The organism is Burkholderia sp. APQ4-4ca (assembly GCF_057837105.1).
In genome coordinates this window covers 1-48,770 of the sequence record NZ_JBYQCG010000224.1, presented here as the reverse complement: position 1 = coordinate 48,770, position 48,770 = coordinate 1, and the positions used below count along the sequence as shown (strand labels likewise).

Below are 48,770 nucleotides of genomic sequence, written 5' to 3'. Positions count from 1 at the left end.
CGCCGCGCGCCGCGCCTTGCGCCGCTGATCACCGCGATCGGTGTGTCGATCCTGCTGCAGACGGCTGCGATGATCATCTGGTCGCGCAACCCGCTGCCGTTCCCGCAATTGCTGCCGACCGATCCGATCAACGTGATCAAGGCCACCGACACGACGCCCGGCGCCGTGATCTCGGTCACCGAAATCGTGATCATCGCGGTCGCGTTCATCGTGATGGGCGGCCTGCTGCTGCTCGTGCACAAGACCAAGCTCGGCCGCAAGCGCCTGCGTACCGATCGCCTCGACCTGTACCTGCTGCACTGGCGCGGTTCGGTGCCGCTCGCGGAAACGGTCGAGGGTTTCGATGCGTTGCAGCGTGCGGGCAAGATCCGGCACTGGGGCGTGAGCAATTTCGATACGGCCGACATGCGTGGCTGGCCGATCGTCGGATCCCGGCGATGGCGTACAGCCCGGTCGATCACGGGCGGCTGCCGAAGCGCTCGCCGCTCGACGAAATCGCGCGGCTGCGCGGCGTGTCGGTGATGCGCGTCGCACTGGCATGGGTGCTCGCGCAGCCGGGCTTCGGGACCACCCCCTGAAGTACCACCCCCAGAGCCACCGTTGCCGGATGCATTGCCTCCGCGGCCGGTGCCGTTCGTACTGCCTGTTGTTCCGCCTGTCGTTCCGCCGACACCGGCAGGTCCGACGGCGCCGTTCCCGTTGTTGCCGCCGCTCCCGCTCCCATTCCCGGTGCCGCCGCCGTTCCCGCTGCCGCCCGCACCGGCGCCGCCATTACCGACGCCCCCGCCGGCGTAAACGTCTACCGCGCACGCGGCCGGATTGGCGGCGCACGGCGATGCGTTCTCGACCAGCGTCATGATGGTGTCCGCGCTGGCATTCGCGCCGGGCGCGGCGTCAGGCGTCGTGTTCTGTGCGACGGCATACGAGCAGCAGCACGCGAACGCGGCCACGGCCAGCAAGGTTGCACGAGGGCGCCGTCCCGCCGCGCGGAACGGTTGTTTCGTTTTATGCATCATGGCCTCCCCATGCGCGCGATGCCTCGTAGCCGCGCGACGATTTACGTGTGGTGCAGGGGGGCGTAAAAGATTCGTTGTCCTATCGTCGGCCGATCGCCTTCGGGCCGACGCTGGACGTCAGCCGTGAACGCGGATCGGCACGCGGGCCCGCCGTGCGAATCTCACTCTGCGAGATTCGTGCCATCGGCCTCGGGCCCGTCGTGAAAGGCGGGCGCTGACCGGGGGCGTCGTTCAGCGTGCCGGCGCGTCGGCCGCGCGTTGCCAGCGATGAAACAGGATCGACGCAATCCAGCAGACGAGGAACAGCGCGACGATCCCGTAGCCGATCGAGCCGAAGCGTTCGCCGAGCGCATCGAGCGTGTCGCGCACGGGGCCCGAAACAGCATGACCGTATAGACCGGCAGCCCCTGGCTCGCCTGCGCGGCGGATCGAGACGGTTCAGCGCGAGACCCATCTTTTCCTGGTCGGCCTTCGTCTTCGGCTCGACGGCCTGCGAGATCACCGGCTCCGGGAATTCCATCTTCTCGAGGATGATCGGCTTGGCCGGGTCGCACAGCGTGTCGCCGGTCGTCGCTTCCTTCAGGCCGACCGCCGCCGCGATGTCGCCCGCGCGTACTTCCTTGATTTCCTTGCGCTCGTTCGCGTGCATCTGCAGGATCCGGCCGAGCCGCTCCTTCTTGTCCTTCGTCGCGTTGAGCACCGTGTCGCCCGACTCGACGACGCCCGAATACACGCGGAAGAAGATCAGCTGGCCGACGAACGGGTCGGTCATGATCTTGAACGCGAGCGACGAGAACGGCTCGTCGTCGCTCGGATGACGTTCCGCCGGCTTGTCCGGATCGGCGAAGTCGTGGCCGAGGATCGCGGGCACGTCGACCGGCGACGGCAGGTAGTCGATCACCGCGTCGAGCATCGCCTGCACGCCCTTGTTCTTGAACGCGCTGCCGCACAGCATCGGCACGATCTCGTTGGCGATCGTGCGCTGGCGCAGCGCGGCCTTGATCTCGTCCTCGGTCAGCGATTCATGGTCGTGCAGATACTTCTCGAGCAGTTCCTCGCTCGCTTCCGCGGCGGCCTCGACCATCTTCTCGCGCCATTCGTGCGCGAGCTCGACGAGGTTCGCGGGGATGTCCTCGTACGTGAACTTCACGCCCTGGCTTTCGTCGTCCCACACGATCGCCTTCATCTTCACCAGATCGACGACGCCCTGGAAATGATCTTCCGCGCCGATCGGAATCTGGATCGGCACGGCGACGCCTTTCAGGCGCTCGCCGATCTGCTTCTGCACGCGGAAGAAGTCGGCGCCGATCCGGTCCATCTTGTTGACGAACGCGATGCGCGGCACCTTGTACTTGTTCGCCTGGCGCCACACGGTTTCCGATTGCGGCTGCACGCCGCCGACCGAGTCGTAGACCATGCACGCGCCGTCGAGCACGCGCATCGAGCGCTCGACTTCGATCGTGAAGTCGACGTGCCCGGGCGTGTCGATGATGTTGATCCGGTGTTCCGGATGGCCGCCGACGTGATCGTGATGCCGCGTTCCTGCTCCTGCTCCATCCAGTCCATCGGGCCGCGCGTCGTGCTCACCGATCTTCGGTGTAAACAGTGGTCGTCGTGGTCTTGCCGGCATCGATGTGAGCGCTGATCCCGATATTCGAAGCGCGAGGACGGCGAGGGCGGCGGGAAACACGGCGGCGCGCGCAAGGCGGCCGAGCGACGAGCGCAGGGAGAATGACACGGCATGGCTCCTGTCTTGAAAACGAGACCCGCATGGTACGCGATGCGCGCCAGCCGCGGTTCGCGCCGAAGTGCCCGGTTGGGGCGCTAGAATAGCGGCTCGCTGTTGTCGTCACGGGGTGGCCATGCCGCGCCCGGGGCCGACCCCGGTCGGCGGCGGCATCCGTTCGCTGAACGTCGCGCTGCGCCAGGAGCTTGATCTCTACGTGTGCCTACTTCAATGGGCTGCGGGCTCCGAGCAGGCGAAGAAGGTGATCAAATTCCTGCAGGACGAGATGGGCGTGAAGAAGATCCGCTTCCCGGAAACCTCGGGGATCGGCGTGAAGCCCGTGTCGACCGAAGGCACCGAGCGCCTCGTGCGCAAGGCGATCCAGTATGCGATCGACAACGATCGCAAGTCGGTCACGCTGGTGCACAAGGGCAACATCATGAAGTTCACGGAAGGCCTGTTCCGTGACGCCGGCTACGCGCTCGCGCAGAAGGAATTCGGCGGCGAGCTGATCGACGGCGGCCCGTGGATGCGCGTGAAGAACCCGAAGACGGGCAACGAGATCGTGATCAAGGATTCGATCGCCGATGCTTTCCTGCAGCAGATCCTGCTGCGCCCGGCCGAATACGACGTGATCGCGACGCTGAACCTGAACGGCGACTACATCTCCGACGCGCTGGCCGCGCAGGTCGGCGGCATCGGGATCGCGCCGGGCGCGAACCTGTCGGATTCGGTCGCGATGTTCGAGGCGACGCACGGCACGGCGCCGAAGTACGCGGGCAAGGATTACGTGAACCCGGGTTCCGAGATCCTGTCGGCGGAAATGATGCTGCGCCACCTCGGCTGGACGGAAGCAGCCGACACGATCATCGCCGCGATGGAGAAGTCGATTCTGCAGAAGCGCGTCACGTACGATTTCGCGCGGCTGATGGAAGGTGCGACGCAGGTGTCGTGCTCCGGCTTCGGCGAAGTGCTGATCGAGAACATGTAAGACCCCTTCCGGGGTGGGCCGGCAGGTTGCCGGCTGCCCCGGCGCTGACTGCCGGCGCCGGAGCGTTTCATGGATGGCAGGTTTGTTGGCAGGGTGGCCCGGCATGCGGGCCGCGGCGCCGCGAGGCGGCCGCATGCCCTGCAAGGTAGAACATGACGGCCCTCGCAACACCACCGCCCGGCTGAGCCGGCGCACCCCTTTCGCGATCGACCCGGTCGCTCCCCGCCGGTTATCGCCGGCGCTCCTCAGTCCCATCATCACGTAGCAATGCTTTGACCACCATGTCCACTTCGCCCAAGATCATCTACACCCTCACCGACGAAGCGCCGGCGCTCGCGACCTATTCGCTGCTGCCGATCGTCAAGGCCTTCACGCGTTCGTCCGGCGTCGCCGTCGAAACGCGCGACATCTCGCTCGCCGGCCGCATCATTGCGGCATTCGCAGACCCTGGAAGGGTTCCGACGATCTGGCCGAGCTGGGCCAGCTCACGCTGAAGCCGGAGGCGAACATCATCAAGCTGCCGAACATCAGCGCATCGGTGCCGCAGCTGAAGGCCGCGATCGCCGAACTGCAGGCGCAGGGCTACGCGCTGCCGGCCTATCCGATCCGTCGGTCAAGCAAGAACTACGCACGCAAGCATCCGCACAAGATGGGCGCGTGGAAGGCCACGTCGAAGGCGCACGTCGCGCACATGACCGAAGGCGACTTCTACGGCAGCGAGAAGTCGGCGCTGATCGCCGATGCCGGCAGCGTGAAGATCGAACTGACGACCACCGACGGCGCGAAGAAGGTGCTGAAGGAAAAGACGGCCGTGAAGGCCGGTGAAGTGATCGACGCGTCGGTGATGAGCCGCAACGCGCTGCGCAGCTTCATCGAGGCGCAGATCGCCGACGCGAAGGCGCAGGACGTGCTGTTCTCGGTGCACCTGAAGGCGACCATGATGAAGGTCTCGGACCCGATCCTGTTCGGTCACTTCGTGTCGGTGTTCTACCGCGACGCGCTCGCGAAGCACGCGGACGTGCTGGCGAAGGTCGGCTTCAACCCGAACAACGGGATCGGCGACCTGTACGCGCGCCTGAAGGATCTGCCGGCCGACACGCGTGAAGCGATCGAAGCCGACGTCAAGGCCGAGTACGCGGTGCGCCCGCGTCTCGCGATGGTCAACTCGGACAAGGGCATCACGAACCTGCACGTGCCGAGCGACGTGATCGTCGACGCATCGATGCCGGCGATGATCCGCGATTCGGGCGGCATGTGGGGCCCGGACGCCAGCTGTACGACGCGAAGGCCGTGATTCCGGACCGCTGCTACGCGGGTGTGTACCAGGCCGTGATCGAGGATTGCAAGCAGCACGGCGCGTTCGATCCGGTCACGATGGGCAGCGTGCCGAACGTCGGCCTGATGGCGCAGGCGGCCGAGGAATACGGTTCGCATGACAAGACGTTCCAGATTCCGGCGGACGGCGTCGTGCGCGTCACCGACGAAGCCGGCAACGTGCTGCTCGAGCACGCGGTCGAGGCAGGCGACATCTGGCGCATGTGCCAGACGAAGGACGCACCGGTGCAGGACTGGGTCAAGCTCGCGGTCAACCGCGCCCGCGCGACCGGCGCGCCGGCCGTGTTCTGGCTCGATCCGGCGCGCGCGCACGATGCGCAGATCATCGCGAAGGTCGAGCGCTACCTGAAGGATCACGACACGAACGGCCTCGACATCCGCATCATGACGCCGCAAGATGCGACCCGCTTCTCGCTCGAGCGCATCCGTGCGGGCAAGGACACGATCTCGGTCACGGGCAACGTGCTGCGCGACTACCTGACCGACCTGTTCCCGATCATGGAACTGGGCACCAGCGCGAAGATGCTGTCGATCGTGCCGCTGTAGTTCCGCAGTCGCCGCGGGAGATGCGATCGGCCGCGACTTCCGGGCACGAGAACGCGCCGTTGCGGGCTGGCCGGCCCGCTCGTCGTGCGCGCGACATGGGACTGGATGAACGGTCGGGAAGGTCAATTCGTGCTCGTCAACGGCGCGCGCCGGCCGCGTATCGACATCGCCGGCGACGAGCGCTGGCGGGTGTGGAACGCGTGCAGCGCACGCTATCTGCGCATCGCGTTCGACGACGGTCGCGCGTTCGAGCATGCAGGCACCGACGGCGGCTTGTTCGACACGCCGCGGCGCGTGACGTCGCTGCTGATTGCGCCGGGCGAGCGCGCGGAACTGCTGGTGCGCGCCGGCGACCGTGCGTCACGCGCGGTGCTGCAGGCAGCCGAGTACGACCGTCGCAAGATGGCGATGTCGCACGACGACGGCCACGGCAGCCTGCCGCCCGATCCGGCGCTGGCGCTGGCCGATGTGGCATTCGCGCCCGCCGAGGCCCGCGCGCTGCCTGCCACGCTGCGCGCGGTGCCGCCGCTGGGCGAACGCGATGATGAAGGGCGGCGCGCACGGCCGCCCGGCGGGCATGCGCTTCACGATCAACGGCGACACTTACGCGCCGCACCGCGCGACCCTGACGAGCCGCCGCGGCGACGTCGAGCGCTGGGAGATCCGCAATACGACAGACATGGATCACCCGTTCCACCCTCACAAGCTCACCTCGGCCTCTTTCGTTTCGCCAATCGGCAAATTGAAAAAAGTGCCAGCTTGATTGTTGGCGCTCTTTATTGGAGTGTCAAGTGGAATTTTTAGACGTTTAGAGGGTCGTTGTAAAGAACCCATTTTCAGGGTTTTTCCGGCTTTGCTTCGCAGCATGCGGCCAAGCGCGCGGGCTTGAAAAGCCGCATAATCGGCTCATATACCAGGCTCGAGTGACACGCGTTCGAGTCGTCCCGGCTTGTGGGATACTGGATGCGGACACGACGTTCCGGTGCGAATCCCCCAGACGGTTCGTGTTCCGCGCCATGCGTGAAAGCCGGCACCGCAGCCGGCTTTCGTATGGCGCGAAGGCGGTCGTGTGTTCCGGGATACCGGGGAGGGCGCCGGCCGGTCGGTCGGGTAATGGCAGGATTGCGGGCCTGTCCGAGTTGTTTAGAATGGGTGTATGGCGATTATCGCAGGACAGTACCGTCCTGGAACGCAAGCAGCAGAAGCTCAAGCCGCCTTCGATGTACAAGGTGGTGCTGCTGAACGACGACTTCACGCCGATGGAGACAACAGCGGTGCCGGACAAGGCGATCGACGTGATCGACGAGGCGGGCGCCGCGCAGCGCATCCTGCCGAAGTCGAAGCAGAAGAAGACGATCGGCAAGGGCGAGATCGAGGAAATCATCTCGAAGATCGCGCGCGTGCCGGCGCAAAGCGTGTCGCAGGACGATCGCAGCAAGCTGCAGACGCTGGACCGAGACCTCAAGAGCGTCGTGTTCGGCCAGGATCCGGCGATCGACGCGCTCGCGGCCTCGATCAAGATGGCGCGCGCGGGCCTCGGCAAGATGGACAAGCCGATCGGTGCGTTCCTGTTCTCCGGCCCGACGGGCGTCGGCAAGTACGCTGCCGGGCTACGTCGGGTTCGACCAGGGTGGCCTGTTGACCGAAGCCGTCACGAAGAAGCCGCATTGCGTGCTGCTGCTCGACGAAATCGAGAAGGCGCATCCGGATATCTTCAACGTGCTGCTGCAGGTGATGGACCACGGCACGCTGACGCATCTCGCGAAGCACGGCTTCGACCCGCTGATGGGCGCGCGCCCGATGCAGCGGCTGATCCAGGACACGATCCGCCGTGCGCTGGCCGACGAGCTGCTGTTCGGCAAGCTGCTGAACGGCGGCCACGTGACGGTCGACGTCGACGAAAGATGCGAACGGCGCGGGAAGTTCTCCGCGCCGTTTCGTTTTATTCGGCGCCGGCGGCGCGATGGTGGTGCAGGGGAGTGGTAACGCAGTGACAGAACAACAACGGTCGTTCGACGATATCGTCGCGCGCGAACAAGGGTTGCGCCACGCGCTGACGTCGGGGCAGATGGCGATGATCGCGATCGGCGGCGCGATCGGCACGGGGCTGTTCCTCGGCAGCGGTTTCGCGATCGGGCTCGCCGGCCCGAGCGTGCTGGTTTCGTATGCGATCGGTGCGCTGATCGCGCTGCTGCTGATGGGCGTGCTCGCGGAAATGACCGTCGCGCACCCCACGGCCGGCTCGTTCGGCGCCTATGCCGAGCACTACGTCGGCCCGCTCGCGGGGTTTCTCGTGCATCAGCGCGATCGGCTGGTACTGGGTGATCGATGGCGATCGCGATGTTCGGCGCGCTGTTCACGTGGCTGATGATCTTCGTCACGCACCTGCGGTTCCGTTCGCGGTATCGCGGCCCCGCGCTCGCGTTCCGGATGTGGGGGCACCCGTTCGGCAGCCTGCTCGGCGCGGGGCTCGTCGCGGCGATCCTGCTGACGACCGCTTTCACGCGCGAGTTCCGGATGACGATGGTGGTCGGCGTCGTGTTCGTCGTGCTGCTGACGCTCGCCTACGCACTCATACCGGCACCAGCACGCGCGCTGACCGCGCCGTTCTTCGGTCGCTACGGTTCCGTTAAGCGGGCGGCGACTACATTCGATCCAGTCTGCAACGCGCGCCGGTCCGCACCGTCGCCGTTTCCTGCAAAAAGGGCTTCGAATGAACAAACTTCCCGAAATCACGCTCGCGTTCTGGATCATGAAGATCGGCGCGACGGGGCCGTGTTGTTCGGCGTGCTGGTCGCGATGGCCGTCTATGCGAGGATCGTCCAACCGGCCCGCAAGCGACGGCGCGTGAAAAGGAAAGGCGATGTTGAGCCTGCACGACCGGCACGATCACGAGCTGCGCGAGGCGTTCGAACGGATTCAGCACGAACTCTGTCTGGCCGCGGTTCCACGTCGAGAGAGGCCCGTCGGCACCAGCGTCGTTGCGCCGGGCTGCAGCGTAACCGGTGCGTCGAGGCATGCGCGCAGGTCGAGGCCGGCGCTACCGGTCGTCGCGTAGGCGGGCAGGTAGTCGCGCTGCTCGCGATTTCGGCCACGAGCGTGTGCGCGAGTTCTTCCTTGGGCGCGCGCGGCAGGCGCGTGAGGCCGGCGGCCTCGAACAGCACGACTTCGTTGCCGTCTTCTTCATCTTGTGCTCGGCCGGCGGTCCGCGTCGGCGACCGGTTGAACGCCGGGAAGTGCCACGCGCCGACGTGGAAATCGAGGAAGTCGATCACGTGGCCGTAGACGAGCCGGTCGATCACGTTGCCGAGCGCGCCGCCCAGGATCAGCGCGAGCGACACGCTGAACAGCCGCTGATGGCCGTGGCGCTTCAGCAGGAAGCAGATCACGAGCGTCGCGCCGATGCCGAGCGCGGTGAACGCCCAGCGCTGCCAGCCGCTCGCGGTCGACAGGAAGCCGAACGCGGCGCCGCGGTTGTACACCAGCACGAGGTTGAAGAACGACGTCAGCGCATGCTGCGCGCCATACGCGAACGTCTTGAGGATCGCGATCTTCGACAGCTGATCGAACAGGATCACGATCAGCGAAATGCCGAGCCAGGGCGCGAGCGCGCCGCTGGCCGGTTTCGTCCGTGAAGATCGTGTCGCTCGCCGGCTGGAACACCTTCCACGCTTCTTCCGCCGTGAACGACAGGAACGGCGCGAGCACGCGCAGCAGGCCGTGCGTGAGGTGATACAGCGCGGTTTGCGCGGAGCGGCGCGCGCGCGAATCGGCGGCGCTCGTGTACAGGCGATCCTTCAGCACGTCGAGGTAGAAGCCGCCGAGGTCTTCCGAGCAGTACCTCGTAGTGGCCGAGCAGTTCGGTTTGCAGTTGCTGCGAGAACGCGACCGCATAGCGGTCGATCTCGAGCCATTCGTCGACCGGCACCGCGTGCTGCGCGAAATCGAAATCCGACAGGTTCGCGAGCAGGAAGCGCAGCGTGTTGCGGATGCGGCGATAGCCTTCGGTCACGCGCTTCAGGATTTCCTCGGAGATCGCGAGCTCGCCCGAGTAGTCGGTCGATGCGATCCACAGGCGGATGATTTCCGCGCCGAGACGGTTCGCGACTTCATGCATCTTGCGGCCTTCGCCGTCGACCGTGAAGCCGTGCGTGAGCAGGCCCTTGTACGGCGCGCGGCCATCGATCATCGATGCGGTCAGCAGCGACGAGTGGAACCAGCCGCGGTGCTGGTCCGAGCCCTCGAGGTACAGGTCGGCCGGGAACTGCAGCTGATCCTTGTGCGAGCCGCGCAGCACGTGCCAGTGCGTCGTGCCCGAGTCGAACCACACGTCGAGCGTGTCGCGGTTCTTCTCGTACAGGTTCGCGTCGTCGCCGATCAGCTCGCGCGGGTCGAGCGATTGCCACGCTTCCGCCTCGTTCACGAAGTTCATCGTCTTGTACGGGTTGGCCCAGTCGCCGAGCACGCCCAGGCGCTTGAAGCCGACCTTCTGCTTCTCGATCTGCTCGGTCGCGTACGCGCGCGCCTTGCTCATCACTTCGGCCGCCGGCAGCGACTTGCCGAACTGCTTCTCGATCTGGATCTCGATCGGCATGCCGTGGCAATCCCAGCCCGGCACGTACGGCGCGTCGAAGCCGGCCATTTACGACGATGTCCTTCAGGATCTTGTTGACCGCGTGGCCGAGGTGGATGTCGCCGTTCGCATACGGCGGGCCGTCGTGCAGGATGAACTTCGGCCGGCCCTTGCTGGCCGCGCGGATCTTCTCGTAGATGCCGCGCTCTTCCCACTCCTTGACCCACTGCGGCTCGCGCTTGGGCAGGTCGCCGCGCATCGGGAACGGCGTGTCGAGCAGGTTGACCGGATACTTGGCCTGCGGTTTCGAATCGGCTTTCTTGTTGCTCATGATACGCCCATCTGCTCGACCTCGAAGCCGTGCAGTTCGCCGGCCGCCTTCAGCGTGTCGAAGGTGCCCGCGCGCTTCGCGCCGTAGCAGAAATCGTCGCCGACCATCATCCAGCGCGCGTGCAACCCGTTCACCAGCGTGCGCTCGACGAACGCCTGCGGCGACTGGCTCGCGAAGGTGTGGTTGAAGTGCTCGACGACGACGCGGTCGACCCCGTGGTCGCGCAGCGCTTCCAGCTTGTCGCGCAGCATCGCGATGCGCGGCGGCGCGCCGGCCGGGTTGAAGAATTCGCGCGGGTGCGGCTCGAACGTCATCACGCACACGGGCAGGCCGCGTGCGTCCGCTGCCGCGCGTACGCGCGCGAGCAGGGCCTGGTGGCCGCGATGGACACCGTCGAAGTTGCCGATCGTCAGCGCGCACGGGGCGCGGCTCTCGGCGTTGGGCAGGCCGCGGAAGACTTTCACGATAGCGGATGCAGCGTCGGGGGATGGGCGGTGGGATGCCGCAAAGCAGAAGATTATAAACGTTCGGGCGGCCCGACGGCCGAGAAGGCGGGAATCGCGAGGGCGAATGGTAAAATTCGCGGATGAAAAAACTCGTGATCCTGATTTCCGGTCGCGGCAGCAACATGGAGGCCATCGTCCGCGCGTGCGCGCAGGAACGCTGGCCGGCCGAGATTGCCGCCGTGATCGCCAACCGGCCCGATGCGGCCGGGCTGGCTTTTGCCGCGTCGCACGGGGTGGCGACGGTTTCGCGCCCGATCTCGTCATCCTCGCCGGCTTCATGCGCATCCTCACGCCCGCATTCGTCAGACGATACGAAGGCCGGCTGCTGAACATCCATCCGTCGCTGCTGCCGAGCTTCAAGGGCATCCACACGCATCAGCAGGCGCTGGATGCGGGCGTCGCGCTGCATGGCGCGAGCGTGCGGACGCCTGCGCCTCGAGCACGGCCGTGCAGTGGTGGCGCCCGGAGAGGCGCGCTGGATTTTCGCGGATCAACCGCAAACCGAAACGAGTGAGGGCGTATGAAGCTGCACGGATTCCTGATCGGCCAGACCGAGACTTTGCTGGCCGAGGTGCTGAAGTTCGCCGGCCCCGCCGACGCGACGACGAGCCGGTTCTTCCGCGCGCACCCGAAGCTCGGGCATGCCGAGCGCGGCGTGATCGCCGAGGCCGTGTTCGCGGTGCTGCGCCGGAGATGGAGTTTTCGCATCTGGCCGAGAGCGGCACGGGCACGCCCGCGCGGCGCCTCACGCTGCTCGGCCTGATGCAGACGATGGGGCGCAATGCGCTGAAGCCGTTCCTGTCCGACACCGAGTCCGCGTGGCTCGAGCACGTGTCGAAGATCGATCCGGCGAGCCTGCCGGTGCGCATTCGCACGAACCTGCCCGACTGGATTCACCAGGCGCTGTCGGCCCGTTTCGACGCCGACGAGCTTGCGCAGCTCGCCGCCGCGCTGAACTACCCGGCGCCGCTCGACCTGCGCGCCAACGCGCAGAAGGCGAGCCGCGACCAGGTGATCGAGGCGCTGCGCGTGAGCGGCATCGACGCGGGCGCGACGCCGTTCGCGCCGTTCGGCGTGCGCGTGGTCGGCAAGCCTGCGCTGACGCGCCTGAAGCTGTTCGAGGAGGGCGCGATCGAGGTGCAGGACGAAGGCAGCCAGCTGCTGTGCTCGCTGGTCGCGCCGCGGCGCGGCGAGATGGTCGTCGATTTTTGCGCGGGCGCCGGCGGCAAGACGCTCGCGCTCGGCGCGATGATGCGCTCGACCGGGCGTCTCTATGCGTTCGACATCTCCGAGGCCTCCAGCGGGCTGTCGAACGTGAACCCGGTGCTGATCGACAGCGAGCACGACGCGAAGATCAAGCGGCTCGCCGGCAGTCGATCGTCGAGAAGATCGTGGATGGTGATGACGGTGCTGGGCATCCAGCGCGACGTGCTCGGCTGGCTCGACAGCGTGCAGTTCCGGGTCGCGACCGCGCACCTCACGCTGCTGTCGGTGATTTCCGGCGCGGGGTGTTGACGCTGATGGTCGCGATGTGGCTCGGCTCGGTGCTCGAGGATCGCCTGTCGGCGAGCACGCTCGATGCGAACCTGAAGGTCGTGTGCGGGTCGGGCCGCTGGGTTCGCGGCGATCCTGATCGGCTTGTCGCTCGTCGGCATCGACGTGACGGTGCTCGGCGTGTTCGCGGCTGGGCGTCGGCCTCGGTTTCGGGCTGTCGAGGGCGCCGAGCTGTATCGCGCGGAAGCGAAGAACGAAGAGACGATGCGCAAGTTCAGCCACGGCACGCCGAACGACTGGCTCGAGCGCAACGTCTACTCGAAGTACCCGATTCTCGGCATCAGCATGATGATGGTGATCGACGTCGCGCTGTTCGGCGTGCTCGGCCTCACCGTGTGGGCCGTGCAGATGGTCTGGATTCCGTTCTGGGCCGCGGGCGTCGTGAACGGCTTCGGTCACTTCTGGGGCTATCGCAACTTCAATTCGGCCGACGCGAGCACGAACCTGTTCCCGTGGGGCATCGTGATCGGCGGCGAGGAACTGCACAACAACCACCACACGTTCGCGACGTCGGCGAAGCTGTCGAACAAGTGGTACGAGTTCGACATCGGCTGGATGTACATCCGCATCCGCCCACGCCGCGCCTGAACAAGCCGAAGACGGTGCTCGACCAGGAAACGCTGCAGGCCGTGCTGTCGAACCGCTACGAAGTGATGGCGCGCTACGGCAAGGCCGTGAAGCGTGCGTACCGCCAGGGCATCGTTCGACCGCGTCGCGCGAACAGCTTCTCGCGCAATTGCAGGATTGGTGCCATCGCGCAGAACAAAGTGGCATCAAGGCGCTGCAGGAATTCGCGACACGCCTGCGTCGCTACGCCTGATTCGAAATCGATTAGAATCTCAGGACGTCACAAACCCCGCGTTGGCGGGGTTTTTTCATTTGGGTCGCCGGTTTTTGACGGATCGGCGCCGCCGCGATTGGTATGAGGCTTGGGGCCGGCGTAAGTGCTGAAGCACTCACTCCGGCCGACCGCGAAGCATGGGGGAGCGGACAGGCAGCGAGCCGTCCGCCGAGGAGCGCGCTGCGCTGAAGGCACGCATCAAGGCGTTGCTCGCCCGTGAAAAGGCCGTGCTGGCTGCACACAAGAAGCGCGTGCAGGCGAGCGGCGATCTGCAGCGCGACCAGCCCCTGTTCGCGAACGTGGGGGCCGCATGAGCGACGCCGTATCCCCGCTGTTCGATGCCGTCCGCGCCCAATACGGTGCGGCCTTCGACGAAGCGATCGCGCGCAACGTGGCCGATGCGATCGCCGGATCATGGTTCGGCCGCGGAGACGGGCGTCGATCGCATCTCGATCGGCGCGCTGACGAAGGACGTGCGGGCGACGGCCCGCCATGCCATCGCGATGCCGTGCGCGGTGTCGGGGTTCGTCGTGTACAGGTAGACCTTGCCGGCGCCACGTGATCCATGGCTGCACTCAGAACGCCGTAGCCCTTACAGACAAGGCCCTTCGATGGCTAGAACTGGTTGGAAAAAAGACAGACACAGCCAACCGGCCCGTGCGAACGAAAAAGTATCGCTGACGCCGACCACGACGTGATCGAGCAGCCGCACGTCGACGAGCTCGAGCGCGTCCTTCAGCACGCGGGTCAGGCGGCGGTCTTCCGCGCTCGGCCGCACCGCGCCCGACGGATGATTGTGCGCGACGATTAGCGCCGCGGCATTCTGTTTCATCGCCTGGCGCACGATCTCGCGCGGGTAGACGGCCATGCGCGTGAGCGAGCCGCGCGCGATTTCCTCCATGTCGATCATGCGGTTGCGAGCGTCGAGGTAGACCGCGACGAACACTTCGTGCGGAAGCGTGCCGATCTTCATTCGCAGGCAATCCTCGACGGCGCCGGGCGAATCGATCTGCATGCCGTCCCGGGCCTTCTCCTCCAGCATGCGCCGCGCGATCTCGGTGACCGCGACCAGCCGCGCGGAGCGCGCGGGGCCGATGCCGGGGTGCGCCTCGAAATCGTCGGCGCCTGATTCGAGCAATCCGCGCAGCGACTTGTATTGACCGATCAGTTCGCGGGCGATGACGAACACATCGTGACCGGGCTTGCCGGTGCCGAGCAGCAGCGCGATCAGCTCGTCGTCGGTCAGCGCGGCCGGCCCGCGCTCCAGTAGCCGTTCGCGCGGCCGCTCGGGCCGCCAGTCGGCCGTCGACCGCGCAATCGAGATCGTCGAGCGCGCCCGCGATGCGCGCGATCGCCGAAAGCCCGAATACGGCGAGCCTGATGGGCGTGAACCCGAACTTCGTGATCTCCGCGACGTTCATGATCGGCTCCGCGCTCGCCGCGCTGGCCGGCGTGATGATCGCGTCCGAATACGGCAACGTGCACTTCTACATGGGCTTCATCCCCGGCATGAAGGCGTTCACGGCCGCGGTGCTCGGCGGGATCGGCAACCTCGGCGGCGCGATGGTCGGCGGCGTGCTGCTCGGCCTGATCGAGCAGCTCGGGGCCGGCTACATCGGCAACCTCACGGGCGGCGTATTCGGCAGCAACTACCAGGACGTGTTCGCCTTCGTCGTGCTGATCATCGTGCTGGTGTTCCGTCCGTCGGGCCTGCTGGGCGAACGTGTCGCGGACCGCGCGTAACGGAAGGGGAGCAAACAACATGACATCCATTCAACCGATCGAATCGTCGACGTCGCTCGTCGAAGAGCGCAACACCGCCAAGACCGTCGTCATCGGCCTGCTCACGGCCGTCCTCGTGATCGCCGCGCCGATCGTGATCGGCTCGGCCGGCGGCAACTACTGGGTCCGCGTGCTCGACTTCGCGATGCTGTACGTGATGCTCGCGCTGGGCCTGAACGTGGTGGTCGGCTTCGCCGGCCTGCTCGACCTCGGCTACATCGCGTTCTACGCGGTGGGCGCCTACACGGCGGCGCTGCTGAGCTCGCCGCACCTGACCTCGCAGTTCGAGTGGATCGCGGCGCTCGCGCCGAACGGGCTGCACATCCCGTTCCTGATCATCGTGCCGATCGCGATGGCACTGGCGGCGACCTTCGGGATCCTGCTCGGCGCGCCGACGCTGCGCCTGCGCGGCGACTACCTGGCGATCGTCACGCTCGGCTTCGGTGAAATCGTCCGGATCTTCATGAACAACCTCGACCGTCCGGTGAACATCACCAATGGCCCGAAGGGGATCACGGGCATCGATCCGGTGCACATCGGCGGCTTCAATCTCGCGCAGACGCATACGCTGTTCGGCTTCCAGCTGCCGTCGGTGTACATGTACTACTACCTGTTCGTGCTCTGCTCGCTGCTGGTGATCTGGGTGTGTACGCGTCTGCAGCACTCGCGTATCGGCCGCGCGTGGGCCGCGATCCGCGAAGACGAGATCGCCGCGAAGGCAATGGGCATCAACACCCGTAACGTGAAGCTGCTCGCGTTCGCGATGGGCGCGTCGTTCGGCGGCCTGTCGGGCTCGATGTTCGGCGCGTTCCAGGGCTTCGTGTCGCCCGAGTCGTTCACGTTCTGGGAATCGATCGTCGTGCTCGCCTGCGTGGTGCTCGGCGGCATGGGCCACATCCCGGGCGTGATCCTGGGCGCGGTGCTGCTCGCGATCTTCCCGGAATTCCTGCGTTCGACGATGAGCCCGCTGCAGCATGCGCTGTTCGGTCATGACATCGTCGATACGGAAGTGATCCGTCAGGCGCTGTACGGCCTCGCGATGGTGATCATCATGCTGTATCGCTCGGAAGGCCTGTGGCCCGCGCCGAAGCATGAGGACAAGATCGCGAAACTGGCGAAGCGCAACAGCAAGAAGCCGGTGCGCGCTTAATCGACGGACAAGGGGATAAACACATGAGCGACAAGCAAATCCGACTGTCCGTCTCGGGCGTGAACAAGCGCTTCGGCGGGCTGCAGGCACTGTCCGACGTCGGCCTGCAGATCAAGGAAGGCGAGATCTACGGGCTGATCGGCCCGAACGGCGCCGGCAAGACCACGTTCTTCAACGTGATCACGGGCCTCTACACGCCGGACTCCGGCGATTTCAAGCTGGACGGCCAGAACTACACGCCGACGGCCGTGCACCAGGTCGCGAAGGCCGGCATCGCGCGCACGTTCCAGAACATCCGCCTGTTCGGCGGGATGACGGCGCTCGAGAACGTGATGGTGGGCCGCCACGTGCGCACCAAGCACGGGTTGCTCGGCGCGGTGTTCCAGACGCCGGCCGAGCGCCAGGAAGAGCGCGAGATCAAGGAGCGCGCGATCGAGCTGCTCGACTACGTCGGCGTGCTGCAGTACGCCGACTACACGTCGCGCAACCTGTCGTATGGTCACCAGCGTCGGCTCGAAATCGCGCGCGCATTGGCGACCGACCCGAAGCTGCTTGCGCTCGACGAGCCGGCAGCCGGGATGAACGCGACCGAGAAGGTCGAACTCACGCGCCTGCTCGACAAGATCCGTTCGGACGGCCGCACGATCCTGCTGATCGAGCACGACGTGAAGCTCGTGATGGGTCTGTGCAACCGGATGACGGTGCTCGATTACGGCAAGGTGATCGCCGAGGGTCTGCCGCAGGACGTGCAGAAGAATCCGAAGGTGATTGAGGCATATCTCGGCGCAGGGGTGCACTGATGGCAGCGGCAATGTTGAAAATCAAGGGCTTGCAGGTCAACTACGGCGGCATCCAGGCCGTCAAGGGCGTTGACATGGAAGTCCGCCAGGGCGAGCTCGTGACGCTGATCGGCGCGAACGGCGCCGGCAAGACCACGACGATGAAGGCGATCACCGGCCTGAAACCGTATTCGGCCGGCGACATCGAGTACGAAGGCAAGTCGATCAAGGGCGTGCCGTCGCACGAACTGCTCAAGCGCGGCCTCGCGATGGTGCCGGAAGGCCGCGGGATCTTCGCGCGGATGTCGATCATCGAGAACATGCAGATGGGCGCGTACCTGCGCAACGACAAGGAGCAGATCAAGAAGGACGTCGACCGGATGTTCGGCTTCTTCCCGCGCCTGAAGGAACGGGCGACGCAGCTCGCGGGCACGCTGTCGGGCGGCGAGCAGCAGATGCTGGCGATGTCGCGCGCGATTTTGAGCAAGCCCAAGCTGCTGCTGCTCGACGAACCGTCGATGGGCCTGTCGCCGATCATGGTCGAGAAGATCTTCGAAGTGGTGCGCGAGATCTCGAAGGAAGGCATCACGGTGCTGCTGGTCGAGCAGAACGCACGCCTCGCGCTGCAGGCGGCCGACCGCGGCTACGTGATGGATTCGGGCACGGTCACGATGGAAGGCGACGCGAAGCAGATGCTCGACGATCCTAAGGTGCGGGCCGCGTATCTGGGCGAGTAAGCGATCGAGCGAACGAGTCCGGTTGCGTGCGTCGCGCCCGGGCTGTCGAAAAGCCGTCACGGGAAGCAACCGTGGCGGCTTTTTTTCGTTTTGCGATTCGCGTCGAACGCCGCGCGCACAGGCGACGCCATTCGATTGTTGCGCCACGCGCGCGGCTGGCGGGACGGTCGCCCCTGGCCGGGCACCCCTGGCCGGTCGCCCGCAAACCGGCACACGGGCCGCGTAGCATCGATCACCCATCGGCACCTGGAGAACACGCATGAGTCTGGACTACGGTTTCGTGAAGGCGAAGGTGAAGTCGGTGGCGAAGCTGAAAGGCTCGCCGCACGGCAGCGAGATCCAGTATCACGTTCACCTGACGCTGGCGCTGCCGGCGGGAGACTGGGACGTCGCGATCAACGTCGGCACCAACGACGCGGACGATCTGCTGAACTACAAGCTCGTCTACGATTTCCACCATCCGCTCACGCAGACGCTCGCCGCCGCGGCCGAAGGCTACACGGACCTGACCGGCCAAACGGCGTTGCCCGCGCTCGACTATCTGCGCAGCGACGTCCTGAACGACACGGGGGCATGGCGCGCGAGCGCCGTGATGGATGGCACCGAGAACGCGGAGCCGATCCCGTCGCTGCTGCGGCTCGTCAATGCGGCGCAGTCGCAGGGGCTCGACGTCGTCGTGTTCGGCCGCACCTATGCGCAAGGCAACGGCATCCACGACACGCACATGAACCAGGGTTCGACGGGCCCGAACTACCTGCATCGCGCGGGCGACGACCACAACGATCACAACGACGTGTGGCAGGACGGCGCGCTGATCGTGCGCGTGAGCGACACGCAGTGGGCCGCGTATTTCGCGGCGTTCGAACAGCAGGCCGTGCCGACCGACGCGCTCGGCAATCCGCTGCCGGGCGCGGGGCCGATCACGCGCTGAAGCGAGGCGACTGCCGGCCGCGTCAGGTCGACAGTGTCAGGCCGACAGCGTCTTGCCGAACGAAATCCGTTCCTCGACGCGATAGCCGAGCGCCGCGTAGAAGCGGCATGCGTCGTCGTTGCCGGGCAGCACCTGCAGGTTGATCTTCAGGCAGCCGCGCGCGGCGAGCGCGCGTTCCGCATGCGCGATCAGCGCGCGGCCGACGCCGAGCCGGCGTGCGTCGTTCGCGACGCCGAACGAGTAGAGCCAGCCGCGATGTCCGTCGAAACCGGCCATCAGCGTGCCGACGACGCGCGCGCCGCTGGTCGCGACGAAGAACAGTTCCGGCTGCGTCGCGAGCTTCAGCTCGATCGATCGCAGCGGATCGCGGTGCGGCGGCGCTGCGGCGTCGTCGTATTGCGGGAACGCATCGCGCCATACCGCGAGCACGGCATCGGTGTCGGCGCGTTCGAACGGGCGGATAGCGACAGCATCGGCGGCATCCATCGCGGCGGTCTCCTTACAGCGTGTCGAGGATCGACCGCAGCATCGCCATCATCTGGTCGATTTCCTCGGTCGTCACGTTCAGGGCAGGCATGAAGCGCAGCAGGTTCGGCCGTGCGGCGTTCAGCAGCAGGCCGTCCGGCTGCATGTCGCGCGCCTTCTCGACGATCTGCGGGCCGATGTCCTTGCCGAGCAGCAGCGCGCGCAGCAGGCCTTCGCCACGTTCGCCCTCGAAGCCGCGCTCCTCCGACAGCTCGAGCAGCTTGCGCTTCAGGTACTCGCCGCGTTCGCGCACGCCTTCGAGGAAGCCGGGCGCGACGAGCTGCGAGATGACCGAATAGCCGACCGCCGTCATCAGCGGGTTGCCGTTGTACGTGCCGCCCTGGTCGCCGGCCTCGAACACCGCGACGTCGGCCTTCGACAGCAGCGCGCCGAGCGGTGCGCCGCCGCCGATGCCCTTCGCGAGCGTCATGACGTCCGGCTCGATGCCGGACAGCTCGTACGCGAACAGCGTGCCCGCGCGGCCGCAACCGCTCTGCACTTCGTCGACGATCAGCAGCAGGTCGTGCTGTTTCGTCAGCGCGCGCAGCGCCTGCATGAATTCACGCGTGGCCGGGATCACGCCGCCTTCGCCCTGGATCGGTTCGAGCATCACGGCGACGATCTTGTCGGTGATCAGCTTCTCGACCGACTCGATGTTGTTCAGCTCGGCCTTCGGGAAGCCCGGCACCTGCGGTGCGTAGATCGTGTCCCAGCCCGGCTTGCCGCTGGCCGACATCGTCGCGAGCGTGCGACCGTGGAAGCTGTGGTCGAACGTGATGATCTCGTACGCGCCGTTCTTGAACTTGCGGCCCCACTTGCGCGCGAGCTTGATCGCGCCTTCGTTCGCCTCGGCGCCGCTGTTCGTGAAGAACACCTTGTCGAACACGCTGTGCTGCGTGAGCAGGCCCGCGAGCTTCGCCATCGGCTCGTTGTAGAACGCCGGCGACGGGTTCAGCAGCTTTTCGGCCTGCGTCTTCAGCGCTTCGACGATGCCGTCGTTGCAGTGGCCGAGGCTATTGACGGCCCAGCCCTGGATGAAGTCCAGATAGCGCTTGCCGGTGTGATCGTAGAGCCACGACCCCTTGCCGTGCGTAAACACGATGTCGGGGCGGTTCGTGATGTACATCAGCGAGTCGATCGGATAATCGTTCAGGGGCATGGCAGCAGACTCCAGCGGGCGTTGAAAGGGAAACGGGCAATAAAAAAGCCACGGAAGGCCGTGGCTGGTGGGTCGAACAGCTTGTGCGTAACCGGTGAAGCGGAGGAGGGTTACGCGCGAGTCCGTGACGAGCCGGCGGCATCCGGGCGGAGCGGCGAGCGGCGACGTCGGAGAGCGGACAGGAAGCGGTTCATGTGCGCAAGCATAAGGCATCCCGCGCCCCACTGTAAACCGCCGCGATGCCACGGATGTGACACGGCGGCGCGCAGCGGGGCGCGGCCGGCGCTCAGACCGGATGCGCGAGATCGGCGGCGCTCGTGAACGAGTCCGCGTAGAACTCGTCGGCCGGCAGCGCGTGGTGCTGCGTGAAGTCGCGCTGCGCGGATTCGACCATCACCGGCGCGCCGCACGCGTAGACCTGGTGGCCCGACAGATCGGGCAAGTCCTCGATCACCGCGCGATGGACGAAGCCCGTGCGGCCCGTCCACTGGTCGGCGCCGTCCGGCTCGGAAAGCACCGGCACGTACTTGAAGTTCGGGATCTCGCGCGCCCACTGCTCGGCGAGTTCGGCGAGGTAGATGTCCTTCTTGCGGCGCGCACCCCAGTAGAGCGTCATCGGGCGCGTGATGCCCGAATGCTTCACGTGCTCGATGATCGCCTTGATCGGCGCGAAGCCGGTGCCCGACGCGAGCAGCACGATCGGCTTGTCCGAATCCTCGCGCAGGAAGAACGTGCCGAGCGGGCCTTCGAAGCGCAGGATGTCGCGCTCCTTCATCGCGCCGAACACGTGGTCGGTGAACTTGCCGCCCGGCATGTGGCGGATGTGCAGCTCGATCGGGCCTTCCTCGTGCGGCGCGTTCGCCATCGAGTAGCTGCGGCGCGAGCCGTCCTTCAGGATGAACTCGACGTACTGGCCCGCGAGGTACTGCAGGCGTTCGTTCGCGGGCAACTGCAGCTTCACGACCATCACGTCGTCCGCCTTGCGTTCGAGCGCGGCGATCCGGCACGGCAGCTTCTTCACCTGCACGCCGTCGACGCCGGCGATCTCGCGCACGTCGATCTCGAGATCGCATTGCGCCTTCGAGCAGCACAGCAGCGCGAGGCCGCGCGTGCGTTCGTCGTTGGACAGCGCCGACGCGGCGTGCGGGCCCTGTTCGATCTGGCCCGACACGATCTGGCCCTTGCACGAGCCGCACGCGCCGTTCTTGCAGCCGTACGGCAGATGGACGTTCTGGCGCAGCGCGGCGGCCAGCACGGTTTCATCCGACTCGACCTGGAATTGCCGGCCGCTTTGCTTGAGAGTGACGTTGAATGCCATAGAACCAAACTAGAACAAAATGGGGGGACCGTGCATGTCGCGCACGGCAGCTACAATGCAAAACCGTTGCGCGTCGCGCAACGGCGGCTACTGATCTCGCAACCAACATGATCGCGACACGAATCCTGCGCCGGCCGCGCGTACTGATCGTCGGCTGCGGCGACGTCGGCATGCGCTGCGTCGCGCAATGGCGTGAGACGCGCCGCAACCCGCGCATCCTCGCGCTGACGAGCCACCCGGGCCGCCGCGACGAACTGCGCGCCGCGGGCGCGACGCCGATCGTCGGCGACCTCGATCGCCGGGCGACGCTCGGCCGTCTCGCGGGCCTTGCCCGCACGATCCTGCATCTGGCGCCGCCGCCCTCCGACGGCCGCGACGACCGGCGCACGCGTGCGCTGATCGCCGCAACGTCCATGCCCGCGCGTCGGCCGGCGATACCGCCGGCACCGGCCGTCGGCCGGCTCCGAACGCTGCGCAGCGCGGCACGACAGGCCGGCGCGCCCGTTCGGGCAGCGCGTATTGTACCCGACGGTTTTCGCGCGCCGAGGCTCGTCTATGCCAGCACGACGGGCGTCTACGGCGACTGCGGCGGCGCGCGCATCGACGAAACGCATCCGCTGCGTCCCGCGAACTCGCGCGCGTTCCGGCGCGTGTCGGCCGAGCGGCAACTGCGTGCGGCGACGGTGCGCGGCGTGCTGTCCGCGCGCATCGTGCGCATTCCCGGCATCTATGCGGCGAACCGCCTGCCGGTCGCGCGGCTCGAGCGCGGCACGCCGGCGCTCGAACCGGCCGACGACGTCTACACGAACCACATCCACGCGGACGATCTCGCGGCGATCCTGCGCCGGGCGGTCGAGCGCGGCAAGCCGGCGCGCGCCGTGCACGCGTCGGACGACACCGAACTGCGGATGGGAGAGTATTTCGACCGGGTCGCGCAGGCGCTCGGCCTGCCGAAGCCGCCGCGCGTGAGCCGCGCGGATGCGGAGCGCGTGCTCGAGCCGACGCTGTTGTCGTTCATGCGCGAGTCGCGGCGCCTGTCCAACGCACGGCTCAAGGCCGAATTGTGCGTGACGTTGCGCTATCCGACCGTAGACGATTTCCTTCAAACGCTCGCGCCGGGCAGCGCGTCAGGTGAGCGCCGGTAGCGCCTCGATCAGCAGGAAGCACAGCAGCGCACCGATCAGCGCGCCGATCAGGTTCGGATGATATTTGTGCTTCAGATGCATCGTGGCCAGCAGGCCACCGATCACGACGACGCCGATGACCGCGAACGCGATCATCACGGACGACAGTTCGAAAGAATGGTTGATGTTCATGATGTCTCCCCCTGCATCGCCGCTCTTGCAGCTTGTGATTTCAGTATAGCGGGGGAACCTGCGGCCGAGAGGCCGCCACACACCGAACGGTCGTGCGGATTTTCCCTTACAGGGTTTTGACCGGATTGCGCAGCATGGAAAGGTCGGCTTCATCGAGCCACCGCCAGGCGCCCGGCGCGAGATCGGCCGGCAGCGCGAAGCCGCCGATGCTTTCGCGGTGCAGCAATTCGACGCGGTTGCTCGCCGCCGCGACCATCCGCTTGACCTGGTGGTATTTGCCTTCGAGCACGGTCAGCGCGAGCGTGTGCGTGTCGCGGGCGTCGGCGGTGACCGCCGCGATCGGCTTCGGCTCGCCATGCAGCTGCACGCCGGTGCGCAGCGCGTGCAATTGGGCATCGTCGAGCGGGTGGCGCACGGTCGCGACGTAGGTCTTCGGCACCTTGCGCTTCGGCGACGTGTACGCGTGCACGAACTGGCCGTCGTCGGACAGCAGCAACAGGCCGGTCGTATCCTGGTCGAGCCGGCCAACGCACTGCACGCCGCGCGCGACGAGCGGCGCGGGCAACAGGCTGAACACGCTCGCATGGTGCTGCGGATCGCGCGAACACTCGTAGCCCGCCGGCTTGTTGAGCGCGAGATAGGCGCGCGCGTGGAACGGCCATGCCGTATCGTCGACCGCGAACACGAGGCCGTCGGTGTCGAAGGTGGCGTCCGGGTCGGTCGCGGCGGCGCCCGCGACGGCGACGCGGCCTGCTTCGATCAGGCCGCGGCACTGGCGGCGCGAGCCGAAGCCCTGGGTGTAGAGAATGCTTTCGAGATCCATAGCGCGCGCATTCTATCAAGCGGCGGCGCAGGGGCGGCATGAACGTGCATGCGCTGGTAAGCTGCCGGAACGCCGCGCCGCGCGCGGCGCCCGTTCATACTTCACGGACCGTCCATGCGTTTCGATTCATTCCCGTTCGGCCGCCACGCGGGCGCCGTTATCGTGGCCGTGACCGTCTCGTCTGCCGCGTTCGCGCACGCGCATCTCGCGAAGAGCGACCCGGTGGCGGCCACCGCACCGGCCGCCGTCACGATCGACTTCACCGAGCCGCTGGAGCCGGCATTCAGCTCGATCGTCGTCGTCGACGGCGACGGCAAGACGGTGTCGAGCGGCCGCGCGCGCATCGACGCGTCGAACCGCAAGCGGATGACGGTGCCGCTCGCGGCGCTCGGCGCGGGCGCGTATACGGTGAAGTGGGTGGCCGTCGCGACCGACGGGCATCGCACGCAGGGTGCGTACGGCTTCACCGTGAAGTGACGCAACGGCGGCGGCCGGCCCGTGCCAGGGTTGCCGCGCGCCTTTATCCGACAGGGAGTTTCCCCGCATGAATCCGACGACGCTCGACGCACTCGCCGATTTCCCCCGTCAGCTCGAAGCGCATTTCGCGGCCGTGCCCGACGGCTATGCGCGCTGGACACCCGACGACTGGGCCGGCATGCCGAGCGAGCATTTCTCGCCGCTCGGGCAGCTCTGCCACGTACGCGACATCGAGATCGACGGCTATCACGTGCGGCTGCGTCGCATGCTCGACGAAGACCACCCGCTGCTCGTGTCGATTGACGGCGACGCGCTCGCGATCGAGCGGCGCTACGACGACGCGTATGCGTCCGACGTGCTCGCGGCGATTCGCGCCGCGCGGCGCGAGACGCTGGCGCGGCTGTCGCGCGTCACGCCCGAACAGTTCGAGCGTACCGGCGCGTTCGACGGCTACGGTTCGCTGACCGTGCGCGGGCTCGTCCATTACCTGTGCAGCCACGACCAGCAGCATCTCGCCGGCATGCAGTGGCTGCTCGGCAAGATCGACGCGGCGCTGTACGCGCGCTGAGCGGGCCGGCGGCCGCGCCGCGAATAATTGCAGAATCCGCCCCCGCCGTCGGTGCGGCAGACCACCTTGCATCGCTTCGATTGGATCGGTTTTCTGGATAATCCATCCAGCCGCGGCCGGCTGATCGGCACGCCGCGCATGCCTACACTCCTAGCTTCGTTCAACGAAAAAAGGAGTCAACCGTGGCAACTCATACGCTCGCAGACAAGGTCGTCCTGATCGCAGGCGGCGCAAAGAATCTCGGCGGCCTGATCGCCCGGGACCTGGCGGGCCACGGCGCGAAGGCGGTGGCGATTCACTACAACAGCGCGGGGTCGCAGGCTCAGGCCGAGGAGACGGCCGCGGCGGTGCGTGCGGCCGGGGCGGAAGCCGCGACGTTCCAGGCGGACCTGACGACGGCGGCCGCGGTCGAGAAGCTGTTCGACGACGCGAAGCAGCGCTTCGGCAAGATCGACATCGCGATCAACACGGTGGGCAAGGTGCTGAAGAAGCCGTTCACGGAAATCAGCGAGGCCGAGTACGACGAGATGTTCGCGGTCAACAGCAAGTCGGCGTTCTTCTTCATCAAGGAAGCCGGGCGGCACCTCGAGGATCACGGCAAGCTCGTCACGCTCGTGACGTCGCTGCTCGGCGCGTTCACACCGTTCTACGCGGCGTACGAAGGGTCGAAGGCGCCGGTCGAGCACTTCACGCGCGCGGCGTCGAAGGAGTACGGCGCGCGCGGGATCTCGGTAACGGCCGTCGGGCCCGGCCCGATGGACACGCCGTTCTTCTATCCGGCCGAAGGCGCCGATGCGGTCGCGTATCACAAGACGGCCGCCGCGCTGTCGCCGTTCAGCAAGACGGGGCTGACCGACATCGAGGACGTCGTGCCGTTCATCCGCCATCTCGTGACCGACGGCTGGTGGATCACCGGCCAGACGATCCTGATCAACGGCGGCTACACGACCAAGTAACCGGGCTGCTTGCGGCGGCGCGGCGCCCCGCACTGGCGCGTTTGCGTGGACAATGGACGGGCGCGCGGCCACGAGGCCGCGCGCCCGTTTTCTCTTGTCGCCGAAGCCGGCCGCGATGCGCGGCGGCCGGCGCCGATCGTGGTTCGAACCCGGGTTTCCCGCCGATGGACAAGCTGGATCAGGTCAGGATCTTCCTGCAGGTTGCCGAGATGGGCAGCTTCATCAAGGCCGCGCATGCGCTCGACGTGCCGCGCGCGACCGTGTCGGCGGCCGTCCAGCAGCTCGAGACGGCGCTCGGCACGCGGCTGCTGCACCGCACGACCCGCCAGGTGCAGCTGACCGCCGACGGCGCGCTGCTGCTCGAACGCGGCCGGCGCCTGCTCGCGGAAGCCGACGAACTCGATCGCCTGTTCCGGCGCCGCGACCGCGACGTGGTCGGGCGGCTGAACGTCGACGTGCCGAGCCGGATCGCACGCCGCGTCGTGGCGCCCGCGCTGCCGTCGCTGTTTCGCCGTCACCCTAAGCTGCAACTGTCGCTCGGCTCCACGGACCGCGCGATCGACCTCGTGCAGGAGGGCGTCGATTGCGCGATCCGCGTCGGGCGGCTCGCGGACAGCAGCCTCGTCGTGCGGCCGCTCGGACAGTTCACGCTGATCAACTGCGCGAGCCCCGACTACCTGCGCGAATGCGGCGTGCCCGAGCATCCGGATGCGCTCGCGCACGGGCACTGGGCGATCGGCTATGCGTCGCCGACGACGGGGGGCGAGCTCGGCTGGGAATACTGCGCGGACGGGCAGCGGCACACGCTGACGCTGCCGAGCCGCGTGATCGTCAACAACGCCGAAACCTATATCGCCAGCTGTGTTGCGGGAATGGGGTTGATCCAGATTCCGCGCTTCGACGTCGAGCATTTGCTGGCGAGCGGCGCACTCGTCGACGTGATGCTCGGCCACCGCGCCGAGCCGATGGACGTGTCGGCCGTGTATCCGCACCGCCGGCATCGCTCGAGGCGGCTCAACGCGTTCATCGAATGGTTCGGCGCGTTGATGGCGGAGGCATTGAACGACGCGGGCGCGAGCGACGGCGGCGACTGAAAGCGGGATCGTGCCGGTATCCGCGGGCCGCCCGCCGTTTACCGGCCCGTGGCGCCGCTCGAGCGGCGGCGCGAGGGGCGGTCCGTGCGGCGAGCGCGCCGCGCGTGCTCAGGCGGCGAACTGCCGCGTGCGCCCGGTCGCCCGCACCGCGTCGATCAGCGCGGCGCCGACGCCGGCGGGTTTCGACGCGAATGCGTAAAAGCGGGCGGCGGGCAGCGCCGGCAGGCCGTCGTGCGGCCCGCATGCGCGCAGGCCGTCGCGCAACTGGCTGCGCGCGAGCGCCGTGACCGCGAAGCCGGCGAGCGCGGCCGACATGCAGCCGGCCATGCTCGCGCTTTCGAACAGCACGCGAAACGGCCGCAGCGCGGCTGCGAGCGCGGACACCGCGGCTTCCCGGTACACGCACGGTTCCGGAAACAGCGCGAGCGGCACGCCTTCGTCGGCGTCGAGCGCCGTATCGGCCGCGAATGCCCACACCAGCGGCTCCTCCCACAGCAGTTCGCCCGGCGTGTCGACCTGCCGGCACTGCTTGCCGAACACGACGTCGAGCCGGCCCAACGATTGCTCCCGCAGCAGCGACGCGGTGATGCCGACCTTCAGTTCGATCGACGTGCGCGGATGGCTGTCGCGGAACGTGCGCAGCACCTGCGGCAGCCACGTGCCCGCGAAATCTTCCGACGCGCCGATCCGCAGCGGCCCGTGCGCCGGCGCGCCGCGCAGCCGTGCGCGCACCTCGCGCTCCATGTCGACGATGTTGCGCGCGTACGCGTACAGCGTGTCGCCGGCCGGTGTCAGCGCGATCCGGCGCGTCGTGCGCGCCAGCAGCACGGTGCCGGCCGCCTGTTCGAGCCGCTTGATGTGGCCGCTGACGGCGGATGGCGTCAGGGCGAGGCGTTCCGCGGCCGGCGCGAACCCGCGGCTGTCGACGACTTCGAGAAAGGTGCGCAGCAGCGCGATGTCGAGCGCGGTGGACGCGGGATCGGTCGGCGGTTCCATGGATCGATTCAACGCAATATTCAAAGAGTGAATCATGATACTCCGCGAATCGTGATGAAAGGGTGGCCTACCATCGTAGGTTCCTGCCGACCTGACGGAGTGCACGATGACGACCTATGCGCAAGCGACGACCGCGTCGCTCGACATTGCCTATCTCGAATGGAACCCGCGCGGCGAGCGCGTGGCCGTGCTGCTGCACGGCTGGCCGGACAGCCCGGTCGGCTGGGAGACGGTGGCCGCGGCACTGGCCGCGCGCGGCTACCGCGTGCTCGCGCCCGCGTTGCGCGGCTTCGCGCCGACGCGCTTTCGCGACGCGTCCGTGCCACGCAGCGGCCAGCTCGCGGCGCTCGGGCGCGACCTGCTCGAATTCGTCGACGTGCTCGGTATCGAGCCGCCCGTGCTGGTCGGGCACGACTGGGGCGCCCGCGCGGCCGCGAACGCGTGCGGGCTGCGCGACGCCGCCGCATCGCATCTCGTGATGCTGTCGGTCGGGTACGGCACCAACGATCCCGCCCAGCCGCTGTCGCTGCAGCAGGCGCGCAACTACTGGTATCACTGGTTCATGGCGACGCCGCGCGGCGAGCAGGCGCTGCGCGACGACCGCCGCGCGTTCGCGCGCCTGATGTGGGACACGTGGTCGCCGCCGGGCTGGTATCGCGACAGCGATTTCGATGCGGCGGCCGTCGCGTTCGACGGACCCGACTGGATCGACGTCGTGCTGCATTCGTACCGGCAGCGCTGGGGCTTCGCGCCGGGCGCGCCGGCTTATGCCGACGACGATGCGAGGCTGAACCCGGCGCCCGTGCTGTCGGTGCCGACGCTCGTGCTGCACGGCGGCGCGGACACCTGCAATCATCCGGACAGCTCGGCCGGGCGCGAGCGGTTCTTCGCCGGGCGCTACGAGCGGCACGTGCTCGACGGAATCGGGCACTTCCCGCAGCGCGAATCCGCGGTGGCGGTCGCGGACGCGATTCTCCGGTTCTGCGAGCGAGGGTGACGCGCGCCGGCCGGCCCGACGCGCGAAGGATCAGCCGCCAGCGCGCGGCGCGAGCAGATCGGCGAGTCCGATGTTCCTGAACATCTCGCGGCGGATGCGATCGCCGACGCGGAACACCTCCTCGGCGCCGTCCTGCGACGGGTCGACGAATACGCGGTAGGGGCGCTTGCCGGCCGGCGCCGCGACGAGCTCGGCGATCGCCGTGGCGACGGCGCCCGCGTCGGCGTCGGCCGGTTCAAGCGCGGCGAGGCCCTTCAACGCCTGATCGGCGACGCCTGCGTAAGGCCCGCTGTCGTAGGCGGCCTGCACGGCGGTATCGGCCGGCTTGCCCGCATGAAGAAAGTGATTCGTGCCGCGGGTGAACGCGCCCGGCACGACGATCGACGTTTCGATGCCCCAGCGCGCGAGTTCGGCCGCGTAGGACACCGCGAGCGAATCCATCGCGGCTTTCGCGGCGAAGTAAGGGGCGAGGAACGGCGGGGTGCCGCCGCGCGCCGACGAGGACGACACCCACACGAGCAGGCCGCGGCCCTGGCGGCGCAGGTGCGGCAGCGCCGCGCGGTTCACGCGCTGGGTCGACACGACGTTGACGTCGTAGAGCTGCGCCAGCTGTTCGGGCGTGAACGCTTCGGCCGGCCCGAACACCATGTGACCGGCGTTGTGGACGACGACGTCCAGACGGCCGTGGTCGGCGATCACGCGGTCGATGGCGGCGTCGACCGATGCGTCGTCGCGGACGTCGAGTTCGACGCTGCGCAGGTCGACGCCGTGTTGTCGCGCATAGGCGGCGATGGCGGCGACGCGCGGCGCATTGCGCCCGGCGCTCTCGCGCATCGACGCATAGACCGTGTGACCGGCGCGAGCGAGCGCCTGGGCCGTCAGCCAGCCGAAGCCGCTGGACGCGCCGGTGACGAGGACGATTTCCTTCATGAGCGATCTCCTGGCGAAAAGATGAGGCGGCGGCGAGCGGCCCGTCAGCACATGCCGCCGTTGGCGCGCAGGATCTGCCCGTTGACCCACGCGCCGTCGGGGCCGGCGAGGAACGCGACGACGCGCGCGATGTCGTCGGGCTGGCCGAGCCGCTCGAGCGGGTTCAGCTTCGCGAGCCGATCGACGAGTTCGGGGCTCTTGCCCTGCAGGAACAATTCGGTCGCGACCGGTCCCGGCGCGACGGCATTCACGCGGACGCCGCGCCCGCGCATTTCCTGCGCGAGCACCTGCGTCAGGCTTTCGACCGCCGCCTTGCTGGCGACGTACACGCCGTAAGTCGGCATGCGCATGCCGATCACGCTGGTCGACAGGTTGATGATGCGTCCGCCGTCGCGCACCCGCCTGGCTGCTTCGCGGCAGACGTTGAACGTGCCTTTCACGTTGATGGCGATCGTTTCGTCGAACAGCGCGTCGTCGCAGTCGGCGATGGCCGCCAGCTTCATCACGCCCGCGGAATTGACCACCACGTCCAGGCCGCCGAATGCTTGTTGCGCGGTGTCGAACAGCGCGGCCACGGCCGCCGGGTCGGCGACGTTCGCCTGCACCGCGACCGCCTGCCCGCCGTCGGCGACGATCGCGTCGACCACTTCGCGGGCCGGGCCGGCGCTCCCGGCATAGTTGACGACGACCCGGAAGCCGTCCCGGGCGAGTTGGCGGGCGATTTCCGCGCCGATGCCGCGCGACGAACCCGTGACGAGGGCGACTTGTTCCGATGTGCTCATGTCCTGCTCCTGGTGAGGGGATGAATGCCGTTCGATCCGGCGACAGGGCTACTGTAGGCTTCCTCGATAAATAAAAATAATGAATAATGATCAGTCAATGAATGACTGAAAGTATGTCTCATGAGATTCGACAGCAGGCTGCTCAGTGGTATCGGAGTGCTCTCCGCGGTGATCGAGGCCGGCACCTTCGCGCGGGCAGGCGAGGCGCTAGGGTTGACGCAACCGGCGGTGAGCCGCGCGGTCGCCCGGCTGGAAGAGCGGGTCGGCATCCGGATCTTCAACCGCACGGCGCGCGCGATCACGTTGACCGACGAAGGGCGACGCTTTTACGAGGCGGTCGCGCCGCTGCTGGCCGGCATCGAGGAGGCGGCGCTCGATGCCGGCCAGTCGAAGGCGCGCGTGAGGGGGCGGTTGCGAGTCAACGTGGACGGCACGTTCGGCCACGCCGTGCTGGCGCCGCGGATGGCGGAATTTCTCGACCGCTTTCCCGACCTGTCGGTCGAAATCAGCGTGCGGGACCGGATGGGCGACCTCGTCGCCGACGGCTTCGACGTGGCCGTGCGCTTCGGCATCCCGGAGCCGTCGTCATATCGCGCGCGCCTGCTGCTCGAGACGCGCGTGCTGACCTGCGCGTCGGCGGCCTACGTCGCGCGTCATGGCGAGCCGCGGCACCCGCGGGATCTCGCGGACGGTCACCGGTGCGTGCTGATCCGCGATCCGGTGACGGGGCGGCCGTACGAATGGGAATTTCATCGGGGCGAGGAAGTCGTGCCGGTCGACGTCGCCGGCAGGCTGACAGTCAACGATACGGGCGGGCTGCTCGGCGCATGCGTGGGCGGCGTCGGCATCGCGCAACTGCTGGAGCTCTATGCGCGGGACGTCCTGGCCGACGGGCGGTTGGTGCAGGTGTTGCCCGAATGGGCGGACGAGACTTTCCCGCTTTACGCGTATCACCACGCGTCGAATCTCGTTTCGGCCAAGGTGAGGGTGTTTCTCGACTTCGTGCGCGAGTTGACGGCCTGAGTGGAGCGGCTGCCCGGCGAAGGGCGCCCGTCAGGTCATTCGGTGCGGTGGGGAAGGTTGTCCGGGGACGGATAGGGCGCATGCGGCCCGGGCCAGTCGGGCACGGGCGGCGCGCTCGGTCTGCCGCCCCCCAAGCATGAGCGCCAGCACGGTGGCGAGCACGCCGCGGCAGATCCGGCATGCAATCGCGCGCATGGACATGGGCGGCCTCCGTGGTCGGCATTCCCTGAGGCTTGGACTGCCGGGCGGGCACCTGTTGCGGCGAACGCGGCGCAAAAACAAAAAACCCGCGAAGCGGCGAGCTTGCGCGGGTTTCGACGAAGGCAGCGCGGACGCTGCGAAAGACTGGTGCCCAGGGCCGGAATCGAACCGGCACGCCTTGCGGCGGGGGATTTTGAGTCCCCTGCGTCTACCAATTTCACCACCTGGGCTTGATCCTGGCCGCGCATGCGATGGTGCGCGGCGAAACGCGGATTATGGCGGAAAACCGAGCACCGGGCAAGCAGCCCGGCGACCGGCCGCGTCTGCTACTGGCTCAGATAGACGAACCGCCCCTGTTTCACGATCCCCATCACGCTCGCGCGCTGATCGAGCCCCACGTGATCCTTGTCGCTGGTATTGACGACGCCGTTCGGCACGACGAGCTCGTGCGCGCGTTCGAGTTCGCGCCGCAACGCGGCCCGGAAGGCCGGCGTGCCGGGCTGCGCGACCTTCAGCGCACGGCCGATCGCATCGGCCAGGCGCGGATACACACCCGCTGCATCGCCCGCGAACTGCGTGACCGTGCCGGCGCCGTACTTCGCCTCGTACGCATCGACGAACGCGAGCGCGGCCTGGCGGGCCGGGTGGTCGGCCGGCAGCGTGCGCGCGACGACCACCGGCTGGGTCGGGAACAGCGTCCCGTCGACGTCCTTGCCGCCGAGCTTGATGAATTCCGGCGTCGCGATCCCGTGCGTCTGGTAGATCGGGCCCTTGTAGCCGCGCTCGATCAGCGTGCGCTGCGGCAGCACGGTCGGCGTACCGGCGCCCGCGATCAGGATCGCGTCGGGCTTCGCCGCGATCAGCTTCAGCGCCTGGCCCGTGACGCTCGCGTCGGTGCGGTTGAAGCGCTCGGTCGCGATCACGCGGATCTTGCGCAGGTCGGCGAAGCGCGTGAATTCGTTCAGCCAGCTGTCGCCATAGCTGTCCGCGAAGCCGATGAAGCCGACCGTCTTCACGCCGTGGTTCGCCATGTAGCGGGTCATCACGTCGGCCATCGCGCGGTCGCTCTGCGCCATCTTGAAGGCCCAGGTTCGCGCGCCTTCCTGCGGCTCGACGATCGAGCCCGAGCCGACCAGCGTGATCATCGGCGTCTGCGCGGCGGCTACCGCGTCGAGCGCCGCGAGCGCGGCCGGCGTGATGTTCGGGCCGACCACGACGTCGACGTGGTCCTCGTCGACCAGCTTGCGGATGTTGCGCACCGCGGCGCCCGGGTCGGACGCATCGTCGAGCACCGTGACCTGCACGGGTTGCCCGGCGATCGTCTTCGGCCACATCAGGATCGCGTTCTTGCTCGTGATGCCGATCGCGGCGGCCGGGCCGGTCGACGACAGGTCGACGCCAACCTTCAGGTCGGCATGCGCGGCCGCGCAGGCCAGCACGAGGGCGGCGCCGGCGGCGCGGCGCAACGAGGCGGGTAGCCGTGGCAGGGCGGGAAGCGTCATGCGGGAATCTCCGTCTGGCAACAAAACGGGGCGCGACAGGCGCCCCAGTGTTCACAGTGTTCATACACGCGGGCTCGGGAAAACGCCGGGTCGCCCCGGGTTTTCTCGATCGCCCCGGAGGCCTGGCGCGAAGCGGCAGGCCCGGGAGCGCTTACAGCTCGTACGATTCGGCTTCGCCCTTGAGCGCCTGCTCGATCAGCTTGCGGTTCAGCGTCGGCGACAGCAGTTCGACGAGCGTATACACATAGCTGCGCAGGTAGGCGCCCTGCTTGAGCGCGACACGCGTCACGTTGCTGCCGAACAGGTGGCCGACCGGAATCAGCCGCAGGCCGCGATCGCGCTCGGGATTGAACGCGATGTCGGCCATGATGCCGACGCCGAGGCCGAGTTCGACATAGGTCTTGATCACGTCGGCGTCGATCGCCTCGAGCACGATGTCCGGCGACAGCCCGCGCAGCGCGAACGCATGGTTGATCTTCTTGCGGCCCGCGAACGCGTCGTCGTACGTGATCAGCGGGTATTGGGCGAGATCGTCGAGCGTGACCGGCTTGCGTTCGAGCAGCGGATGGTCGGCCGGCACGACGGCCGCGTGATGCCACTGGAAGCAGGGCAGCGACACGAGTTCCTTGTAGTCGGAGATCGCCTCGGTCGCGATCGCGAGATCGGCCTGATCGTGGATCACCATCTCGGCCACCTGCGTGGGGCTGCCTTGCAGGATCGACAGGTGCACCTTCGGGAAGCGCTTCTTGAACTCGGCGATCGCGGCCGGCAGCGAGTAGCGGGCCTGCGTGTGGGTGGCCGCGATGGTCAGGTTGCCCTGGTCCTGGGCCGCATAATCTTTTCCGACTCTTTTGAGGCTTTCCACTTCCTGGAGAATCCGCTCGACCGACGCGAGGATGATCCGGCCCGGCTCGGTGAGCGAGCGCACGCGCTTGCCGTGCCGCGTGAAGATCTCGACGCCCAGCTCGTCCTCGAGCTCGATGATCGCCTTCGACACCCCCGGTTGCGACGTGTAGAGCGCCTTGGCGGCCTCGGTGAGGTTGAAATTCTGCCGGACGGCCTCGCGCACGAAGCGAAATTGGTGCAGGTTCATTTATAACCCTTCCGCATATCAACAGAATTTTTTAGTCGTTTGAAATATAAGGCGAGTTTATTACGATTCACCGGAGTTTTTCAAATATGGATATCTGTTTTCGTCATTAGCAATCCAGCCGGCCGCGGTTGGCGGCGGTGACGACGGAACGGAGATTCGGGCGCGACGTGGCTAGGACGTCGCGCGGTCACCACGAAAACCCTGGGGTCCCCGAATGTATCAGTACGACCAATACGACCAGACGATCGTCGACGAGCGAGTCGCGCAGTACCGCGATCAGGTGCGCCGCCGGCTGTCGGGCGAGTTGAGCGAAGACGAATTCCGTCCGCTGCGTCTGCAGAACGGCCTGTACATGCAGCGTCACGCATACATGCACCGCATCGCGATTCCGTACGGCAACCTGCGCAGCGACCAGCTCCGGATGCTGGCCCGCATCGCCCGTGAACACGACCGCGGCTACGGCCACTTCTCGACGCGCTCGAACATCCAGTTCAACTGGATCGAGCTCGAAGACACGCCCGAGATCCTCGCGAAGCTCGCGTCGGTGCAGATGCACGGGATCCAGACGTCGGGCAACTGCATCCGCAACATCACGGCCGACCAGTTCGCCGGCGTCGCGCAGGACGAAGAGATCGATCCGCGCCCGTGGTCGGAAATCCTGCGCCAGTGGTCGACGTTCCATCCCGAATTCGCGTGGCTGCCGCGCAAGTTCAAGATCGCGGTGTCGGGCTCGAAGCACGACCGCGCGGCCGTGCAGATCCACGACCTCGGCGTGTACCTGAAGAAGAACGCGCAGGGCGAGGTGGTCGCGAGCATCCTCGCGGGCGGCGGCCTCGGCCGCACGCCGATCGTCGGCGCGGTGATCAAGGAAGACCTGCCGTGGCAGCACCTGCTCACGTACTGCGAAGCCGTGCTGCGCGTGTACAACCGTTACGGCCGCCGCGACAACCTGTACAAGGCGCGGATCAAGATCCTCGTGAAGGCGCTGTCGCCGGCGAAGTTCGCGCAGCAGGTCGAGGAAGAGTGGCAGCATCTGAAGGATGGTCCTTCGACGCTCACGCAGGCCGAAATCGACCGCGTGTCGCAGTATTTCCAGCCGCCCGTCTACGAGAAGCTGGCCGACACCGACGCGTCGTTCGAACAGCACCTGCTCGAGAACAAGGCGTTCGCGCGCTGGGTCGAGCGTAACGTCGCGCCGCACAAGGTGCCGGGCTATGCGGCCGTCACGCTGTCTCTGAAGGATCACCGCGTGGCGCCGGGCGACGCGACCGACGCGCAGATGGAGCTGGTCGCCGACTGGGCCGACGCGTACTCGTTCGGCGAGCTGCGCGTGTCGCACGAGCAGAACCTGATTCTCGCGAACGTGAAGAAGCGCGATCTGTTCCCGCTGTGGGAAAAGGCGAAGGCGGCCGGTTTCGCGACGCCGAACGTGGGCCTCCTGACCGACATCATCGCGTGCCCGGGCGGCGATTTCTGCTCGCTCGCGAATGCGAAGTCGATCCCGATCGCGCTGGCGATCCAGCAGCGTTTCGACGATCTCGACTACGTGTACGACCTCGGCGAACTGTCGCTGAACATTTCCGGTTGCATGAACTCGTGCGGTCACCATCACGTGGGCAACATCGGCATCCTCGGCGTCGACAAGGACGGCGCCGAGTGGTACCAGGTGTCGCTCGGCGGCGAGCAGGGCACGGGCCGCAACGGCGCGCGCCTCGGCCGCGTGATCGGGCCGTCGTTCTCCGCGGAAGAAGTGCCGGACGTGATCGCGAAGCTGATCGATACGTTCGTCGAGGCGCGCATCGACGGCGAGCGCTTCATCGACACGTACGATCGCATCGGCATCGCGCCGTTCAAGGAGCGCGTGTATGCGGCGCGCCAGGCAGTGAACGCGTAACCAACCGGGTAGGGGAATTTGCAGATGGCTTCGATTATCAAGAACCGCGCAGTGATCGACGACGCATGGCAGGTCGTGCGCGCGGCGGAAGACGGTGCGCTGCCCGCGGTCGACGCATTGCCGGCCGGCAAGGTGCTGGTGCCGTTCGCGTGGTGGCAGGCCGAGCGCGCGGCGCTCGTCGCCGCGAAGACGAAGGACGAACTCGGCGTGTGGCTCGCGCCGGACAGCGAGCCGGCCGATCTGGTGGCCGACTTCGGCGCGATCTCGCTGATCGCGGTCGACTTCCCGCGCTTCGCGGACGGCTGCGGCTACAGCATCGCGCGCCTGCTGCGCGAACGTCATGGCTGGACCGGCGAGCTGCGCGCGATCGGCGACGTGCTGCGCGACCAGTTGCTGTACATGTCGCGTTGCGGCTTCGACGCATTCGCGGTGCGCGCCGACAAGGACATCCACGACGCGTTGAACGCATTCACGGAATTCACGCAGCGTTACCAGGGCGCGTTCGACGAGCCGGTGCCGCTGTTCCGCCGCCGCGCGGCTGCGGCCGACACGAAGGTGAGCGCATGAGCACCGCGACCGCCACCGCGCTGACGCCGGAACTCGCCGCGAAGGTCGAGCGCCTCGACGCGCTGCTCGCGCGGATCGGCGAGCGTCACGACAAGGTGAAATTCGCGAGCAGCCTCGCCGCGGAAGACATGCTGCTCACGCACGCGATCCTGTCGAAGGGCGTGTCGATCGGCATCTTCTCGCTGAACACGGGCCGCCTGCACGCGGAAACGCTCGGCATGATCGACCGCGTGCGCGAACGCTACGGCTACGAGATCGAGCAGTTCCATCCGCGGCAGGACGCGGTCGACCAGTATGTGGCCGAGCACGGCCTGAACGCGTTCTACGAGAGCGTCGAGCTGCGCAAGTCGTGCTGCCACATCCGCAAGGTCGAGCCGCTGAACCGCGCGCTGGCGGACGTCGGCGCGTGGGTGACGGGCCAGCGCCGCGAGCAGTCGGTCACGCGCGCGGAGCTGCACGAGGAAGAACAGGACGACGCGCGCGGAATCGCGAAGTACAACCCGCTCGCCGACTGGACGGAAGCCGACGTGTGGGCGTACCTTGAAGCGTTCGACGTGCCGGTCAACCCGCTGCATGCGCGCGGCTATCCGAGCATCGGCTGCGAGCCGTGCACGCGCGCGATCCGTCCCGGCGAGGACAGCCGCGCGGGCCGCTGGTGGTGGGAATCGCGCGACACGAAGGAATGCGGGCTGCACATCACGACGATCACGCCGATTCCCGCGAACGCCGAATCCGGCGCGGCGCACTGAAAGCCGACAAGAAACCGAATATTGCGCCGCCTGCGACAGCGGGCGGCACGAACCCAGAAGAGAAGGACTGAAATCATGAGCACGACGCTCGAGCAATCCGCCTTTGCCCCGCCCACCGGCGCCGAGAGCCGCATGGGCCACCTCGACTGGCTCGAAGCCGAGTCGATCCACATCCTGCGCGAACTCGTTGCCGAATGCAGCAAGCCGGCGCTGTTGTTCTCGGGCGGCAAGGATTCGGTCGTCGTGCTGCATCTGGCGCTGAAGGCATTCGGCCTCGGCCCGAACCGCAAGACGACGCTGCCGTTCCCGCTCGTGCATATCGACACGGGCCACAACTACGAGGAAGTGATCGACTTCCGCGATCGCCGTGCGCAAGAGCTGGGCGCCGAGCTGGTGGTCGGCCACGTCGAGGATTCGATCAAGCGCGGCACGGTCGTGCTGCGCCGCGAAACCGATTCGCGCAACGCCGCGCAGGCCGTCACGCTGCTGGAAACGATCGAGCAGCACGGCTATACGGCGCTGATCGGCGGCGCGCGCCGCGACGAAGAGAAGGCGCGCGCGAAGGAGCGCATCTTCTCGTTCCGCGACGAATTCGGCCAATGGGATCCGAAGGCGCAGCGCCCGGAACTGTGGAGCCTGTACAACGCCCGCCTGCACAAGGGCGAGCATCTGCGCGTGTTCCCGATCTCGAACTGGACCGAGCTCGACGTGTGGCAGTACATCGCGCGCGAGAACCTCGAACTGCCGTCGATCTACTACGCGCATCAGCGCGAGATCGTGCGTCGCAACGGGCTGCTGGTGCCGGTCACGCCGCTCACGCCGATGCGTGACGGCGAGACGAGCGAACTCGCGCAGGTGCGCTTCCGCACGGTCGGCGACATCAGCTGCACGTGCCCGGTCGAGAGCGACGCGGACGACGTCGAGAAGATCATCGCCGAGACGGCGGTGACCGAGATCACCGAGCGCGGCGCGACCCGGATGGACGACCAGGCATCCGAAGCCGCGATGGAACAGCGCAAGAAGCAAGGTTATTTCTGAAGCACACGAGGACATTCACATCATGAGCATCATCGAGAACACCGAAGACCTCGGCGTGTTGCGTTTCATCACCGCGGGCAGCGTCGACGACGGCAAGAGCACGCTGATCGGCCGCCTGCTGTACGACAGCAAGGCCGTGCTGTCCGACCAGCTGTCCGCGCTGTCGCGCGCGAAGAACAAGCGCACGGTCGGCGACGAGCTCGATCTCGCGCTGCTGACGGACGGCCTCGAAGCCGAGCGCGAGCAGGGCATCACGATCGACGTCGCGTATCGCTACTTCGCGACCGCGAAGCGCAAGTTCATCATCGCCGACACGCCGGGCCACGAGCAGTACACGCGCAACATGGTGACGGGCGCGTCGACCGCGCACGCGGCGATCGTGCTGATCGACGCGACGCGCATCACGGTCGAGAACGGCGTCGTGCAACTGCTGCCGCAGACCAAGCGCCACAGCGCGATCGTCAAGCTGCTCGGGCTGCAGCACGTGATCGTCGCGATCAACAAGATGGACCTCGTCGATTACAGCGAGGCGCGCTTCAACGAGATCCGCGACGCGTACGTCGCGCTCGCGAAGCAGCTCGGCCTGACCGACGTGCGCTTCGTGCCGGTGTCGGCGCTCAAGGGCGACAACATCGTCGGCGCGAGCGAGCGCATGCCGTGGTACGCCGGCGAGCCGCTGCTCGACGTGCTCGAGTCGCTGCCGGTCGAGACGCAGGCGCATGACGCGCTGCGCTTCCCGGTGCAGTGGGTCGCGCGGCAGGACGGCAGCTCGGCCGACGATTTCCGCGGCTACATGGGCCGGATCGAGTCGGGCGAAGTGAAGGTCGGCGACGCGATCGTCGTGCTGCCGTCGAACCGCACCGCGACGGTCGCCGAGATCGTCGCGCCGGTGCCGGGCGGCACCGCGTCGGTCGCGCACGCGTTCGCGGGCCAGACGGTGACGATTCGTCTCGCAGAGGACGTCGACGTGTCGCGCGGCGACATGTTCGTCACGACCGCCGAGCCGGTCGAGCCGGCCAAGAAGCTGGAGGCCGACCTGTGCTGGTTCGACGACGCGCCGCTGTCGCAGCAGCGCAAGTACCTGCTGAAGCAGACCACCAGCACGGTGTTCGCGAAGATCGGCGCGGTCAAACAGGTGCTCGACGTACATACGCTGTCGCACGCGACCGACCGTCAGGAACTGAAGATGAACGACATCGGCCGCGTGGCGCTGACGCTGCAAAAGCCGATCGTCTGCGACACGTACGATGCGCACCCCGGTACGGGCGCGTTCGTGCTGATCGACGAGGCGACGCATCACACGGTCGCCGCGGGCATGATCCGCGCGTTCTCGGCGTAATCGTCAATCCGCGCGGCGGCGAACCGGCCGCCGCGCAGGACCCTAGCGAAGCGACACACATGGGCAAGGTATATCTGATCGGCGCAGGGCCGGGCGCCGCGGACCTCATCACGGTGCGCGGCATGCGGCTGCTCGAGCAGGCTGACGTCGTGCTGCACGACGCGCTCGTCGAGCCCGCGATGCTCGACTATGCGCCGAACGCGCGGAAGATCGCGGTCGGCAAGCGCTGTGGGCAGCGTTCGACCGCGCAGCATTTCATCAACAAGCAGATCGTCGATGCGGCGCGCGAGCATGCATGCGTCGTGCGGCTGAAGGGCGGCGATCCGATGCTGTTCGGCCGCGCGGAAGAGGAAATGCGCGCGCTGGAGGCGGCAGGCATCGACTACGAGGTCGTGCCGGGCATCACCGCGGCGCTGGCCGGCGCGGCGACGCTCAAGCGTTCGCTGACGTTGCGCGGCGTATCGCGCAGCGTGGCCTTTGCGACGCACAGCCGGGCACCGGGCAGCGACGAGATCCGCGAAGCCGCGCGCGCCGATTCGATCGTCTACTACATGGGCCGCGACAGCGCGCCCGGCATCGCGCAGGAATTGATCGACGCCGGCCGTGCGCCGGCGACGCCGGTGGCGATCGTCGAGGCCTGCAGCACCGCGCGCGAACGCACGCTGACGTTGACGCTCGCGCAGATGGCGGCCGGCGATGCGCAGGCGTGGCTCGATCCCGCGGAGCCGAGCCTGCTGATGATCGGCGATGCGTTCGCCGAACGCGCGCGGCAGGCGCAGGCGGGCGATCCAATCCGCAATGCCGCCTGAGCACGGCTCGAACGCGGTCCCCAACGAAAAAAGCGCTGGCAGATGCCGGCGCTTTTTCGTTGGGGACGACGAATGCGTGGGCGGCTACGCGTCGTCGCCGAGCTGGTCGACGCAATAGCGCGCGACCGCGTCCAACACGCCGTCGTCTTCCCCGACGGCCGTCGCGCAGCGGATCTCGACGCCCGGATGCGCGGCGCGGCATGCGTCGACGAGCTGCGGCAGGTCGCGGCGGACATGGCCGCCCTGGCCGAAGAACACGGGCACCACGGTGATGCGCGCGCAGCCGGCCGCGACTTGCGCGGCCACGGCGTCAGCGAGCGACGGCGTCATCAGTTCGAGGAACGCGAGCGACACCTGCGCGGCCGGGGAGGCGCCCCGCAGCCGCGCGGCGAGCCGCTCGAACGGCTCGGCCCAGCGCGGATCGCGCGCGCCGTGGCCGAACAGGACGATACCGTGCGAATGCATGTCGAAGCCTCCGTCGCGACGCGGCGCTCAGTGCCGGTCGACCCACTTGAGCGCGAACAGGCCGAGCGCGAGATAGATGAGGCCCGGCGTCGCCGCGGTGAGCGGCGCGGGCCACGTGTTCAGCGTGCCGATGTGCGAGAACAGCGTGTTGAGCAGCTGGAAGCTCATGCCGAGCATGATGCCGCCGAACACCTTCACGCCGACCACGCCGGCCCGCGTGTGCAGGTACGCGAACGGCAGCGACAGCACGAGCATCACGAACACCGCGAACGGGTACAGCAGCTTGCGCCACAGCGCGATGTCGTAGCGCTGCGTGTCCTGCTGGTTCTCGCGCAGGTGCTGGATGTAGCGGAACAGGTTGATGATCGACATGCGCTCCGGCGACACGAGCAGCACCGACAGGATCTGCGGCGTCAGGTCGGAGCGCAGCCGGTATTCGGGCAGCGACACCTGCTGCGACCGGTACACGGGGTTCAGCGCGTCGGCCGGCTGGCCGGTGATCGGCTTGATCGGCGTCAGCTCCGTTTCGGTGACGCCCTTCAGCAACCAGTGGCCGGGCGGCTCGTAGCGGCCCGTCTGCGCGATCCGCACGTTCTGCAGCTGGAATTTCGAGTCGAATTCGTAGATGCGCACGTTGCTGATCGTCGAGTCGGGCGACAGGCTGCCGACGTTGACGAAGCGCGTGACCTGCTCGCCGTTCTCGCGGGCCGCGAGCGTGTCCTTCACCCACACGCCCGACTGGAAGTTCGACGACACCGATGCGCCGAGCGCCTGCAGCCGCACGCGTTCGGACAACTGGTCGGCGTACGGGCCGACGAATTCGCCGATCAGGTAGGTGACGATCACGAGCGGCACGCCGATCTTCAGCAGCGAGCGCAGCGCCTGGTTGGTCGCGAGGCCCGACACGCGGAAGATCGTGAATTCCGAGTTCGCGGCCATCTGCGCGAACACGTAGATCGCGCTGATCAGCGCGGCGACCGGGATGATCTCGTAGAAGCGCGACGGCGTCTGCAGCGCGACGCGCAGCACCGCGTAGCCGAACTTGTAGTTGCCGTGCCCGACCGAGTTCAGTTCGCTGATCAGGTCGAAGAAGAAGAACAGGCCCGAGAACGCGAACAGGATGAAGATGAACGTGACGTAGATCTGCCGCGCGAAGTACTTTTCATAGAGCCGCATCGATCATGCTCCCGAGCGGCCGAACAGCGCGCGTGTCAACAACGGACGATTGCGCACGCGCAACCAGAAAATGAACGCGACGATCGCCGCGACGAGCAGGTGCAGGCCGACGAGACCGACGCCGAACGACATCTTGCCCTGCTCGATCTGCGCCTGCACGACGTTCAGCAGGTTCGAGTACGTGAGGTAGATCAGCACCGCCATCACGAGATTGATCGTGCGGCTGCGGCGCGGGTTCTGGTACGCGAGCGGGATGCCGAGCACCATCAGGTTCAGCGCGATCAGCGGCAGCCCCGCGCGCCACGCGAATTCCGCGAGGTTGTCGCGCGTCGGGTTGCGCAGTAGGTCGGGCGTGGGCGTGCTGTTGGTGGTCTGCACGTTGACGACCGGCTTGCTCGTGATCTTCACGCCGTAGCGCTCGAACTCCATGATCTTGAAGTTCGGCTGGCCGGGCGTGCCGTCGTAGCGGCGGCCGTTTTCGAGGACGACGAACCGATCGCCGTCCTTCGAAGTTTCCGTATGGCCGGTTTGCGACACGACCACGTTGACCTTGCCGTTTTCCGTCGACGTGACGAAGACGTTCTGCACCTTGCTCTGGTCGGGCGACATCTTCTCGATGAAGAACACGCGATGGTTCGCGGCCGATTCGCGGAACTGGCCGGGCGCGAGCAGGGAGATTTCGTCGCGCTGCTGGAAGCGCGCCTTGATCATCTTGCTCTGCTGGTTCGACCACGGCCAGCCGACGAACGCGAAGAAGGCGATCAGCAGGATGATCGGCGCGGCGAACACGCCGATCGGCTTGATGAGGCGCGTGAGGCTCACGCCCGACGCGAGCCACACGACCATTTCGGAATCCCGGTACCACCGGGTCAGCACGAACAGGATCGACACGAACAGCGTGACGACGAGCATCACGGCGAGGTAGCCGATCACGGTCAGGCCGATCAGCACGAGCACGTCCCGCGGATCGATTTCGCCGGACGCGGCGTAGCCGACGATGCGAATCATCATCGTCGTGAGCATGATCGTGAGCAGCACCATGAACACGGCGCCAGCCGTATACGCAAGCTCGCGCTGGAGGGAGCGTTCGAAGATCATTCTTGATGAGAAGAGGGCGGGAGGCTGCGCACGCGTGGTGGAGCGCTCGCGCCGCCACGGGAAAAATAGCGGATAATTGCGGCTTTCATCCTTAGCCCAGATTTTATCCGAGGACAAGCGCGATGGACTTTAGCATAAAAGGCTGTGATTGGAGCAAAGGCGAAGCCAAGGGGTTCCTGACCGGGAAGTCCGACTGCATCGTGCTCGGCATCTTCGAGGCGCAGACCCTGTCGGGCGCGGCGCTCGACATCGACACGGCCACCAAGGGGCTGATCTCGCGCGTGGTGAAGGCCGGCGACATGGACGGCAAGCGCGGCAAGACGCTGTTCCTGCACGAAGTATCGGGCATCGGCGCGTCGCGCGTGCTGCTCGTCGGGCTCGGCAAGCAGGATGCTTTCAATCAGAAAGCCTATAACGATGCGGTGACGGCCGCGTGGCGCGCGCTGCTGGCGACCAAGGTCGCCCAGGTCACGTTCTCGCTCGCGCAACTGCCGGTCGACGAGCGCAGCTCCGACTGGGGCGTGCGCGCCGCGATCCTCGCGCTGCGCAACGAGACCTACCGTTTCACGCAGATGAAGAGCAAGCCGGAACCGGCGTCGCACACGCTCAAGCGCGTCGTGTTCAGCGTCGACCCGGCCGACGAAAAGGCCGCGAAGGTCGCGATCAAGCAGGCCGTCGCGCTCGCGAACGGGATGGATCTCACCCGCGACCTCGGCAACCTGCCGGGCAACGTGTGCACGCCGACCTACCTCGGCAACACCGCGAAGAAGATCGCGAAGGATTGGGGCCTGAAGGCCGAAGTGCTCGGGCTCAAGCAGATCCAGGCGCTGAAGATGGGGTCGTTCCTGTCGGTCGCGCGCGCGTCGGTCGAGCCGCCGCAGTTCATCGTGCTCCACTACCAGGGCGCCGCCGCGAAGGCCGCGCCGGTCGTGCTGGTGGGCAAGGGCATCACGTTCGATACGGGCGGCATCTCGCTGAAGCCGGGCGAGGGCATGGACGAGATGAAGTACGACATGTGCGGCGCGGGCTCCGTGCTCGGCACGATGCGTGCGGTCGCCGAGATGGGCCTGAAGATCAACGTCGTCGCGATCGTGCCGACCTGCGAGAACATGCCGGGCGGCAACGCGACGAAGCCGGGCGACATCGTCACCAGCATGAAGGGGCTGACGATCGAGGTGCTGAACACCGACGCCGAAGGCCGCCTGATCCTGTGCGACGCGCTCACGTATGCCGAGCGCTTCAAGCCGGCCGCCGTGATCGACGTCGCGACGCTGACGGGCGCGTGCGTGATCGCGCTGGGCGGCCACAACAGCGGGCTGTTCTCGACGAACGACGCGCTCGCGGGCGAGCTGCTCGACGCGTCGCGCGAAGCGAACGACCCGGCATGGCGCATGCCGCTCGACGACGAGTACCAGGATCAGCTGAAGTCGAATTTCGCGGATCTCGCGAACATCGGCGGGCGTCCGGCCGGCGCCGTGACGGCCGCGTGCTTCCTGTCGCGCTTCACCGAGAGCTATCCGTGGGCCCACCTCGACATCGCGGGCACTGCGTGGAAGGGCGGTGCCGCGAAGGGCGCGACGGGCCGTCCGGTGCCGCTGCTCGCGCAGTTCCTGATCGACCGCGCCGGCCAGTGATGGCGGGGCGGACGACGCTGCGGGTGCGCGGGCAATGACGCGGATCGATTTTCACTCGAACGTCGGCGATTCGCTCGCGTACGCGTGCCGGCTGCTGCGCAAGGCCTATCAGGCCGGGCAGCCGGTCGTCGTGCTCGCCGAGCCCGCGCGCCTGCGCGCGCTCGACGAGCGGCTCTGGACGTTCTCGCCGCTCGATTTCATCCCGCATTGCGGCGTCGACAGCGAGCACGCAGCCGGCACGCCGATCGTGCTGGCCGCCGATCTCGACCGCGCGCCGCATCATCACGTGCTGCTGAACCTCGGCGCGACCGTGCCCGCGCAATTCGCCCGCTTCGAGCGCCTGCTCGAAGTGGTCGGCAACGCGCCGGACGAGCTGGCCGCGGGCCGCGACCGCTACCGGTTCTACCGCGATCGCGGCTACGCGCTGAACAACTACAAGCAGGGCGGCTAGCCGCAACCGTCGACGGAGTGTTCCCGTGACAGAAGCCGATTCATCCTCGATCCCGACGCTGACCGACGTGCTGGTGCCCGGCAAGCCGGTGCCGGCGCGCTCGCCCGTGTCCGTCGCCCCTGGGCCGCACGACGACGCGACGATTCCGGTGCTCACCGACGTGATCGCACCGGCGGCCGCCGCTGCCGCGCCGGGCGAATTCCATCAAACCGAAGCCGACCCCGATTCCGTCGTGGTCGAGCCTGTGCCGACGCCGCACGTGCCGGCCGCCGAACTGCCGGGCGACGTGGCGACGGCCGCCGCGGGTGAGACCGACGCGCCGGCCGAACCCGGCGCAGCGGAGCACGTGGTCGCCGAAGAGGCGGCGGCGATGACGGCGCCGTTGCGCACGTCGCTGGTCGACGATGAGCTGCCGCAGCACGCGTTCGCCGCGATTGCGCGCGACGCGGCCGCACACGCGCCCGACACGGCGATGCCGGAACCAGGTCTGACCAGCGCCGCGCCGCAGCCGGATGCGCAGGCCGCGGCCGCGCTGACGCCGGAGGACGCGCAGCACATCGCCGAACGGCTTCGCAATTGCCTGACGACCTATCTGACCGGGCCGGGGCGCGAGGCCATCGAAGCGCGTTGTCGCGATGCGTTGCACGAGCATTCGGCCTGGCTGGTCGGCCAGGTCACGCGCGAGGTCGCACTCGCGCTGGAAACCGAGGTGATGGACTGGGTGCGCGATGCGGTCGATGAAGAGATCGCCCGCCGTCGCGCCGGTCATTCCGGCTGAACGGCAATCGTTCGCGGCAGTGAAGAAGAAGGTGCGGCCCGCTCAGGGCCTGCGAGGCCGGCGGTAATGCGCCGCCGGTCGGGGGGACGGGTTGCCAACTGCCACGCGCTGCACACGGCGTCGGTGCGTCGCGCGGGTAGCCGATTCAGCGAACCGACAGTACCCGAACCGACAGTACCCACTGCGCGAGCGTGCGCGCTTCGGTGCCCGTCAGTTGCGTATTGGCGGGCATCGGCACGCTGCCCCATACGCCGACGCTGCCTTTCACGATCGATTGCGCAAGATAATCGGCGGCGTCGTTGCGCGTCGCATACTTGCCGGCGATGTCGTGGAACGACGGACCCATCAGCGGCTTGCCGATCGCATGGCAGGCCATGCAGTTCTTGCGCTGCGCGAGCGCGAGCCCGTCAGCCTGGTCGGCGCGCGCCGCCGCCGCGCTACCGGTCAGCAGCGTCGCGAGCAGCACGCGCAATATCGTCTGTTTCATGCGGTTCTCCGCCGGCGGGGACGGCCGGCTTCATGGTCCGCGCATTATAGAAGCAAAGGGAAAGCGCGTTTTGCGCGTTCCCCGGCGGCCCGTTTATCGGGGTCGCCTGTCCTGCTGCTTTTACATCAACCCGTGACCGCCCCCTGGTTCGCCGGCCGCGCGAGCGCCGCGAATTTCGCGAGCACGCCGCGCGTATAGCGCGGCGCGGGCTGCTGCCATGCGGCGCGGCGGCGCGCGAGTTCGGCGTCGTCGACGTTCAGTTGCAGCAGCAGCCGGTGCGCGTCGATCGTGATCGAATCGCCTTCCTGCACCAGGGCGATCGTGCCGCCGACGAACGCTTCGGGCGCGACGTGGCCGACCACCATGCCCCAGGTGCCGCCGGAGAAGCGGCCGTCCGTGATGAAGCCGACCGATTCGCCGAGCCCCTTGCCGATGATCGCGGAGGTCGGCGCGAGCATTTCCGGCATGCCGGGGCCGCCCTTCGGGCCGAGGTAGCGCAGCACGAGGATGTCGCCCGCGCGGATCCGGTCGCCGAGGATCGCGTCCATCGCGCTCTGCTCGTCGTCGAACACGCGCGCCGGGCCCGTGATCACCGGGTTCTTCAGGCCGGTGATCTTCGCGACCGCGCCGTCTTCCGCGAGATTGCCCTTCAGGATCGCGAGATGGCCTTTCTTGTACAGCGCGCGGTCGATCGGGAAGATCACGTCCTGATCCGCGCGCGGCACGGCCGGCACGTCCTTCAGCTCGTCGGCGATCGTGCGGCCGGTGATCGTCATGCAGTCGCCATGCAGCAGCCCCGCGTCGAGCAGGATCTTCAGCACCTGCGGAATCCCGCCGGCCCGATGCAGGTCGGTCGCGACGTACTTTCCCGACGGCTTCAGGTCGCAGACTACCGGCACGCGTTTGCGGATGCGCTCGAAGTCGTCGATCGTCCAGTCGACCTCGGCCGCGTGCGCGATCGCGAGATAGTGCAGCACCGCATTGGTCGAGCCGCCGGTGGCCATGATCACCGACACCGCGTTCTCGATCGATTCCTTCGTGATGATGTCGCACGGCTTCAGGTCGCGTTGCACGGCCTCGACCAGCACGCGCGCCGATTCGGCGGCCGAATCGACCTTCTCCTGGTCGGGGTTCGCCATCGTCGACGAATACAGCAGCGACATCCCCAGCGCCTCGAACGACGAGCTCATCGTGTTCGCGGTGTACATGCCGCCGCACGAACCCGACGTCGGGCACGCGTTTTTCTCGACGCCTTCGAAATCCTCCTGCGACATCCGGCCCGCGGTGAATTCGCCGACGGCCTCGAACGACGACACGATCGTCAGGTCGCGGCCTTTCCAGTTGCCCGGGCGGATCGTGCCGCCGTACACGTAGATGCCCGGCACGTTCAGGCGCGCGAGCGCGATCATGCCGCCCGGCATGTTCTTGTCGCAGCCGCCGACCACCACCACGCCGTCCATCCACTGGCCCTGCACGCAGGTTTCGATGCAATCGGCGATCACTTCGCGCGACACGAGCGAGTACTTCATCCCTTCGGTGCCCATCGACATGCCGTCCGAAATCGTCGGCGTGCCGAAGATCTGCGGGTTCGCGCCGGCCGCCTTCACTGACGCGACCGCCGCGTCCGACAGCCGCTGCAGGCCGGAATTGCACGGCGTGATCGTCGAATGGCCGTTCGCGATGCCGATCATCGGCTTGTCGAAATCGTCCTTCTGGTAGCCGAGGGC

Annotated in this window: 38 protein-coding genes, 1 tRNA gene and 17 pseudogenes; 32 read left to right on the top strand and 24 right to left on the bottom strand. The window is 67.3% G+C overall.

Annotated features, from left to right (window positions below):
- A partial coding sequence (locus AC3IFE_RS25290; protein WP_489192726.1) for an aldo/keto reductase occupies window positions 1–522 on the top strand: 522 nt, incomplete at its 5' end.
- A gap of 44 nt (window positions 523–566) precedes the next feature.
- On the opposite strand, the pseudogene AC3IFE_RS25285 reads toward AC3IFE_RS25290, so the two are convergent.
- From AC3IFE_RS25285 to AC3IFE_RS25275, 3 pseudogenes are all read right to left on the bottom strand, one after another.
- Window positions 567–1,013 (bottom strand): annotated as a pseudogene (locus AC3IFE_RS25285) (hypothetical protein); the annotation flags it as partial.
- Between the two features lie 234 nt (window positions 1,014–1,247).
- A pseudogene (locus AC3IFE_RS25280) lies at window positions 1,248–1,394 on the bottom strand (HoxN/HupN/NixA family nickel/cobalt transporter); the annotation flags it as partial.
- 52 nt (window positions 1,395–1,446) lie between these two features.
- Window positions 1,447–2,668, bottom strand: a pseudogene (locus tag AC3IFE_RS25275) (elongation factor G); the annotation flags it as partial.
- Between the two features lie 219 nt (window positions 2,669–2,887).
- Between AC3IFE_RS25275 and icd the strand changes: the two are divergent.
- From icd to AC3IFE_RS25250, 5 pseudogenes are all read left to right on the top strand, one after another.
- A pseudogene (gene icd / locus AC3IFE_RS25270) lies at window positions 2,888–3,733 on the top strand (NADP-dependent isocitrate dehydrogenase); the annotation flags it as partial.
- A 281-nt stretch (window positions 3,734–4,014) separates the two neighbouring features.
- Window positions 4,015–5,611, top strand: a pseudogene (locus AC3IFE_RS25265) (NADP-dependent isocitrate dehydrogenase); the annotation flags it as partial.
- A 66-nt stretch (window positions 5,612–5,677) separates the two neighbouring features.
- Window positions 5,678–6,317: pseudogene (locus AC3IFE_RS25260) on the top strand (multicopper oxidase family protein); the annotation flags it as partial.
- 571 nt (window positions 6,318–6,888) lie between these two features.
- Window positions 6,889–7,600, top strand: a pseudogene (locus tag AC3IFE_RS25255) (AAA family ATPase); the annotation flags it as partial.
- A 4-nt stretch (window positions 7,601–7,604) separates the two neighbouring features.
- Window positions 7,605–8,213 (top strand): annotated as a pseudogene (locus AC3IFE_RS25250) (hypothetical protein).
- Between the two features lie 273 nt (window positions 8,214–8,486).
- Here AC3IFE_RS25250 and AC3IFE_RS25245 read toward each other — a convergent pair.
- The 4 pseudogenes from AC3IFE_RS25245 to AC3IFE_RS25230 form a co-directional block, all read right to left on the bottom strand.
- Window positions 8,487–8,680 (bottom strand): annotated as a pseudogene (locus AC3IFE_RS25245) (dCTP deaminase/dUTPase family protein); the annotation flags it as partial.
- 155 nt (window positions 8,681–8,835) lie between these two features.
- Window positions 8,836–9,204, bottom strand: a pseudogene (lspA, locus tag AC3IFE_RS25240) (signal peptidase II); the annotation flags it as partial.
- Between the two features lie 37 nt (window positions 9,205–9,241).
- Window positions 9,242–10,518, bottom strand: a pseudogene (locus AC3IFE_RS25235) (class I tRNA ligase family protein); the annotation flags it as partial.
- 5 nt (window positions 10,519–10,523) lie between these two features.
- Window positions 10,524–10,982, bottom strand: a pseudogene (locus tag AC3IFE_RS25230) (adenylyltransferase/cytidyltransferase family protein); the annotation flags it as partial.
- A gap of 122 nt (window positions 10,983–11,104) precedes the next feature.
- On the opposite strand from AC3IFE_RS25230, the pseudogene purN reads away from it, so the two are divergent.
- The 5 genes and pseudogenes from purN to AC3IFE_RS25205 all read left to right on the top strand — a co-directional run.
- Window positions 11,105–11,445, top strand: a pseudogene (purN, locus tag AC3IFE_RS25225) (phosphoribosylglycinamide formyltransferase); the annotation flags it as partial.
- Between the two features lie 99 nt (window positions 11,446–11,544).
- Window positions 11,545–12,395 (top strand): annotated as a pseudogene (locus AC3IFE_RS25220) (RsmB/NOP family class I SAM-dependent RNA methyltransferase); the annotation flags it as partial.
- Window positions 12,396–12,734: 339 nt separating this feature from the next.
- A pseudogene (locus AC3IFE_RS25215) lies at window positions 12,735–13,398 on the top strand (DesA/ISL3 alpha bundle tail domain-containing protein); the annotation flags it as partial.
- Window positions 13,399–13,556: 158 nt separating this feature from the next.
- The gene (locus AC3IFE_RS25210; RefSeq protein ID WP_489192814.1) at window positions 13,557–13,733 is read left to right on the top strand and encodes a hypothetical protein; all 177 of its coding nucleotides are present in this window, start codon (window positions 13,557–13,559) and stop codon (window positions 13,731–13,733) included.
- Window positions 13,730–13,852: pseudogene (locus AC3IFE_RS25205) on the top strand (nicotinate-nucleotide diphosphorylase (carboxylating)); the annotation flags it as partial. The gene AC3IFE_RS25210 and the pseudogene AC3IFE_RS25205, both read left to right, overlap by 4 nt.
- 159 nt (window positions 13,853–14,011) lie before the next feature.
- Here AC3IFE_RS25205 and radC read toward each other — a convergent pair.
- Window positions 14,012–14,743, bottom strand: coding sequence for a RadC family protein (gene radC / locus AC3IFE_RS25200; RefSeq protein ID WP_489192809.1), 732 nt, complete (start codon window positions 14,741–14,743; stop codon window positions 14,012–14,014).
- A 14-nt stretch (window positions 14,744–14,757) separates the two neighbouring features.
- Between radC and AC3IFE_RS25195 the strand changes: the two are divergent.
- The 5 genes and pseudogenes from AC3IFE_RS25195 to AC3IFE_RS25175 form a co-directional block, all read left to right on the top strand.
- Window positions 14,758–15,162: pseudogene (locus AC3IFE_RS25195) on the top strand (branched-chain amino acid ABC transporter permease); the annotation flags it as partial.
- 19 nt (window positions 15,163–15,181) lie between these two features.
- Window positions 15,182–16,351, top strand: a complete 1,170-nt coding sequence (locus tag AC3IFE_RS25190) for an ABC transporter permease subunit (RefSeq protein WP_301738708.1) — start codon at window positions 15,182–15,184, stop codon at window positions 16,349–16,351.
- A gap of 23 nt (window positions 16,352–16,374) precedes the next feature.
- Window positions 16,375–17,151 (top strand): ABC transporter ATP-binding protein, encoded by a 777-nt coding sequence (locus AC3IFE_RS25185; protein WP_059576822.1) that lies wholly within the window; start codon window positions 16,375–16,377, stop codon window positions 17,149–17,151.
- Window positions 17,151–17,867: an ABC transporter ATP-binding protein gene (locus tag AC3IFE_RS25180; protein WP_089468236.1), complete on the top strand. Its 717-nt coding sequence runs from the start codon at window positions 17,151–17,153 to the stop codon at window positions 17,865–17,867. The genes AC3IFE_RS25185 and AC3IFE_RS25180 overlap by 1 nt, the downstream gene beginning before the upstream one ends.
- 259 nt (window positions 17,868–18,126) lie before the next feature.
- On the top strand, window positions 18,127–18,798 hold the full coding sequence (locus AC3IFE_RS25175) for a DUF2278 family protein (protein ID WP_301738707.1): 672 nt from the start codon (window positions 18,127–18,129) through the stop codon (window positions 18,796–18,798).
- Window positions 18,799–18,834: 36 nt separating this feature from the next.
- Here the strand turns inward: AC3IFE_RS25175 and AC3IFE_RS25170 are convergent, their stop codons facing one another.
- The 3 genes from AC3IFE_RS25170 to AC3IFE_RS25160 all read right to left on the bottom strand — a co-directional run bounded on the left by AC3IFE_RS25170 (window position 18,835) and on the right by AC3IFE_RS25160 (window position 21,800).
- A complete protein-coding gene (locus tag AC3IFE_RS25170; RefSeq protein ID WP_301738706.1) occupies window positions 18,835–19,284 on the bottom strand; it encodes a GNAT family acetyltransferase in 450 nt (149 codons plus the stop codon).
- 13 nt (window positions 19,285–19,297) lie between these two features.
- Entirely contained in the window at window positions 19,298–20,482 is a 1,185-nt protein-coding gene (locus tag AC3IFE_RS25165) for an acetylornithine transaminase (RefSeq protein ID WP_489192722.1), read from the bottom strand.
- A 286-nt stretch (window positions 20,483–20,768) separates the two neighbouring features.
- Window positions 20,769–21,800, bottom strand: a complete 1,032-nt coding sequence (locus AC3IFE_RS25160) for a CDP-6-deoxy-delta-3,4-glucoseen reductase (protein ID WP_489192720.1) — start codon at window positions 21,798–21,800, stop codon at window positions 20,769–20,771.
- A 107-nt stretch (window positions 21,801–21,907) separates the two neighbouring features.
- Here AC3IFE_RS25160 and AC3IFE_RS25155 point away from each other — a divergent pair, with 107 nt between their 5' ends.
- Complete coding sequence (locus AC3IFE_RS25155) at window positions 21,908–22,945, top strand: NAD-dependent epimerase/dehydratase family protein (RefSeq protein WP_489192718.1); 1,038 nt, start codon at window positions 21,908–21,910, stop codon at window positions 22,943–22,945.
- Here AC3IFE_RS25155 and AC3IFE_RS25150 read toward each other — a convergent pair.
- Window positions 22,928–23,116, bottom strand: coding sequence for a hypothetical protein (locus AC3IFE_RS25150; protein WP_089468230.1), 189 nt, complete (start codon window positions 23,114–23,116; stop codon window positions 22,928–22,930). The genes AC3IFE_RS25155 and AC3IFE_RS25150 overlap by 18 nt on opposite strands.
- A gap of 106 nt (window positions 23,117–23,222) precedes the next feature.
- On the bottom strand, window positions 23,223–23,939 hold the full coding sequence (locus AC3IFE_RS25145; protein WP_089468229.1) for a 16S rRNA pseudouridine(516) synthase: 717 nt from the start codon (window positions 23,937–23,939) through the stop codon (window positions 23,223–23,225).
- Window positions 23,940–24,053: 114 nt separating this feature from the next.
- Between AC3IFE_RS25145 and AC3IFE_RS25140 the strand changes: the two genes are divergently transcribed.
- The 4 genes from AC3IFE_RS25140 to AC3IFE_RS25125 all read left to right on the top strand — a co-directional run bounded on the left by AC3IFE_RS25140 (window position 24,054) and on the right by AC3IFE_RS25125 (window position 27,034).
- Window positions 24,054–24,416 (top strand): copper resistance protein CopC, encoded by a 363-nt coding sequence (locus tag AC3IFE_RS25140; RefSeq protein WP_489192715.1) that lies wholly within the window; start codon window positions 24,054–24,056, stop codon window positions 24,414–24,416.
- A gap of 67 nt (window positions 24,417–24,483) precedes the next feature.
- Complete coding sequence (locus AC3IFE_RS25135; RefSeq protein ID WP_489192713.1) at window positions 24,484–24,984, top strand: DinB family protein; 501 nt, start codon at window positions 24,484–24,486, stop codon at window positions 24,982–24,984.
- Window positions 24,985–25,166: 182 nt separating this feature from the next.
- A complete protein-coding gene (locus AC3IFE_RS25130; protein ID WP_489192711.1) occupies window positions 25,167–25,940 on the top strand; it encodes an SDR family oxidoreductase in 774 nt (257 codons plus the stop codon).
- A gap of 164 nt (window positions 25,941–26,104) precedes the next feature.
- Window positions 26,105–27,034 (top strand): LysR family transcriptional regulator, encoded by a 930-nt coding sequence (locus AC3IFE_RS25125; RefSeq protein WP_489192709.1) that lies wholly within the window; start codon window positions 26,105–26,107, stop codon window positions 27,032–27,034.
- Between the two features lie 108 nt (window positions 27,035–27,142).
- Here the strand turns inward: AC3IFE_RS25125 and AC3IFE_RS25120 are convergent, their stop codons facing one another.
- Window positions 27,143–28,030: a LysR substrate-binding domain-containing protein gene (locus AC3IFE_RS25120; RefSeq protein ID WP_489192707.1), complete on the bottom strand. Its 888-nt coding sequence runs from the start codon at window positions 28,028–28,030 to the stop codon at window positions 27,143–27,145.
- A 106-nt stretch (window positions 28,031–28,136) separates the two neighbouring features.
- On the opposite strand from AC3IFE_RS25120, the gene AC3IFE_RS25115 reads away from it, so the two are divergent.
- On the top strand, window positions 28,137–29,027 hold the full coding sequence (locus AC3IFE_RS25115; protein WP_489192705.1) for an alpha/beta fold hydrolase: 891 nt from the start codon (window positions 28,137–28,139) through the stop codon (window positions 29,025–29,027).
- Window positions 29,028–29,057: 30 nt separating this feature from the next.
- Here the strand turns inward: AC3IFE_RS25115 and AC3IFE_RS25110 are convergent, their stop codons facing one another.
- Window positions 29,058–29,957 carry an SDR family oxidoreductase gene (locus AC3IFE_RS25110; protein ID WP_489192703.1) on the bottom strand — a complete coding sequence of 300 codons (900 nt, stop codon included), beginning with the start codon at window positions 29,955–29,957 and terminating at the stop codon, window positions 29,058–29,060.
- Window positions 29,958–30,001: 44 nt separating this feature from the next.
- Window positions 30,002–30,739, bottom strand: a complete 738-nt coding sequence (locus tag AC3IFE_RS25105) for an SDR family oxidoreductase (protein WP_089468222.1) — start codon at window positions 30,737–30,739, stop codon at window positions 30,002–30,004.
- Between the two features lie 120 nt (window positions 30,740–30,859).
- On the opposite strand from AC3IFE_RS25105, the gene AC3IFE_RS25100 reads away from it, so the two are divergent.
- On the top strand, window positions 30,860–31,762 hold the full coding sequence (locus AC3IFE_RS25100) for a LysR family transcriptional regulator (protein ID WP_489192701.1): 903 nt from the start codon (window positions 30,860–30,862) through the stop codon (window positions 31,760–31,762).
- 346 nt (window positions 31,763–32,108) lie between these two features.
- On the opposite strand, the gene AC3IFE_RS25095 is transcribed toward AC3IFE_RS25100, so the two are convergent.
- The 3 genes from AC3IFE_RS25095 to AC3IFE_RS25085 all read right to left on the bottom strand — a co-directional run bounded on the left by AC3IFE_RS25095 (window position 32,109) and on the right by AC3IFE_RS25085 (window position 34,558).
- Window positions 32,109–32,193, bottom strand: a tRNA-Leu gene (locus AC3IFE_RS25095).
- Between the two features lie 96 nt (window positions 32,194–32,289).
- Window positions 32,290–33,465: an ABC transporter substrate-binding protein gene (locus AC3IFE_RS25090; protein ID WP_489192699.1), complete on the bottom strand. Its 1,176-nt coding sequence runs from the start codon at window positions 33,463–33,465 to the stop codon at window positions 32,290–32,292.
- 151 nt (window positions 33,466–33,616) lie between these two features.
- Entirely contained in the window at window positions 33,617–34,558 is a 942-nt protein-coding gene (locus tag AC3IFE_RS25085) for a CysB family HTH-type transcriptional regulator (protein WP_006478072.1), read from the bottom strand.
- Window positions 34,559–34,772: 214 nt separating this feature from the next.
- Here AC3IFE_RS25085 and AC3IFE_RS25080 point away from each other — a divergent pair, with 214 nt between their 5' ends.
- From AC3IFE_RS25080 to cobA, 6 genes are all read left to right on the top strand, one after another.
- Entirely contained in the window at window positions 34,773–36,452 is a 1,680-nt protein-coding gene (locus AC3IFE_RS25080; protein ID WP_489192697.1) for a nitrite/sulfite reductase, read from the top strand.
- A 24-nt stretch (window positions 36,453–36,476) separates the two neighbouring features.
- Window positions 36,477–37,019: a DUF934 domain-containing protein gene (locus AC3IFE_RS25075; protein WP_489192695.1), complete on the top strand. Its 543-nt coding sequence runs from the start codon at window positions 36,477–36,479 to the stop codon at window positions 37,017–37,019.
- Entirely contained in the window at window positions 37,016–37,768 is a 753-nt protein-coding gene (locus AC3IFE_RS25070; RefSeq protein WP_301738702.1) for a phosphoadenylyl-sulfate reductase, read from the top strand. The genes AC3IFE_RS25075 and AC3IFE_RS25070 overlap by 4 nt, the downstream gene beginning before the upstream one ends.
- A 75-nt stretch (window positions 37,769–37,843) precedes the next feature.
- On the top strand, window positions 37,844–38,806 hold the full coding sequence (cysD, locus tag AC3IFE_RS25065; RefSeq protein ID WP_489192693.1) for a sulfate adenylyltransferase subunit CysD: 963 nt from the start codon (window positions 37,844–37,846) through the stop codon (window positions 38,804–38,806).
- Window positions 38,807–38,828: 22 nt separating this feature from the next.
- The gene (locus AC3IFE_RS25060) at window positions 38,829–40,145 is read left to right on the top strand and encodes a sulfate adenylyltransferase subunit 1 (protein ID WP_089468206.1); all 1,317 of its coding nucleotides are present in this window, start codon (window positions 38,829–38,831) and stop codon (window positions 40,143–40,145) included.
- A 59-nt stretch (window positions 40,146–40,204) separates the two neighbouring features.
- The gene (cobA, locus tag AC3IFE_RS25055; protein ID WP_489192691.1) at window positions 40,205–40,954 is read left to right on the top strand and encodes a uroporphyrinogen-III C-methyltransferase; all 750 of its coding nucleotides are present in this window, start codon (window positions 40,205–40,207) and stop codon (window positions 40,952–40,954) included.
- A gap of 84 nt (window positions 40,955–41,038) precedes the next feature.
- Here the strand turns inward: cobA and AC3IFE_RS25050 are convergent, their stop codons facing one another.
- From AC3IFE_RS25050 to lptF, 3 genes are read right to left on the bottom strand one after another with little or no spacing between them, the layout of a single operon-like run.
- Complete coding sequence (locus AC3IFE_RS25050) at window positions 41,039–41,419, bottom strand: sirohydrochlorin chelatase (protein ID WP_089468204.1); 381 nt, start codon at window positions 41,417–41,419, stop codon at window positions 41,039–41,041.
- A 27-nt stretch (window positions 41,420–41,446) separates the two neighbouring features.
- Complete coding sequence (gene lptG, locus AC3IFE_RS25045) at window positions 41,447–42,595, bottom strand: LPS export ABC transporter permease LptG (RefSeq protein ID WP_089468203.1); 1,149 nt, start codon at window positions 42,593–42,595, stop codon at window positions 41,447–41,449.
- A 3-nt stretch (window positions 42,596–42,598) separates the two neighbouring features.
- Window positions 42,599–43,693, bottom strand: coding sequence for an LPS export ABC transporter permease LptF (gene lptF, locus AC3IFE_RS25040; RefSeq protein WP_301738699.1), 1,095 nt, complete (start codon window positions 43,691–43,693; stop codon window positions 42,599–42,601).
- 122 nt (window positions 43,694–43,815) lie between these two features.
- On the opposite strand from lptF, the gene AC3IFE_RS25035 reads away from it, so the two are divergent.
- The 3 genes from AC3IFE_RS25035 to AC3IFE_RS25025 are packed head-to-tail and all read left to right on the top strand — an operon-like array spanning window position 43,816 to window position 46,556.
- The gene (locus AC3IFE_RS25035) at window positions 43,816–45,327 is read left to right on the top strand and encodes a leucyl aminopeptidase (protein WP_489192688.1); all 1,512 of its coding nucleotides are present in this window, start codon (window positions 43,816–43,818) and stop codon (window positions 45,325–45,327) included.
- A gap of 34 nt (window positions 45,328–45,361) precedes the next feature.
- Window positions 45,362–45,778 carry a DNA polymerase III subunit chi gene (locus AC3IFE_RS25030; RefSeq protein WP_006484796.1) on the top strand — a complete coding sequence of 139 codons (417 nt, stop codon included), beginning with the start codon at window positions 45,362–45,364 and terminating at the stop codon, window positions 45,776–45,778.
- Between the two features lie 25 nt (window positions 45,779–45,803).
- The gene (locus tag AC3IFE_RS25025) at window positions 45,804–46,556 is read left to right on the top strand and encodes a DUF2486 family protein (protein ID WP_489192686.1); all 753 of its coding nucleotides are present in this window, start codon (window positions 45,804–45,806) and stop codon (window positions 46,554–46,556) included.
- A gap of 145 nt (window positions 46,557–46,701) precedes the next feature.
- Here the strand turns inward: AC3IFE_RS25025 and AC3IFE_RS25020 are convergent, their stop codons facing one another.
- Complete coding sequence (locus AC3IFE_RS25020) at window positions 46,702–47,043, bottom strand: c-type cytochrome (RefSeq protein WP_489192684.1); 342 nt, start codon at window positions 47,041–47,043, stop codon at window positions 46,702–46,704.
- 125 nt (window positions 47,044–47,168) lie between these two features.
- Window positions 47,169–48,770, bottom strand: a 1,602-nt coding sequence (gene ilvD, locus AC3IFE_RS25015) for a dihydroxy-acid dehydratase (RefSeq protein WP_489192682.1), incomplete at its 5' end; no start/stop codon positions are given.

What these genes read in the sequence shown, in the direction of transcription:
- AC3IFE_RS25140 (WP_489192715.1), top strand. Translation starts at nt 24,054, where the DNA reads ATGCGTTTCGATTCATTCCCGTTCGGCCGCCACGCGGGCGCCGTTATC.
- AC3IFE_RS25030 (WP_006484796.1), top strand. Translation starts at nt 45,362, where the DNA reads ATGACGCGGATCGATTTTCACTCGAACGTCGGCGATTCGCTCGCGTAC.
- AC3IFE_RS25160 (WP_489192720.1), bottom strand. Translation starts at nt 21,800, where the DNA reads ATGGCATTCAACGTCACTCTCAAGCAAAGCGGCCGGCAATTCCAGGTC.
- cobA (WP_489192691.1), top strand. Translation starts at nt 40,205, where the DNA reads ATGGGCAAGGTATATCTGATCGGCGCAGGGCCGGGCGCCGCGGACCTC.
- AC3IFE_RS25080 (WP_489192697.1), top strand. Translation starts at nt 34,773, where the DNA reads ATGTATCAGTACGACCAATACGACCAGACGATCGTCGACGAGCGAGTC.
- AC3IFE_RS25100 (WP_489192701.1), top strand. Translation starts at nt 30,860, where the DNA reads ATGAGATTCGACAGCAGGCTGCTCAGTGGTATCGGAGTGCTCTCCGCG.
- AC3IFE_RS25175 (WP_301738707.1), top strand. Translation starts at nt 18,127, where the DNA reads ATGAGTCTGGACTACGGTTTCGTGAAGGCGAAGGTGAAGTCGGTGGCG.
- lptF (WP_301738699.1), bottom strand. Translation starts at nt 43,693, where the DNA reads ATGATCTTCGAACGCTCCCTCCAGCGCGAGCTTGCGTATACGGCTGGC.
- AC3IFE_RS25210 (WP_489192814.1), top strand. Translation starts at nt 13,557, where the DNA reads ATGGGGGAGCGGACAGGCAGCGAGCCGTCCGCCGAGGAGCGCGCTGCG.
- AC3IFE_RS25155 (WP_489192718.1), top strand. Translation starts at nt 21,908, where the DNA reads ATGATCGCGACACGAATCCTGCGCCGGCCGCGCGTACTGATCGTCGGC.
- AC3IFE_RS25170 (WP_301738706.1), bottom strand. Translation starts at nt 19,284, where the DNA reads ATGGATGCCGCCGATGCTGTCGCTATCCGCCCGTTCGAACGCGCCGAC.
- AC3IFE_RS25060 (WP_089468206.1), top strand. Translation starts at nt 38,829, where the DNA reads ATGAGCATCATCGAGAACACCGAAGACCTCGGCGTGTTGCGTTTCATC.
- AC3IFE_RS25035 (WP_489192688.1), top strand. Translation starts at nt 43,816, where the DNA reads ATGGACTTTAGCATAAAAGGCTGTGATTGGAGCAAAGGCGAAGCCAAG.
- AC3IFE_RS25085 (WP_006478072.1), bottom strand. Translation starts at nt 34,558, where the DNA reads ATGAACCTGCACCAATTTCGCTTCGTGCGCGAGGCCGTCCGGCAGAAT.
- AC3IFE_RS25075 (WP_489192695.1), top strand. Translation starts at nt 36,477, where the DNA reads ATGGCTTCGATTATCAAGAACCGCGCAGTGATCGACGACGCATGGCAG.
- cysD (WP_489192693.1), top strand. Translation starts at nt 37,844, where the DNA reads ATGAGCACGACGCTCGAGCAATCCGCCTTTGCCCCGCCCACCGGCGCC.
- AC3IFE_RS25070 (WP_301738702.1), top strand. Translation starts at nt 37,016, where the DNA reads ATGAGCACCGCGACCGCCACCGCGCTGACGCCGGAACTCGCCGCGAAG.
- AC3IFE_RS25165 (WP_489192722.1), bottom strand. Translation starts at nt 20,482, where the DNA reads ATGCCCCTGAACGATTATCCGATCGACTCGCTGATGTACATCACGAAC.
- AC3IFE_RS25135 (WP_489192713.1), top strand. Translation starts at nt 24,484, where the DNA reads ATGAATCCGACGACGCTCGACGCACTCGCCGATTTCCCCCGTCAGCTC.
- AC3IFE_RS25120 (WP_489192707.1), bottom strand. Translation starts at nt 28,030, where the DNA reads ATGGAACCGCCGACCGATCCCGCGTCCACCGCGCTCGACATCGCGCTG.
- AC3IFE_RS25020 (WP_489192684.1), bottom strand. Translation starts at nt 47,043, where the DNA reads ATGAAACAGACGATATTGCGCGTGCTGCTCGCGACGCTGCTGACCGGT.
- AC3IFE_RS25105 (WP_089468222.1), bottom strand. Translation starts at nt 30,739, where the DNA reads ATGAGCACATCGGAACAAGTCGCCCTCGTCACGGGTTCGTCGCGCGGC.
- lptG (WP_089468203.1), bottom strand. Translation starts at nt 42,595, where the DNA reads ATGCGGCTCTATGAAAAGTACTTCGCGCGGCAGATCTACGTCACGTTC.
- AC3IFE_RS25125 (WP_489192709.1), top strand. Translation starts at nt 26,105, where the DNA reads ATGGACAAGCTGGATCAGGTCAGGATCTTCCTGCAGGTTGCCGAGATG.
- AC3IFE_RS25185 (WP_059576822.1), top strand. Translation starts at nt 16,375, where the DNA reads ATGAGCGACAAGCAAATCCGACTGTCCGTCTCGGGCGTGAACAAGCGC.
- AC3IFE_RS25180 (WP_089468236.1), top strand. Translation starts at nt 17,151, where the DNA reads ATGGCAGCGGCAATGTTGAAAATCAAGGGCTTGCAGGTCAACTACGGC.
- AC3IFE_RS25150 (WP_089468230.1), bottom strand. Translation starts at nt 23,116, where the DNA reads ATGAACATCAACCATTCTTTCGAACTGTCGTCCGTGATGATCGCGTTC.
- AC3IFE_RS25115 (WP_489192705.1), top strand. Translation starts at nt 28,137, where the DNA reads ATGACGACCTATGCGCAAGCGACGACCGCGTCGCTCGACATTGCCTAT.
- AC3IFE_RS25190 (WP_301738708.1), top strand. Translation starts at nt 15,182, where the DNA reads ATGACATCCATTCAACCGATCGAATCGTCGACGTCGCTCGTCGAAGAG.
- AC3IFE_RS25110 (WP_489192703.1), bottom strand. Translation starts at nt 29,957, where the DNA reads ATGAAGGAAATCGTCCTCGTCACCGGCGCGTCCAGCGGCTTCGGCTGG.
- AC3IFE_RS25145 (WP_089468229.1), bottom strand. Translation starts at nt 23,939, where the DNA reads ATGGATCTCGAAAGCATTCTCTACACCCAGGGCTTCGGCTCGCGCCGC.
- AC3IFE_RS25090 (WP_489192699.1), bottom strand. Translation starts at nt 33,465, where the DNA reads ATGACGCTTCCCGCCCTGCCACGGCTACCCGCCTCGTTGCGCCGCGCC.
- AC3IFE_RS25050 (WP_089468204.1), bottom strand. Translation starts at nt 41,419, where the DNA reads ATGCATTCGCACGGTATCGTCCTGTTCGGCCACGGCGCGCGCGATCCG.